This is a genomic window from Amycolatopsis sp. NPDC021455 (assembly GCF_040640995.1).
In the GTDB taxonomy this organism is placed as follows: domain Bacteria; phylum Actinomycetota; class Actinomycetes; order Mycobacteriales; family Pseudonocardiaceae; genus Amycolatopsis.
Genome location: NZ_JBFACT010000002.1, coordinates 283568 through 339449, shown reverse-complemented (window position 1 = coordinate 339449; position 55882 = coordinate 283568). Strand labels below are relative to the sequence as shown.

Genomic DNA, 55882 nt, shown 5'->3' with positions numbered 1-55882 from the left:
CCGGAGGGCCGGTGCCGGGTGTACCGCAGCGAGGACGCCGGTAAGTCGTGGGAGGCGCTGGGGCCGGGCCTGCCGGACGGGTACTGGGCCGGCGTCATGCGGGACGCGATGTGCACCGACGACGCCGACCCGGCCGGGGTGTACTTCGGCTCGCGGACCGGTGACGTCTACGCCAGCCGGGACGACGGCGACAGCTGGCAGCTCGTCGCCGCGCACCTGCCCGACGTGCTGTGCGTCCGCGCCGCGAGGGTGTGAGCCGTGCGGATCACCGTGCTGCTGCCCGGGACGCTGCGGGACAAGGCCGGCGGCGAGTCCCGGCTGGACGTCGAGGTCGGCGAGCCGGCCACGCTGGGCACCCTGCTCGACGCGCTCGCGCAGCGGTACCCGGCACTGGAACGACGGCTGCGCGACGAACAGGCGGGGCTGCGCCGGTACGTCAACTTCTACGTCGACGGCGAGGAGTGCCGCCACCGCGGCGGTCCCGCGGCCGTGCTCCGCGACGCCGCCGAGGTGCAGATCATCCCGTCGGTCGCGGGAGGCTGAGCTCGTCGAACAGGCCCGCCGCCCGCCGGGCCGTCGCCGCCGCCCGGCGGCCGGTGCCGAGCAGCGCCAGGGCGAGGAGGCCGGCACCGAGCCCGGCGACCAGCCACCACACGCCGTGTCCCAGACCCGACAGTGCGACGCCCAGGGTCGTGCCGGTCTGACGTCCCGAGGACGCCAGCGAGGCGGCCAGCCCGGCCATCGAAGCCGGCATCCCGGAGACGGCGGTGTTGGTGATCGGCGGGTTGACCGTGCCGAGGAAGACGCCGAACAGCACGAAGGTCGCCAGCACCACGGGCAGCGGCGTCGCCGGGCCGAGCCACGCCGCCGCGGCGGCGCCGCCCGCCGTGAGCGCGGCTCCGGCGACGACCAGCGGCCCCCGCGGGCCGCGGGTGCCGACGAGCCGCCCGGTCCGCGGGGACAGGACGAGGACGAGCAGCCCGACCGGCAGCAGGTACAGCCCGGCCGCCAGTGCCGTCATGCCGCGGACGTCCTGGAGGTACTGGGTGGCGGTGAACAGGAAGATCCCGAACCCGCACAGGGCCAGCAGTGCCATGAGGATCGCCGAGCTGAAGGCGATGCTGCGGAACAGGCGCAGCTCCAGCAGCGGGTCGGCGCGGCGGGGTTCGCAGGCCAGGAGCCCGAGCACGCCGAGCCCGGCGAGGGCGAGCAGGCCGAGGATCTCCGGCGACGTCCAGCCCAGCGAGCGCGCTTCGATGAGGGCGTAGACGACGCTGCCGAGCACGACGACCACGAGCACCTGTCCCACGGGGTCGAACCGGCGGGCCCGCGGCGCGCGGGACTCGGGCACGAACAGCGCGGTGGCGACCAGCGCGGCGGCGATGATCGGGACGTTGACCCAGAAGACGGCCCGCCAGCCGAAGGCGTCGACCAGCACGCCGCCGAGGATCGGCCCGAGCGCCAGCGCCAAGCCGGACATCGAGCCGAACACGCCGATCGCGCGGGCGCGTTCGGCCGGGACGGGGAAGGTGGTGGCGACGATGGCCATCGCGACCGGGTTCAGCATGGTGCCGCCGGCGGCCTGCACGGCGCGCGCCGCGATCAGCCAGCCGATGCCCGGAGCCAGGCTGCACAGCAGTGACCCGAGGCCGAAGAGGGCCAGGCCGCACTGGAAGACGCGCTTGCGGCCGAACCGGTCGGCGGCCGACCCGGCGAGCACGAGGAACCCGGCCAGCACCAGCGTGTAGGCGTCGACCGTCCACTGCAGACCGGAGACGGACGCGCCCAGGTCGCGGCGGATCGACGGCAGCGCGACGGTGACGATGGAGATGTCCATCACCACGACGACGATGCTGGCGCAGCAGATCGCGAGCACGAGCGCCGGGCGGCGCGAAGTCGGAACGTTCATGGATCCGACGCTAGGATTTAGAGCGTGCTCGAAGTCAAGCCGATCCCCGCGGAGGGGCTGACGATCGCGGACGCGGCCCGCCGCACCGGAGTCAGCGCGCACACGCTGCGCTACTACGAACGAGCGGGCCTGGTGGTGACCCGGGTCGACCGCACCAGCGGCGGCCGGCGCCGGTACCGGCAGCTGGACCTGGACTGGATCAAGATCTGCACCAAGCTGCGGGCCACGGGCATGCCGATCAAGACGATCCGCCGGTACGCGGACCTCGTCGCCGCCGGCCGCGGCAACGAGCAGGAACGGCTGGCGCTGCTGGAGGAGCACCGCGCCGACGTGCTGGCCCGGCTGGCCGAGCTGCAGGAGAACCTCGAGCTGATCGACCGCAAGATCGGCGTGTACCGCGGCCGCCTGGAAGCGGGCGACGCGGACGGCCTCTGGGCGCCGGCCGGACCACGCTGACGCGCGCGGTTGTTACGGCATCGGAGCCGGACGCGATTCCTTGGACAGAGGCTCGGTTCGGAGGTGCGGGATGACGACGACCGAGGTGGCGACGTTCTGCCCACTGTGTGTGTCCCGCTGCGGGGCCACCGCGACGGTCGAGGACGGGCGTCTGCTGGCGCTTCGCCCCCTGCCGGGCCATCCGACGGGCGGGGCGATCTGCGTCAAGGGCAAGGCGGCGCCGGAGATCGTCGCGCACCCCGACCGGCTGCCGCACCCCCTGCGCCGGACCGCCCCGAAGGGCGCGGCCGACCCGGGCTGGGAACCGCTCGGTTGGGACGAAGCACTGGCCACGATCGCCGCGCGGCTGACGGCGATCGCCGCGGAGTCGGGGCCGGAAGCGGTGGTGTTCGGCAGCGCCTCGCCGTCGACGTCGGCGATGTCGGACTCGGTCGACTGGCTGCAGCGGCTCCGGCGGGCCTTCGGCAGCCCCAACCTGCTCACCTACATGGAGCTGTGCGGCTGGGGCCGCCACCTCGCGACCACCTACACCTGGGGCGAGCCGGTGCCGGGCGCCTACCTGCCCGACCTCGACAACGCCGGCTGCGTCCTCTACTGGGGGTACAACCCGTCGGTGTCCCGGCTCGCGCACGCGACCGCGACCACGGCCGCGCTGCGGCGGGGCGCGAAGCTCGTCGTGGTCGACCCCCGCCGGGCCGGCCTGGCGAGCAAGGCGGACCAGTGGCTGCGCGTCCGCCCCGGCACGGACGCGGCGCTGGCGCTGGCGATCACGCACGTGATGATCGAGAACGGCTGGTACGACACCGGGTTCGTCGAGCGCTGGACGAACGCGTCGTGGCAGGTCCGTACCGACACCGGCGAACTGCTCGCACCCGGAACAGAACCGGGCGACGTGCCCACGCGCCGGGTGTGGGACCTGATCGCCGAGGAGTGCGCGCGGTTCGCCCCCGAGGTGGCCGAGCAGATCACCGGCGTGCCCGCCGCGCAGATCACCGCCGTGGCCCGGCTGCTCTGGGAAGCGCGCCCGCTCGCGTTCTACACGTGGAGCGGGCTCGAACAGCACAGCAACGCGACCCAGACCGTGCGGGCCATCGGCCAGCTGTACGCGCTCACGGGGTGCCTCGACGTGCCGGGCGGGAACGTCCTGTTCACGCCGGTCCCGGCCAACCCGGTCGACGGGGCACAGCTGCTTCCGCCCGGGCAGCGCGCCAAGGCCATCGGCGTCCGGGAGCGGCCGCTCGGCCCGGCGCGGTTCGAGTTCGTCACCGGCGAGGACTTCTACAAGGCGGCGTTGGACGGCGTGCCGTACCGGGCGCGGGCGCTGGTCAACTTCGGCGCCAACCTGGTGATGGCCCACGGCGACAGCGCGCGGGGCCGGGACGCGCTCGGCGCGCTCGACTTCTTCGTGCACACGGACCTGTTCCTCAGCCCGACCGCGGAGCAGGCGGACATCGTCCTGCCCGCGACGAGCGCGTGGGAAGCCGAAGCGCTGCGAATCGGGTTCGAGACCGGCCAGGACGCGCAGGCGACCGTCCAGCTGCGGCGGCCGCTGGTCACCCCGCGCGGGGAAGCGCGTCCGGACCTGCGGATCATCTTCGACCTCGCGGTCGCACTCGGCCTGGGCGAGCACTTCTTCGGCGGCGACGTCGAGGCGGCCTGGCGGTACCAGCTCGCGCCCAGCGGCGTCAGCCTCGACGAGCTGAGAGCCGCTCCGGAGGGAATCCGCCTGCCGCTGGAGACGGTTCACCGCAAGTACGAACAGCGTGGTTTCCGGACGCCGTCCGGCGTGGTCGAGCTGTACTCCGAGAGGCTGCGCGCGCAGGGGTACCCACCGCTGCCGACGTACGACGAGCCGTCGATCGGCCCGCGCTCCCGGCCGGACCTGGCGGCCCGCTACCCGCTGATCCTGACGTGCGCGAAGTCGCTGTTCTTCTGCGAAACCCAGCACCGCGAGATCCCGAGCCTGCGCAAGTCGGCCCCCGACCCCCAGGTCGAGCTGCATCCGGAGACAGCGGCGGCGCGCGGCATCACGGCCGGCGACTGGGTGCGGCTGGAGACGCCGCTGGGGAGCGTCCGCGCCCGGGCCAAGTTCAACGGCAACCTCGACCCGGGCGTGGTGTGCGGCCAGCACGGCTGGTGGCAGCCGGCGTCCGAGCTCGGCCGGCCGGGCTACCCGGCCGTCGGCGAGGGCAGCGCCAACCTCAACCTCGTGCTGAGCCAGGGACCGAGCGACCCGATCAGCGGCAGCTCACCACTGCGCGCGTCGCTCTGCGAAATCCGGCCGGAAAACGGCCTCAGCCGCAGGGAACCGTGAGCTCCCGGCCGACGGCGGTGTAGGTATTGATCGCGGTGCCGTCGCACTGGTACTGCACGAAACCCACGCCGTCGGCCACCACCTGCGGGGAACCGCCGACCACCCGGTAAATCGTCGCCGGCAACGGGATGATGGGGCCGAGCGGGAAGTTGGAGATCCGGTTCACCGCGGTCAGCGTGGTCGCGGTGGCGGTGAAACCCACGATCTGGCCGTTCACGGTGTCCCCGGGGGCCGCCGTGGCGACGCCGCCGCCGGTCATCAGGACGACGGCCGAGGCGATTACGGAAATCCGGAAGAATGGTCGCATGAATACCGTTCTAACATCGGCGCCGGGAATTGTCTGCCACCATTCGCGCACCCGGCGTGGGATGGCGGGCGGGCCATCCCACGCCGGACCGGCTCAGACGCAGACGCCGATCGCGCTCATCGAGTCGTTCGGCGACAGCTGCTGCGCGTCCAGGAAGTAGGACGGGTGGTCGTGCCGGCCCCACACCGCGCCGGTGTTCGGGTCGTAGTGCTCGTACCAGCAGAGGTCCCGGCCGGTCTTGTTCGACAGCGAGGACGCCACGTCGTTGGGCCACAGGGTGCCGCTGAAGTAGTTGATCGAGCCCGGGTTGGCCACGTAGAACGGCTTCCCCTGGAACCGGGCCGCATCCCACACGCAGATGTTGCCGTTCGGGCAGTCGGCGAGCGCGGCCTCGGCCGAAGTGGCCCCCGCGAGGCTGACGGTGGCCGCCGCGGTGACCGCGAAGAGCGCGGCGCCGGCCCGCCGTACGAACCTGTTCTTGTCCATGGTGACAACCCCTCTGATCAGTTACCCCTTATCGAGTCCCCCAGCCGGGACTCCTGATGATCTTGCCGGAGGACGGGTGGGATATGTCCGTTATGAGAGGTTCATCGCTTCCGGTTAACGCCGGTTCCGGCCGGTGAGCAACGTCAGGCGGTCAACCGCGCGCGCAGGGCGTCGAGCTCGGCCCCGGAAAGCCCGTTGCCGAGGAGGAAGCCCGGCATCGGCAACGACGCGATCGTCGAGGTCAGCGACGCCTCGATGGTGGTGCCGCGCGCGGCGAGCAGCTCGGTCACGAGAGTGAGCTGGTCACGGGACCCGAGTTCGTCGTACCGCTGCTTCATCCGGGGATAGGTCAGCAGGTAGTCGGCGACGATCTCCTCCGGCGCCGCCCCGGCCAGGGTGAGCAGGACGAGAGCCAGCAACCCGGTCCGGTCCTTTCCGCCGGCGCAGTGGAACACGACACATCCCGGAGCGGCGTTGGCGATGGCGCGCACGGCGGAGACGATCCGCTCTGGGTGTTCGAGCAGCATGGCCGGGTAGCAGAGCGGCGAGCCCAAGCCGTCGATCCCCATCCAGTGCTCGTAAAACGGCGTACCGACGGGGTCGAGCGGCACCCGCACGGTGGTGATCCCGTCCGGCCGCGCCACGAGGTCCGGCTCGCCCTCGCCGGCATCGCGCAGATCCACGACGGTCCGGACCCCGTAAGCCCAGGCGGCGGCCCACCCGGCGGCGGTCAACCGGGTGGGCGCCTCCATCCGGACCACCGCCCGCGGCCTGATCCGGCCCAGCCCCCCGAGATCCCGGACGTTGACGCAGCCGTCCCAGTTCAGCTCCCTGCCACCCATCCCCCCAACCTACGGGGCGGCCAGCGCCTCGGTGGGAGTCATCCGGGACGCGCGAACCGCCGGATACAGCCCCGCCAGCACGCCGATCGCCAGCGCGGACCCCGCACCGCCCGCCAGCGCGGCCGGCGGGATCACCGCGGGCCAGCCCTGGGCCACCGCGTAACTCCCGGCGCCCAGCACGCCGAGCGTGACGCCGGCGAGGCCGCCGAGCAGGCACAACACCACCGACTCCGCGAGGAACTGGCCCCGGATCTGGCCTCGCGTGCTCCCCAGCGCCCGGCGCAGGCCGATCTCCCGTTTGCGCTCCAGCACCGAAATCACCATCGTGTTGGCGACGCCCACGCCGCCGACCAGCAGCGCCACCCCGGCCAGGCCGAGGAACAGCCCGGAGAACGCCGTCTCGGTGAGCCGCTTGGCCGCCAGGGCGTCCGAAGGCCGGCTGACCTCGATGCGGGCCGGGTTTTCCGGGAACAGCGTGGCCGCCAGGACCCGGCGCACGTTCTCCACCTCGGGCTCGGCCGACCGCACGAAGACGGTCGTCGGGTGCCCGTCGAAGCCCAGCCACTGGCGGGCCGCGCCCCAGCCGACCAGCACGGACCGCTCGACGTCCGGGGCGAGCGGTGCGGGCGCCAGGATGCCCGACACCACGAACCACCGGTCGCCGATCCACACCGTCGGCGCCCGCGCGCCGATCTCGGTGATGCCGAGCCGGGTCGCGGCCTTGTCCCCCAGCACCACCACCGGCAAGGCGGACGTGCTCTCGGTGAGGTAGCGGCCGGACGAGACCTTCGCGCCGATCGCCGGCAGCAGGTCCGGCCGCGCCGCGAGCACGGTCAGGCCCGACCCCTGATCGGACGGGATGAGGTCGGTGCGCCGGACGCTCGCGTGCGTGTTGGCGACCGCGCTGGCCCGCTGCACCGGCCCGATCCGCGCCGCCATCTCCGCGGCGGCCTCCGGCACCGGCGGCAGCTGCTGCGTCACCGAGTCGATCGTCACCTGGGCCCGCAGCAGGTTCGTGCCCAGTTCGGACAGCTGCCGGTCCAGGGCCACCCGGCTCGACGCCGGGATGCCCGACACCACGATGATCGTCGCGATCCCGATCGAAATGCCCAGCGCCGACAGCACCGCGCGCACCGGGCGGCTGCGCAACCCGGACAGCCCGAGCGCCAGCACGTCGGCGGGCCCGAGCCGGACCGGCGCGGTCACGACAGGACCCCGTTCAGCTGCCGGGAATCCGTGCGGACCCGGCCGTCGCGCAGCTCGATCCGGCGAGGCAGCGAAGCCGCGATCTCGCGGTCGTGGGTGATGACGGCGATGGTCGCGCCCGCCTGGTTGAGGGTGCGGAGCAGTTCGAGGATGGTGTGGCCGGTCGCGGTGTCGAGGGCGCCGGTCGGTTCGTCCGCCAGCACGATCGCGGGGTCGCGGGCCAGGGCGCGGGCGATGGCGACGCGCTGGCGTTCGCCGCCGGACAGCTCGTGGGGACGGTGCCCGGTCCGGTGGCCGAGACCGACGCGGTCCAGGGCTTCGGTGGCCAGCGCGCGGCGACGGCGTCGCGGCACCCCCGCATAGAGCATCCCGGTCATCACGTTCTCCGCCGCCGACAACCCGTCGGACAGGTGGAACTGCTGGAACACGAAGCCGATCCGCCGGGCCCGCAGCGCGGACAGGCCGCGGTCGGACAGCCGCGAAACGTCCTGGCCGTCGACTTCGAGGGTGCCGCCGCTCGGCCGGTCGAGCGTGCCCATCAGGTGCAGCAGGGTCGACTTGCCGGAACCGGACGGGCCGGCGATGGCCAGCAGTTCGCCCGGCCACACCGACAACGACACGCCGTCGAGCGCGCGCACGCCACCGGCGTAGACCTTGCTGACGTCGCGCAACGACAGCACCGGCGTCATGAAGCCCTCACCACGCGCAGGCCTTCGGTCAGGCCGGCGCCGCTGACCTCGACGAGGTCTCCGGCGAACATCCCGGTCCGCACGGCGACGAGCCGGGTGCCGCCGTGTTCGACGACCTGCACGGCATACCCGCCTTCGCCGAGCGCGAGCAACGCCGTGACCGGCACGGCCAGCACCCCGGTCCGGCTCTGGCCGGCGAGCTTCACCTGCACCTGCCCCGAATCCACCGCGGCCGCCGCGTTCTGGTCGTCGATGGTGATGGTCACGATCTGCTTGGGCGTCCCGCTGTCCGAGCCCTGGCCCGCGGGTGCCGGGGCGAGGGTGGTCACCGCGCCCGTGGTCTGCGCGCCGCCCGGCAGCACCAGCGAGACCTTGGTGCCGGGTTTCGCGGCGGCGACGTCGATCTGCGCCGGGTCGATCTGCGCGGTGACCGACTTGCCGACGCCGGTGTAGCCGAACAGTTCCCCGGCCGCCGGCGCGCCGGGCTGGGCCTTCAGCGCGTCGATCCGGATGGCGGACGGCAGGACCACGGCGTCACCGACGTCGAGGAAGCCGGTCTCGTCCATGCCGTTCGCCTTCTGCCAGCGTTTCAGCGCGGCTTCGGTGTCGGCGGTGAACTTGTCGCTCTTGCCGTCGAGGCGGTACCCGAACGCGCGCAGGTTGGTCAGCAGCTCCCGCACGTCCGGGCCGGGCGTCACGGTGACGTCCAGCTTGCGGTACAACGGCGTGCTGCCGAGCAGCAGCGGCACCGGTTTGGCGTCCACTGTGTACAGTTTCTTGCCCGCGCCGATCACCGTGCCAGGGGCGGGCAGCCAGGTCAGCGTGCCCGCCCGGCGGCCGGTGAACGTCACCGGCTGGCCGTAGCCGATGGTTCCGCCGACGGTGACGGACGTGCTGAGGTCGGTCTTGCGGACCTCCACCGTGTCCGCGGCCGCCGGTGCGGCCGGGGGCGGCGCGGACGGCGGTTCGGCGAGCCTGCTGTACACGAGCACCCCGCCCGCGCCGGCGACCAGCAGCGCGGCCAGCGCGGGCACCAGCCACTTCTTCATCGGCCCCCGCCGGAGGACAGTTCCTTCTCGCACCGGGGAGTCAGGTCGAGGCCCTTGGAGATCGAGTCCGGGTCGTTGTTCTTGCCGCCGAACTCGATCGCGGTCCGGTCGTCGCCCGGTTTGACCGGCGACTCCTCGACGAGCCGCACGCCCTTGGCACGCAGGCACAGCACCATCTTGTGCAGGAAGTCCGCGGCCTGCGGGTTGGCGGTGTCGTACTCCCACGGCGGCAACGGCTTCTTGCCGATGCAGGCGGCTTCGGCCGCGGCCTCCTTCGCGGGGTCCGGCCGGCCAGGCGCGACTCCGACCCCCGAACCCGTTCCCGTTCCCGTTCCCTTCTGGGGCAGGCCGTTCTCGCCCAGGCATCGGTTGTAGGTCTCGTAGAGCTGGTCGGTCTCTTCCGGCGTCATGTCCAGCCGCTCCCGCGGCCGCGCCGCCTCGGGGCTCCCGGTCGACGCCGAGGACGGCGCCGAGGTGGCCTGGGAGGTCTGGAGGGTGGCCACCTTCTGCTCCGGAGGCGGCGGCGTCGAGCAACCGCCGGCGATCACGAGCGCGGTGAGCACGGCGAGGTACCGCAGGGATTTCATGCCGGTGAGAATGCCCGGAAAATGTGAAGGACCTGTTGTGACGGGATTCAGGTTCCTTCTCCCGGCAGCCGGAGGGTGAACGTCGTTCCCGCGCCGACGACGCTGGTCACCGTCACGGTCCCGCCGTGCGCCTCGACCAGGTGCTTCACGATCGCCAGTCCCAGTCCACGGCCGCCGGTGGCCCGGCTGCGGGACCGGTCCGCCCGCCAGAACCGGTCGAACACGTGCGGCAGGTCTTCCGGGGCGATGCCGGCTCCGGTGTCGCCGACCTGCAGCACCACCTCGTCGTTTTCCCGCAGCCCGCGCAGCACGATCCGGCCGTCCGGCGGCGTGTGCGCGATCGCGTTGACCACCAGGTTGCCCACGGCCTGCCGCAGCCGGACCGGATCGGCGGTCAGCTGCAACACCCCGGACGTCTCCACTTCCAGGTCCCTCGGGTGCGCCGCGGCGACCTGCCGGAGCAGCTCGCCGGCGTCCACGGGCTCCGGCCGCAGGCGGAACTCGCCCGCGTCCGCGGACGCCAGTTCCTGCAGGTCGTCGACCAGCTGCTGGAGCACGAGCGTCTCCTCCAGCAGGGATTCGACCAGCTCCGGGTCCAGGTCCGCGACGCCGTCCTGCGCGGCGACGAGCCAGCCGCGGATGGTGCCCAGCGGGGTGCGCAGCTCGTGCGACACGTCGCTGACCAGGTCCTTACGCTGCTTTTCGGTGCGCGCGAGGTGTTCGGACATCTGGTTGAACGCCTCGGCCAGCTCCGCGATCTCCCAGCGCGCCGACACCTCGGCCCGGGCCGAGCGGTCGCCGGCCCGCATCCGCTGGGTCGCGGCGGTCAGCACCCGCACCGGCCGGAGCACGCGCCCCGCGAGCAGGATGCTGACCCCGACGGTCAGCACGAGGATCACCAGCGCCGCGGCGAAGATCCGGACCGCCCCGGCGGCGGGCAGCCCGACCACGGTCGGGGCGTCCGGCGGCGCGCTGACGAACAGCAGGGCCGCCGGCGCGACGTACGACGTGAGCTGGATCCGCCTGCTCGCGCCGAGGCAGTCGAAGAACACCTGCCGGTCGGCGCCCGCTTCGGCCGGCTTGAACCCGCCGTCGGCGGCCAGGACCACGCCGTAGGGCCGCTTCCCGCGGTCCTTCAGGCATTTGCCCAGGTAGTCGTCGAGCACCTGCAGCGCGAGCTTCTCGGTCACGGCCGGGGCGGCCGTGTCCGCGTCGCAGCGATCGGGCCGGCTCGTCCGGGCGTAGGACCGGCCGCTCTCGGTCACGGCGATCTCGGCGGGCTGCCCGTCCGCGGCCAGGCAGGCCACCTGTTTCTCCGCGACCGCCCGCACCTCGTCCCGTTCCTGCGGCAGCAGCCGGAACGGCCCCACCGCCCGCGGGTCGATGCGGTCGTCGGGCGCCTTCGGCGCCAGCGTCACGTCGACGGCCAAGGGGTCGGCCACGGCGGAAGGATGAGCGGGCAGCGGCGGGTCGTCGGGCCCGAAAGCGCCGGCGATGGGCACCCGGTTGCCGGTGGTGAGCCCGATCCGCAGCCCGGTCTGCCTGCTCAGCTCGGCGAGGACGGGCGCGATGCCCGTCCAGCTGGGGTGGGTGGCGCCGAAGGCCAGCACGCCGTCGTAGATCCGGGTGACGCTGGCCTGGTTCTGCCCCTGCGCGGCTCGCAAGGTGCCGGTGGTGCTCTGCACGGACAGCCAAGCGGTCGCCCCGATCGAGCACACGGCGACGAGCGTCATCCCGGCGAGCAGCCGCAACCGCAGCCCGCGGCGGCGCGGTTCAGTCACCGGCACGGCCGTCGACGATCTTGTAGCCGACGCCGTAGACGGTCCGCAGGTACCGGGGCTCGGCCGGATCGGCCTCGACCTTCTTGCGCAGGTTGCGCACGTGCACGTCGATGGTCCGTCCGGTGATGAACCCGTCGAGCCCGTAGGCGTGCTCGAGCAGCTGGGCCCGGCTGAACACCTGCCCGGGCGCGGCGGTGAGGGTGGCGAGGATCCGGAACTCGGCCGGGGTGCACGCGACGAGCCGATCACCGACCCGCACTTCGTGCCGCAGCACGTCCAGCGACAGATCACCCACGCGCAACGGCGGGGCGGCGGTCCCGGTGGCGGGCCGGGTCCGCCGCAGCAGGGCCCGCACCCTGGCCATGAGCTCCCGCGGGTCGTAGGGCTTGGTGAGGTAGTCGTCGGCGCCCAGGTCGAAGCCGAGCAGCTTGTCCTCGGCCCCGGCCCGCGCGGTGACCATCAACACGGGGAGGTCGTACTCACGCCGCAGCACCCGGCAGACGTCAAGCCCGTCGACACCGGGCATCATGACGTCGAGAACGAGCAGGTCAGGCGGCTGCCGACGGACTTCGTCGATCGCCGAACGGCCGTCGGCCACGACGAGCACGGTATGCCGTTCATGGCTCAGGTAGCGGCGGACCAGCTCGGCCTGTTTGGGATCATCCTCGGCCACCAGCACATAGGCGCACACGCGCCCATCATGCCCGCCGGCCGAGCGGCGCAGCGCTGCCAGGAGTTCCGGAGTGGCGCGCCTTCTCCACCAGCCGACCCGGCAACCGCCAATGGCGGACGTGGCAGGGCAGCTCAGCGAACCGAGGCCTCGGTCTGCCTGGCGGACAGGTACGCCCGCCGGCTTCTTCGGTTACCCGGCCTCCCGGACGAGCTGCCCGATCTGAGCGACAGTAAGGCGGCGAAGCTCCCAAACCAGCTGGGCCAGCTCGGCCGACACCGGAATCCGCGGGACATCCGCCGAGGGGGTGACCCCGGAAATCGCCGCGACGATGTCGAACTCGAGCCCCAACGCGACGGCGAACGCCGCTGCCAGGCCGGGCGTCAGCTCCTTGCGGCCATGTCCGACCGCCCCCATCGTGGCCGCCGACAGGGACACGCCGGTCAGCAGGTGAAGCACTTTCGCGGACGACGTCCATCCCAGGTTCCGGACTTCGAACAGCCGGATGAGCACCGCACCGGCACCCGGCGCGTAGTGGACATGAGCCGGCGGCCCGGGAACCGGCTGGACACTGTCCTGCCGCGACAACGATCGTGCGGAACGCAGCAAGCGGCTCCGGTGTTCCGGCGGCAGGTCTTTCGCCAGTCCCGCCACGTCCACGGCTTCCCGGCCCGCCGCCGGGTCCACGGGAGCCAGATCGCCGGGCACGGGCACCCGCGCGATCACGAACAGGTCGGCGGCATGCACGACGAGCACCGGCGCCAGCCGGCGCAGCAGTGACGGCTCAGCCGGAACACTCCCCCGCAGCACCGGCTGAAGCTCCGCCGCCGGAACGCCGACCGGCAACCGGTCCAGGTCGAGGTTCCTCGACGCCGCCAGCCGACGCAGCAGTACGCCGAAGTCCGGATAGGAAGTCATCGACATCCGTTCTCGTGGCGAAGGCCGGCAACGCGACGCTCAGCCCAGCCGGCAGGGACACCACGAGGACGAACCGTACGACAGCATCATCGAAGCCCTCCCCCGGCCCGGTGTCCCCGATGGATCAGTTACGGCCCGGGAGTCCACTACACCTCCGAAAGGCTGAGGCCCCAACCCACCGTCGGAACATTCTCCGGGCTGACCGCGAAAGACCGGCAGCCGGGCGAATTCCCGGCTGCCGGTTTTCGATTTCCTGGATCAGGGGTGGTAGATCTCCTTGACCGTGGTGATCTGGTCGTCGCCGTTCACGCTGATCTGCGCGAGGATCGAATTGCCGTCCTTCAGGTGCTGCAGCAGCTGATTCTGACCGCACGGCCCGTTGCCGTAGCCCTGACCGTCGATGGTGACCGATTCGACGGGGCACAGGGTGGCCGCGCTGAACACTTTGCCACCCTTCTGCAGCGGGAGCCGGTAGGTCTTGCCGTCGAGCGGTACGTAGTGGCTGTTGTCCGGACCGCCCTCCTGGCGCGTGACCAGCTGGAAGCGGACCATCTGCACACCGGCGTCGTACCCGGTGAACTGCACCGCCTGGGTGGTGTTCGGGAACTTGCGGACCGGCGCCTGGCCGGTGCCGGCCGAAGGCCTGGTCTCCAGTTGCAGGGAGTTGTCGGGCACCCCGCAAACGACGGCGCCCTGGCTGCCGGCAGAACCCGTCTGACGGGCGCAAGTCCACTTCCCCTGGACGTCGAGGACCCGCTCACCAGGGCCTTCGGCCTGCGGCAGCTTCCGGTAGTACTCGGTGATCACGGTGAACGCCTCGGTGCAACCTGGCGTGGTGCCATCGGCGGCGGCCACCGCGATCAGGTCCATCTTCGGCCGCCCGGGCGCGCCGACCTGGCCGCCGTACTGGCTGCAGTTGACGTCGCCGCCCGACGCGGCGCCGGAACCTCCCGTGGCAGCCCCCTGGCCGCGCCCTTCCGGCACCTGCTCCGCGGCCGCCGTCGCCGTCTCGTTTTTCACCGGAGAACCATTGCCCACGACGCTGTTCCCGCTGCACGCGGAAAGCAGACTGGTGACGGCGAATGCCCCGGCAACCATGGCGATTTTGATTGTCTTCTTCGCGGTGAATTCCATCTCAGCGCCCCTCACGCAGCCTTTGTCGAAGCTTTGTGTCCGGAAGACGCCGGAAACGAAATCAGGTTGTTCACGGGTGCCCGTCAGGGCGCAGCGTTGCCCGAACGCCCAGCCCGTCCTGGCCCTACGGGCAGAATTCCGCCGGCTGCGCAACCTCCGGCGCCGACTTCAGTCGCGCCGCGACCGGACACGACCTCGAGCTGAAGCTCCTCCGCAGCCAGCAGCGGCCAGGAGCCTGGAGCCAGGCATGACTGGGCGACGCCACACAGAGGCCCTGGTGCGCCGGCCGCCTCCGAATCCAAAACGCCGAAGCGGCCTCACTCGCCGACGCACCCTTCCGCAACAGGCTCTCGTCGCGCTGCCACACTCGTCGGAAGAAGAGTATGAGGAATCCGCAGTCCCGGATACATCGACTCACGAATCGAGCAGCTTTCACGAATGATCGTCGCGGATGCTCCTACGTCCCCTGCCACAAGCGGGTGTCGAATACTGCCTCACCCGGGGGTATGCGATTGTGTCGCTATGGAAATCGAACTTGCCGATGCGGTGGCCTCGGTACGCGAAGAGCTTCTGGAGGCGGTCGCCTGGCGCGCGGACGCCGAACTGGAGTTCGTGGTGGGGCCCATAGAACTGGAGTTCTCAGTCGAGTTGCGACGCGACGCCAAAATGAAGAGCGGGTTCAAGGCGTGGGTCATCTCGGGGGACGCCGAAGGTGGGATGGCTCGCGGGAGAACACAAAAGGTGAAGGTCACGGTGACACCGCGCTCGGCCGGTGGCGGGGACCTTCTGGTCGCGGGTGACCAAGCCCGTCCGGCAGGCCCGGGTGACGTGTCGGGTCGTACGGGCCGCTGAGCGAAGAGAGATTTCGCGGGTGGAGTGGGAGCGTGTTGCCGCGGTGACCGGGCCGGACGATCGCCCGGGTTCCGGATACGTCATCGCGCCTCGGCTGGTGCTGACGTCGGCACATGTGGTGGGCGAGGTCGCTTCGTCCACGTCGGTGTTCCGGCCCGGCCGCGAGGGTACGTTCACCGCCAACGTCGTGTGGCGTGGAACCCCAGGGGGCCGGGACGACGCGGCGTTGCTCGAGGTGCACGATCCGACCTGGCCGACACTCGAACCGGGTCGGGTCTCGTGGGGCAAGACGGTGACGCACCGTCCGGGCATCGGCTGCGAGTGCTGGGGTGCGCCGACTCTGGCGCAACGCTCGGATCGTCCGGTCGAAATCGAGCAGCTGACAGGAACCCTTAATCCGGGCGACCGGATCGTCGGCGACCAGTACGTGATGAAGCTGCGGGGTCACCCGCCGGAAGGCACGTCGCCCTGGGGCGGCCTGTCAGGCGCGGCACTGTTCTGCGACGGTCTGCTGACCGGGGTCGTCACGGCCGATCTGCAGGACCGGGCGCACGCCGCGCTCGAGGCGGTGCCCGTGTCCCTGCTGCTGCGCGACCCGGGCTTCACCAAAATCGTGACAGCGCATGACGAACTCGCTTTCGTCGAATGTCACGCGATCGAACTGCGACCGCTGACCGACGCTCCCGCCAGGGCTGTATACGGGGGGCTGGTCACGTCTCCCGCGGGGCTGTTGCCGGCGCGACGCGCAGTTGTCCCTTTCCGCGGCCGCGAAGAAGTCCTCGCCAGGCTGAAGGCGTGGGCGAGCCGACCGGGACCGGGGACGTGGCTGTTGCACGGTCCGGGCGGTCAGGGCAAAACCCGCCTGGCCCACCGGCTGGGCGAAGACCTCGCCCGAGACGGGTGGTCCACCATTTGGCTGGACCCGGGTATCACGGCGCAGCAACTCCAAGTGTTGGCCGACGTCCGGACTCCGACCTTGGTGGTGGTCGACTACGCCGAAGGCCGGGCCTCGCAGCTGGCGCCGCTGGCCGATGTGCTGACGCAGCGTGCCAACCCGGTCCCGGTGAAGGTCCTGATGCTCGCACGGACCGCAGGAGCATGGTGGAGTCAGCTACCTGCCGAGGGGGAGTCGCTGCGTGATCTCGCGGAGACAACCTCTGTGACTGCACTGCCGGTCTTGGACGACACAGACGGCGCACGCCGAGACAGCTATCGGGCGGCATTGACTGCGTTCTCGGCCACGATCTCCCGGATCCCCGACCTCGACACCAACGCCTGGCGGACCGCTGCGGCCACGCTCGCGGCGCAGCCGGCGCCGAACATCCGGGGTCGTACGGTCTTGGCCGTCCAGATGACCGCTCTCGCCGACCTGCTGGACGCGACGACGCCGGGACGGCCACCCGCTGACGCAGCGCGGGGACCCGAGGATCGGCTGCTCGACCACGAACGCGGCTACTGGCGAAAAACCGCCGTCGCTCACGGACTGCTCCACTGTGCGTCGTCGGGGATGCTGGACGATGTTGTCGCCGCTGCGACGCTGCTCGCCCCGCGGACCGTCGAAGAACTCGATGGGCTGCTGACCGGCATTTCGGCGGTCGCCGACCTGGGTCGCGACCGCCGCGAAGCTCTCCGTGTGTGGTTGCTGCACCTGTACCCCATGACCAGTGAAGGTGGTTTCGAGGGGTTGGCGCCCGATCGGCTCGCGGAACGGCACATCGGCCGGCTGCTGCTGGACACAACGAGGGCCTGCTTGCTCACGGCCCTTGCCGCAACATCGGGCGAAGAGCAAGTTCAGCGCATGCTCACCGTGGCTGTTCGCGCGGCCGCGCACACCGTCTTCGGGACGCAGGTCGCCCGTGCGGTCACCGCGCTGTGTGTGAAGTCCCCGGCGATGCTGCTGGCGGCACTCGATGTCGCGCATCAGGTCGAAGCCCCGGCACCGCTCCTACGCGCTCTCGAGGAGGTCGCCGCCGATCCCGCAACGGACCGAGGTCTCCTTTGGAAAATGTCATCCCTGTTCCCGCTGCAGAGCATGGTGCTCGGCGACGTCGCCGTCTCGGTTCACCGCGCCCTGGTCGAACGACAACGGACCATCCCTCTGGACGATGAGTTCGAATTCCACCTCGAAGGCCTGGCTACGGCCTTGAACAATCTTTCGGTTCGGCTCGGCTATCTCGGGCATCACGAAGAGAGCCTCGGCTCCATTGTCGAAGCCGTCACAATCCGGCGAACTCTCGCCGAGTACCGGCCGAGTGTCCACCTGCCCACCCTCGCCGGCAGCTTGACCAACCTCTCGATCCGGCTGGGCAGTGTGGGGCGCGTCGACGAAGCGCTGGCCGCTGCGGAGGAGTCCCTCGAGCGCTTCAGTCGCGTGGTCAAGCAGCAACCCGACGAGCACCTCCTCGAGCTAGCCATGTGCTTGACCAACTATTCAGGTCGGCTGTGCGATACAGGGCGTATCGAGGAAGCGGTCGACGTCGCCCGCCGAGCAGTCGAATTCCACCGCCGGGCAACGGGCGACTACTCGGAGTCCTACCTCGCCTCCAGCCTGCACAGCCTTTCCCTTCGCCTCAGTGAGCTACATCAGCCGGAAGAAGCCCTGGTTCTGGCACGTGAAGCGGTCGAAATCCGACGGCGCCAAGCGGAAGGGCAACCGGACACCTACCTGCCAGGCCTCGCGGAGAGCTTGAACGGCTTGTCCGGCCGGCTGGCGGAAATGGGGCAGCTGGAAGAAGCACTGGCCGTCACCACCGAAACCGTCGAGCTCTACCGTCGACTGGCGCGCGAACAACCGGAAAGCCACCTTGTCGGGCTTGCCGCCAGCTTGCACAACCGTTCAGCGCGGTTGGGCGTCCTGGGGCGCGGCGAGGAGGGGCTCGCGGACGCCGCTGAAGCGGTCGAGATCGTTCGGCGGCTGGCAGAACGGCGCCCGGGCGCTCACTGCCAGGACCTTGTCGCCGCTTTGGAGAACCATTCCGTCAGGCTGAATGACCTGGGGCATTCCGAGGAAGCACTGGCGGCGGCCTCGGAAGCGGTCGAGCTTTGCCGCGAACTCGTGCAGGATCGACCTGACTCCCATTTGCGTCAACTGGCCCAGGTTCTGAACAAACTCGCGAGCCAGTTGCGTCAGGCGGGGCGGCTGGAAGAAGGACTGGCGGCAATCACCGAAGGGGTCGAGATCTCGCGCCGGCTGGTCCGTGAACGCCCGGACAGCGAAGTTCCCGGCCTCGCGGCCGGCTTGCACAACCTCTCGTTCGCTCTGGGCGCATCCGGGCGGGCAGCGGAAGGGCTGGTCGCGATCACCGAGGCGGTCGATCTTCGCCGCCGGCTGGCCGAACGACTGCCCGACGTGTACCTGGCCGATCTCGCATCCAGTCTCAACAGCCGCTCCGTGCGGCTCAGAGAACTGGACTGTCACGAGGAGGCGCTCGTCGCGAGCACCGAGGCCGTCGACATCTGGCGTCGGCTGGCCGAGCATCATCCGGACGCCCATCTTCCCGACCTTGCGTCGAGCTTGAACAATCTCGGCACTCGGCATGCGCACCTGGGAAGACTCGACGAAGCATTGGACATCGCCACCGAGGCGGTTGGTCTCTGGCGTCGGCTGGCCGAACGACAGCCGCGCATGTACCTTCGCGACCTCGCAAAGGCGTTGAACAATCTTTCGGTGACTCTTTCCGCAGCCGGGCATCGGGAGGAGGCCTCTACGGCGATCATCGAAGCCATCGACATCTGGCAAGGCCTGGCCGAACACCAACCGGCGACCTACCAGCGCGATCTTCTGCATTCACTTCGTGTGCTCGCCGAACGACAATCCCAAACCGACTAGCGCGGCCGGCGTCTCAGGTCAGCGGTCGAGCCACGGAGCGAGCAGCTTCTCCAGATCGGCGTCCGACAGCGCCCGCGGGCCGCCGTGGAACTCGTGCCAGCGGGCGGCGTCGCACGCCGCCGCGTACTCCACCTCGAACGCTCGCATCAGGACGTACATGAACGTCACCGAGCTGAACCGGTCACCCAGCAACGTCCGCGCCTCGCGGGCGACGTCCGTCGCGCCCGTGAAGTCCGCCAGCCTCAACGATTCCGCAGCCGGGTCCAGCAGGCTGGGGGCATACATCACGACAAACTCTCCATCACTGAAACGAAAACTCAGCCCTCGGCAGCAAGCTGCCCACAGGCGGCGGCGATCTCCTGGCCGCGCGTGTCCCGCACGGTGCAGGCTACTCCGCCCGCATTCACCAGGCGCACGAACTCCCGCTCCACCGGCTTCGGCGACGCGTCCCACTTCGAACCCGGCGTCGGGTTCAACGGGATCACGTTGACATGGACGAGCTGGCCCAGGTGCTGCCGCAGCCGGCGAGCCAGCAGCTCCGCCCGCCACGGCTGGTCGTTGATGTCCCGGATCAACGCGTACTCGATGGACACCCGACGCCCCGACGTGTCGGCGTAGTACCGGGCGGCCGATAGAACCTCGTCCACCGACCACCGGTTGTTCACCGGCACCAGCGTGTCCCGCAGCTCGTCGTCCGGCGTGTGCAACGACACCGCCAGCCGCACCTGCATCTTCTCGTCCGCCAGCTTGCGGATCGCCGGTGCCAACCCCACCGTCGACACCGTCACCGACCGCTGGCCGATCCCCAGCCCACCAGGCGCGGGATCCGTGATGCGACGCACCGCCGCCACCACCCGCTTGTAGTTCGCCAGCGGCTCGCCCATGCCCATGAAGACGATGTTCGACAGCCGTCCGGGGCCGCCCGGCATCTTGCCGTCGCGCATGACCGCCGCCGCCGAACGGACCTGGTCCACGATCTCCGCCGTCGACAGGTTGCGGTCCAGACCGCCCTGGCCCGTCGCGCAGAACGGGCACGCCATGCCGCAGCCCGCCTGGCTCGAGATGCACAGCGTCGCGCGGTCCGGGTAGCGCATCAGGACGCTCTCCAGCAGCGTGCCGTCATGCGCCCGCCACAGCGTCTTGCGCGTCGCGCCGTTGTCCGCCGCCAACGCGCGGACCTCGGTCAGCAGCGTCGGCATCAGGTCGGCGACCAAGCGATCCCGGGAAGCCGCCGGGATGTCCGTCATCTCCGCCGGGTCCACCGTCAGGCGCGAGAAGTAGTGGTTCGACAGCTGCTTCGCGCGGAACGGCTTCTCCCCCAGCTCGGCCACCGCGGCGGCGCGCTCGGCCACCGAGAGGTCGGCGAGGTGGCGCGGCGGCAGGCCGCGCTTGGGGGCGTCGAAGACGAGCGGGAGGGCAGTCATAACCCGACCAGTGTCCCACGCCCCCACCGCCGGCGCCCGGGCCGCCCTCGCCGGGTGTACCCCAGGTCACGGAGCCCCGGCGCTGGAGGCGGGTTCACCCGGAGGGATGATCCACGGTGAAACCGGAGGTCCGACGAGAAGAGGTGAGCCGTGTCCTTCCGGCACTGCGTCCTGGCCGTCGCGGTCGCCCTGAGCGCCGCCGCCTGCACGTCACCCGCGGAACCGGCGCAGCCGGCGAAGCCCGCGGGCCCGCAGATCGTCGTCGGGACCATGCGCGTGACCCTGCCGGCGGGCGCGACCTACACGCAGCACAGCCAGGACGGCCTGCTGGACGGCTGCGTCGCCGAAGGAACCGCCGTCTGCGAAGCGCGGCTCCTGGACCTGCGGACTTCGAACCCCGACGCGCCCATCAACCCGCCGAGCACCAAGCGGCCCTTCGGCTGGTACACCGGCACCGACGCGCCGACGTGCATCACCCCCGCTTCGCCGCCGGGGCAGGCCGCGGTCGCCACCGGCAGCACCCTGCTGGAGTCCGGGTTCGCGCCGATCGGGCCCAAGAAGGCCGAGTACAGCCGCTGGAAGGTCACCTGCGAGAACAGCGCGCAGAACAACCAGGTCCGGATGTGGTGGCTGCCGACGAGCAAGATCCTCGTCCTCGAGTACGGGTCCTTCCCCGGCTTGGACGCCAAGCTGGACACACTGCTCGCCGGCGCCACCTTCGGCTAGGCCACCACGTCGAGCGCGGCCCGGATGATCGCGTCGGTGTCGATGCCGTGGTAGCGGTAGACGTCCTCCAGCGAGCCCGACTGGCCGAAGCGCGTGACGCCCAGCGCGACCGACGGAACCCGGTTGATCCCCGCCAGGAACGCGAGCGTGTGCGGGTGGCCGTCGAGCACCGTGACCAGCGGCCGGGCCCGTGCCGCCGGGAAGACCTGGTCGAGGATCCACGAGCCGGCGCTCCCCCGGCCCGCCCGGGCCTGGACCGCCTCGAACAGCAGGCCCGGGCTGGTCACGCACACGACGTCGGCCTCGACGCCGACCTGGGCCAGGCGCTCGGCCGCGGCCAGGGTGTCCGGCACCAGCGCGCCCATCGCCGCCAGCGTGACGGCCGGTTCGGCCGCGCGCCGCAGCAGGTACGCGCCCGCCACGACCTGGCGGCGACGGCGTTCGCGCGCGGCTGGGTCCGCGGGCACCGCGGCGAGGGTCTGGTCGACCGGGCGGGTCGAGAGCCGGAAGTACGACGACGTCCCGCCCGGCTTGCCGAGCCGGCCGAGCGCGGCCAGCAGCGTCCACTCGGTGTCGATCGCGAACGCCGGCTCGTAGCTGACGCAGCCGGGCTGCTCGATGCCGATCGACGGCGTGGTGATCGACTGGTGCGCGCCGCCTTCCGGGGCGAGCGTGACGCCGGACGGCGTGCCGATCAGGATCGACTGGCCGCCCGCGTAGATGCCGAACGACCACGGCTCCAGCGCGCGCTCGACGAACGGGTCGTACATCACGCCGATCGGCAGCAGCGGCTCGCCCCACCGGCTCCAGGTGGCGCCGAGCTCGCCCAGCAGGCCGACCAGGTTCGTCTCGGCGATGCCCAGCTCGACGTGCTGGCCGGTGGGCTTCTCCCGCCAGTGCATGATCGTCTCGGGGTCGTCCTCGAACCAGTCACGGCGCTCGGTGGCCGACCAGACGCCGACCTTGTTCACCCAGCCACCGAGGTTGGTCGTCGAACTGACGTCGGGGCTGACCGTCACAACCCGCTTCGCCGCTTCGGGCGCTTCGCGCGTCAGGTCGAGCAGGACGCGTCCCAACGCCGCTTGCGTTGTCGCGGTTCCTGACGGCGTACGCCCGATGTCGACGGGCAGTTCCAGCGAAGGTGCCGAAGGAATGTCGGGACGGCGAAGGCGCGAAGCAACTTCGGCGCACAACGCGGCTTCGGGCGACCCATCAGCGAAGCGCTGCCACGGCGAAGCGAGCTCCGTGCCCGAAGAGGCAGCCAGCTCTTCCATCTGCGCCACGGTCAGCAGGGAAGAGTGGTTCTGCGGATGCCCCTGCGTCGGCAGACCGCGGCCCTTGACGGTGTAGCAGAAGATCACCGTCGGCCGGTCGTCCGAAATGGACGCGAAGACCTCGTCGAGCGAACCGAGGTCGTGGCCGCCGAGGTTGCGGATCGCGGCCAGCAGCGTCTCGTCGTCCAGCGACGCGACCAGCCCGGCGAGCGCGGCGTCGCCCGCGGGCAGCCGGTCGCGTACCTGGGCGGCGTCGCAGCGCAGGAGCCGCTGGTACTCGGGGTTCGGCATCGCGTCGATGCGGGCGCGCAGTTCGGCGCCGCCGGGCCGGGTGAACAGCTCTTCCAGCAGCCGCCCGTACTTCAGCGTCAGCACCTGCCAGCCCGCGGCGGCGAACATGCCCTGCAGCCGCCCGGCCGCGATGTTCGGGACGACGCGGTCGAGGGACTGGCGGTTGAGGTCGACGATCCAGACGATCTCGCCGAGGTCCGCGACGGCCGGGTCGAGGATGGCTTCCCAGATCGCGCCTTCGTCCAGCTCGGCGTCGCCGACCAGCGAGTACTGGCGGCCGGTCCCCGCCGCCGAGCCCCGGGTCGTCAGGTAGCGGCGGGCCAGCGCACCCCAGATCGGGGCGGTCGCGCCGATGCCGACCGACCCGGTCGAGTAGTCCACCGGGTCGGGGTCCTTGGCGCGGCTCGGGTAGCTCTGCAGGCCGCCGAACTCGCGCAGCGTCGGCAGGTAGGCCTCGTCCAGCTCGCCGAGCAGGTAGTTGATCGCGTGGAGCACCGGCGACGCGTGCGGCTTGACCGAGACGCGGTCCTCGGGCCGCAGGTGCCGGAACCACAGCGACGTCATGATCGAGACCAGCGACGCGCACGACGCCTGGTGCCCGCCGACCTTGAGCCCGGACGGGTTCGGCCGGACCCGGTTGGCCTGGTGCACGATCGCCGTGGCGAGCCACAGGACCCGCTGCTCGATGGCGGTGAGCGCCGGGGCCGTCACGGGGGCATGGGTCATCGTCGACACCTTTCGTGCAGGAAGCGCCCTCCAGGACAGCACTGGTGCACGCATCGCACAACCGATGCCGCCGAAAGTGCGCAGAATGCCCACCGGAACCGGACGGCTCAGGTCTCCGGGTGCGCAGAATGCACGCGCTCCAGCAGGGGCGCCAGGCGGTACGGGACGAGCTCCCGCATGACGAGCGAGATGTTCGTCCGCTCCACGCCGGGCGAGGCGAGGATGCGCCCGGCGATCCGGTAGAGGTCGTCGGCGTCGACGGCGACCACCTGCACCATCAGGTCGCTCGCCCCGGTCAGCCCGCACACCTCGGTCACCTCGGGGATCGCCGCCAGGGCCGTGCCGATGTCGGCGAGGCGGCGCTGGTCGACCTGGGCGTTCACGAACGCCCTCAGCGGATAGCCCAGCCGCGCGGGGTCGATGCGGCGTTCGAACGACCTGAGCACGCCGCGCTGCTCCAGCCGTACGAGCCGGGCCTGCACGGTGTTGCGGGACAGGCCGAGCCGCTCGGCCAGCGCGACCGCCGTCGAGCGCGGGTCCTCCGCCAGCGCCTGGAGCAGGCGCGCGTCGATCTCGTCGATGGTTTCCGGCACGCGCCGATCTTCCCAGGTGACCGGCGTCACCGGAGACCGGTTGCCATCCGACTGTTTCCGATATATCGTGAACGTGTCGCAACAGTTCGGGAAAGGACAACGACATGCGTAGGCAACGACACCCCTTCGCCCACGAACGTGGGCGCGCACCCTTCGGGCCCTTCGGTGGTTTCGGCGAGTTCCCCCCGGGCTTCGGCCCCGGTGGACGCGGTCGCGGCCACGGCCCGCACCGGCGGGGTCACGGCGGACGGCGCAGCCGCCGCGGTGACGTCCGCGCCGCGATCCTGGCGCTGCTCGCCGAGCAGCCCCGGCACGGCTACGAGATCATCCGCGAAATCGGCGAGCGCTCCGGCGGCTTCTGGCGGCCCAGCCCCGGCTCGGTCTACCCGACGCTGCAGCTGCTGGCCGACGAAGGCCTGGTGATCAGCAAGGACGAGCACGGCAAGAAGCTGTTCGAGCTGACCGACGCCGGCCGCACCGCCGCGGAGCAGCAGGACAGCACGCCGCCGTGGGAGCAGATCGCCCAGGACGTCGATCCGGTCGAGGTCGGGCTCGCGAAGGCGGGCAAGAACCTGGCCGCCGCCGTCGTGCAGATCATGCGCGCGGGCACCGAGAGCCAGCAGGCCCGCGCGGCCGAGGTGCTCAACGACGCCCGGCGCTCGCTCTACGGCATCCTCGGCGAGGACGAAGACGAGTCCTCCACGCCCGAAGAAGCAGCCGAGTGACCTGGCAGGACGAGGCCGGTGGGCTTGACCCGCGCGTGGACGCGGTAGCCCACCGGCAACGTCAGGTCGGTCTCGCGATTCCCGTTACGCTGCAAGGACTCCGCGATCGCCTGTTCGGCGACCGGCTTGCTGAACTCGATCTTCAGCACCGCTTCGAGGTCCGCGGCGGTCGCGAAACGCCACTCGGTGGCGACGCGGCGGCAGCCGAACCCGGCGCGGGCGAAGAACCGTTCCACGGCCGCCGGGTCGTAGTGCGGTAGGTCGGCGCGCATCCAGCGGCCGTAGGGCTCACTGGTCACGTCGAGGTCGACGATCAGGATCGCGCCGCCCGGCCGCAGCACCCGCTCGGCCTCCGCCAGCCCCGGCTCGCACCCGGGCCCGAAGAAGTACGCCGTCCGCGCGTGCACTATGTCGACGCTCGCACTGCGGACCGGCAGCCGCTGGGCCCGCCCGTGCCGGATGTCCACGTTCGACAGGTCTTCCACGCGCTGCAGCGCACTACGCACCAGGGGCTGGTGCGGCTCCACCCCGAGCACCGAACGCGCGTCACGGGCGAAGAGGGACAGGTGGAACCCGTCGCCGCAGCCGACGTCCAGGACGTCCCGGCCGGCCCAGTCGTACTCCTCCCGCAGGACCCGCCAGATCTCGCCGCCGCTGTCCTGCGCGCGGTTCTCCAGTTCGTAGTCGGCCTGGTAGTACCAGATGTTCGGACTCGGCACGACCTCCGTGCGCCGCGACCACCGCACCCGCTGCTCCTTCCGGGGCCTCATTGCCGGGAGTGATCTTCCGGCGGCGAAATCTTGGCGGAAAACTCACTGACTACGCCTAGAATTCGGTGGGTCTCGGGAGGAGCACCACATGGCAGTCGGCCCGTCCAGTACCCCGTCCCCGGTCCCGGCCGGAATCCCGTGCTGGATCGAGCTGGCCTGCCGGGAGCAGGCCGTGGCGGAGAGATTCTACGGTGCCCTCTTCGGCTGGGAATACACCACTCAGCGGGACCCGGCGACGTCCGACGGGCGCTACGCCATCGCGACCCTCAACAACCTCCCGGTCGGCGGGCTCTACCGCGCCGCGCAGGGCGCCCCGCTGGGCTGGATGCCGCACATTTCGGTGCCGCACACCGCGAGCGCGGCCGAGTGGGTGGAGCACCTCGGCGGGCGGATCACCCTCGGGCCGGTGCCGCTGCCGGACCGCGGCACGATCCTGCACGCCTTCGACGCGTGCGGCGCGCCGGTCGTGTTCTGGGAGGTGCCGCCGAACTGGGAGTTCGTCACCGGGATCCCCAACACGTTCAGCGGCGCGGACCTCAACACCCACGACGGCGTCGCGGCGGATCACTTCTACACCAAGCTCTTCACGTACGCGAGCCACCAGATCGGCGACGGCGAGGCCCTCGACTACGTCGAATGGCTCATCGAGCACGAGCCGGTGCTGTACCGGTACGTGATGGGGTCGGAGTACAGCCTCGACACCCCGCCGCACTGGCTCGTGTACTTCGACATCGACCCGGCCCGCGGCGTCGACGCGGTCGCGGGGGAATCGCTCATGCACGGCGGCACGGTGGTGATCCAGCCCTACGACACGCCGTTCGGCCGGATGTCGATCCTCGCCGACCCCGAGGGCGCGGTCTTCGCGGTGATCGACCACTCGCGCGTCGCCGAAGGCTGGGGCCGCGCCGAAGTCGACGACCCCTACGACGACTAGACCGGCACGAACGCCGACAGCAGGAGCCAGGACACGACGGCCGACGGCAGCAGCGAGTCGAGGCGGTCCATGATCCCGCCGTGCCCGGGCAGCAGCGTGCCCATGTCCTTGACGCCGAGGTCGCGCTTGATCAGCGACTCGACGAGGTCGCCCAGGGTCGCGGTCAGCACGATGGCGACGCCGAAAATGACGCCCTGCCAGACGTGGCCGTCGAGCATCAGGCTCAGGGTGAGTGCGCCGGCCACGACGCCGCCGATCAGCGAACCCGCGAAGCCTTCCCAGGTCTTCTTCGGGCTGATGGTCGGCGCCATCGGGTGCTTGCCGCCGAGCACACCGGCGATGTAGCCACCGGTGTCCGAGGCGACGACGCCGATCAGGAAGGTCAGGACGCGCCCGACGCCGTCCTCCGGCGGCACGAGCATCGCCGCGAAGGCGGCGAAAAGCGGCAGATACGCGGCGGCGAAGGTGGACGCGCTGATGTCGCGCAGGTATCCCTTCGCACCGCCTGGCAGCCGCCACAGCAGGCAGGCGAGCACGGTGAGGACGAACGCGGTGAGCGCGCCCGCCCGGCCGAACGGCCAGGCGAGCCAGATCATCGCCTGCCCGCCGACGAGCACCGGGATCATCGCGACCCGGATGTCGGCGACCCGGCGCAGCACCCCGGCGAACTCGAAGGTGCCGACCGCGATCGCGACCGCGATGATCCCGATGAAGAGGTAGCGAACGGTGAGCAGGGAAACGATGATCGCGGCGCCGAGCAGCAGCGCGACGCCGATCGCCGCGGGTAGGTTCCGGCCGGCCTTGGAGGCCTTCTTGACGACCTCCGGGGGCGCCGGCGTGTCCGACGCGCCCGATTCGGCGCCGGCGGTTCCAGCGGCCGGCAACCGGCTCGCTTCACCGGTGCCCGAGGTCTCCGGCGCCGGTTCCGCGGCGGTTTCGGCCGCCGCGGCTTGGGCCGAGGTCGCCGAGGTTTCCGCCGCGGCGGTTCCCGCGGCCGACAACCGGCTCGCTTCACCGATGCCCGAGGTCTCCGGCGCGACCGGCGTCTCCGCTGCCCGGCCGGTTTCCGAGGTCGCCGAAGCCCCGCCCGGCGATGCCGGCGCCGGGTCGGCCCCGGCGGTTCCCGGGAAATCCGGCGTGGCCGGGATGCCGGTGTCACCCGGCTCCGGCGTCCCGGGCGTGGCCGCCGGGTGTTCTCCGGTGGCGTCCACCCGGTCCTCGCGTTCCTCGCTCACCTGTGCCATCAGACCTCGAGCAGCTCGGCTTCCTTGTGCTTGACCAGCTCGTCGACCTTGTGCACGTAGGTGTCGGTCAGGTTCTGCAGTTCCTTCTCCGCGCGCGCGACGTCGTCCTCACCGGCCTCGCCGTCCTTGGCGATGCGGTCGAGCTCGTCCTTGGCCTTGCGGCGGACGCTGCGGATCGAGACGCGGGCGTCCTCGCCCTTGCCCTTGGCGACCTTCACCATCTCCTTGCGCCGCTCCTCGGTGAGCTGCGGGATGACGATGCGGATGACCTGGCCGTCGTTGCTCGGGTTGACGCCGAGGTCCGACTCCCGGATCGCCTTCTCGATCGCGCCGAGCTGCGACTGGTCGTAGGGCTTGATGAGCGCCATGCGGGCTTCCGGCACGTTCACGCTGGCCAGCTGGTTCAGCGGGGTCGGCGAGCCGTAGTACTCGACGACGATCCGCGAGAACATCGCCGACGAAGCCCGGCCGGTGCGAACCGACTGCAGCTCGTCCTTGGCGACGGACACCGCTTTTTCCATCTTCTCCTCGGCATCGAGGAGGGTCTCGTCGATCACGGTCACTCCCGTAGTTGTGATGGGTGGCGCTTGCTGATCCCAGCAGGTCTAGGCCGGCACCCCGGCGGTCGGGGTGCTGACCAACGTGCCGATTCTTTCACCACTCACCGCGCGGGCGATGTTCCCCTCGGTGAGCAGGTTGAACACGATGATCGGCATGTTGTTGTCCATGCAGAGGCTGAACGCCGTCGCGTCGGCGACCTTGAGGTCCCGCTCCAGCACCTCGCGGTGGGTGATCTCGCGGAACATCTCGGCGGTGGGGTCGGCCTTCGGGTCCGCGGTGTAGACGCCGTCGACGGCCTTCGCCATCAGCACGGCTTCGCAGCCCAGCTCGAGCGCCCGCTGCGCGGCCGCGGTGTCGGTGGAGAAGTACGGCATGCCGACCCCGGCGCCGAAGATCACGACCCGGCCCTTCTCCAGGTGCCGCTCGGCGCGGCGCGGGATGTAGGGCTCAGCGACCTGGCCCATCGTGATGGCGGTCTGCACGCGGGTGGGCAGGCCCTCCTTCTCGAGGAAGTCCTGCAGCGCCAGGCAGTTCATCACGGTGCCCAGCATCGCCATGTAGTCGGCGCGGTCGCGGTCCATGCCGCGCTGCGACAGCTCCGCGCCACGGAAGTAGTTGCCGCCGCCGATCACGACCGCGACCTGGACGCCGGTGCGGGCGACGTCGGCGATCTGCTGCGCGACCGAGTGGACGACATCCGGATCGACGCCGATAGAACCACCGCCGAACATCTCGCCGCCCAGTTTCAGCAGCACCCGCCGGTAGCCACCTTCGACCCGGTCACCCATCTATGTCGCCTCCTAGGCCCCTCGACCGCTTCAACTTCTCTAGACCTGACAGTGCCCCGTCCCCGATGGACGGAGACGGGGCACTGGTGAAACCTACGCCCGGACCTGGCCTCAGGCCTGGCCGACCTCGAAGCGCGCGAACTTGGTCAGCGTCACGCCGGCCTCGTCGAGCAGGGCCTTGACGGTCTTCTTGTTGTCCTTGACCGACGGCTGCTCGAGCAGGACGTTGTCCTTGAAGTAGGCGTTGACCTTGCCCTCGATGATCTTCGGCATGGCCTGCTCCGGCTTGCCTTCCTCGCGAGCGGTCTGCTCGGCGATGCGGCGCTCGTTCTCGACGATCTCGGCCGGCACCTCGTCGCGGGTCAGGTACTTCGCGCGCAGCGCGGCGACCTGCATGGCGGCACCGCGGGCGGCCTCGGCGTCGTCACCGGTGAACTCGACGAGCACGCCGACGGCCGGCGGCAGGTCGGAGCCACGGCGGTGCAGGTAGGTCGCGGTCTGGCCCTCGAAGGCCACGACGCGGCGCAGCTCGAGCTTCTCGCCGATCCGGGCGGACAGCTCCTGGACGACCTCGTTGACGGTCTTGCCGTCGAGCTCGGCACCCTTGAGCGCCTCGACGTCGGAGGTCTTCAGGGTCTTCGCGACCTCGACGATCTTCGCGGCGAGCGCCTGGAAGTCGGCGTTCTTCGCGACGAAGTCGGTCTCGGAGTCGAGCTCGATGAGGACGCCGCCGTCGCCGGCGACCAGGCCCTCGGCGGTGGCGCGCTCGGCGCGCTTGCCGACGTCCTTGGCACCCTTGATGCGCAGGAACTCGACGGCCTTGTCGAAGTCGCCGCCGTTCTCCTCGAGGGCCTTCTTGCAGTCCATCATGCCGGCGCCGGTCATCTCGCGCAGGCGCTTCACGTCAGCGGCGGTGTAGTTCGCCATTCTGGTAAATCCGTCCTTTGCAGGAAATCTGTGGGTTGCTACGCCCGTGCGGCCGGCCCCGGGGGCGCGGCCGCACGGACGGTGGAGCGTCAGGAGGAGGCGGTCGCCTGCTCGGTGGCGGCCTCGGCCTCGTTCGCGTCGGCGGCGGCGGTCTCGGAACCGGCGAGCAGCTCCTTCTCCCACTCGGCCAGCGGCTCGTCGGAGGCGACGCCCGGCTCCGGCTTCGCGTCGGCCGAGGAGCCGTTGCGGCTGGAGCGCGCCATCAGACCGGCGGCCGCGGCCTCGGCGACGACCTTGGTCAGCAGCGCGGCCGAGCGGATCGCGTCGTCGTTGCCCGGGATCGGGTAGTCGACCTCGTCCGGGTCGCAGTTGGTGTCCAGGATCGCGACGACCGGGATGTTCAGCTTGCGAGCCTCGCCGACGGCGATGTGCTCCTTCTTGGTGTCGACGATCCACACCGCGCTCGGCACCTTGGCCATGTCGCGGATACCGCCGAGGGTCTTCTCCAGCTTTTCCTTCTCGCGGGTCAGCGTCAGGATCTCGCGCTTGGTGAGGCCGGTGAAGCCACCGGTCTGCTCCTGGGCCTCGAGCTCCTTGAGGCGGAGGAGGCGCTTGTGCACGGTCTGGAAGTTGGTCAGCATGCCGCCGAGCCAGCGCTGGTTGACGTAGGGCATGCCCACGCGCGCGGCCTCGTTGGCGATGGCTTCCTGCGCCTGCTTCTTGGTGCCGACGAACATGATGGTGCCGCCGTGCGCGACGGTCTCCTTGATGAACTCGTACGCACGGTCGATGTAGGTCAGCGTCTGCTGCAGGTCGATGATGTAGATGCCGTTGCGCTCGGTGAAGATGTAGCGCTTCATCTTCGGGTTCCACCGGCGGGTCTGGTGCCCGAAGTGCACGCCGCTGTCGAGCAGCTGCTTCATGGTGACGACGGCCATTGCCGGAATCACACCTCTTCTGTGTAGTGCGCGCCTCGCTTCAGCGGACGCGCTGCTCGGTTTTGTCGCTCGCGACCGGGTGGCCGCTCGCCCTGGTGCCCGTGGCGGCGTCCGGACCCGGAGGTTGTGAGGAACCCCAGGGACCGCCGGACACCGTGCGACCACCCGGCCGGTGACGCTCGAAAACCGGGGGACGCGCACGTGCACGCGAAGTCAGCCCGCTCACGCGGACCGCGCAAAAGATTCTACCCCTTGCCACCAGCCCCGCCCCCACCGGCGGCCGAGTTGTCCACACCGGCCCCGGATCGGCCCGAGTTGTCCACAGATTCGCGAACGGCGCCCCACGGCGGCCGGCGGTGACGCAGGGTGGAGACATGGAGTCGATCAGTTGTCGCCGGCGCCGGGTGCCGGGGTGGTTCGTGAGCGTGGTTGCCCTGGTCACGGGGGTATTCGGGAGTGTAGGAGGTGGGGTTGTGGCCGCTCGGAGCGCGGTGGTGCCCGTGGTTTGGACGGACGGGTCCGGGCCGCCACAGTCCTTACGGCAGCCATGGACGGGTGGGTTGGCGCCGCCGGCTGGAGGCTTCCGGTCGGCCGAGCTGGGGGTAGGCGGAGCGGTGCTGCCGACGGCAGGCTTCCGACCGGCCGAGCTGTGGGCAGGTGGGGCGGCGCTACCGGTGACGAGCTCCCCGCCGGCCGTGCCATGGCCGGGCGGGCTGGCACCACCGACGGAAGACTTCCGGTCGGCCGGGCCGTGGGTAGGCGGAGCGGCGCTGCCGACGGCAGGCTCCCAGCCGACCGAGCTGTGGGCAGCCAGGACGGCACCGCCGACAGCAGGCTCCCAGCCGGCCGAGCCATGGGCGGATGAGCCGGTGTCGGCCCTCGGGCTCTCGCCGACACCGGCGCCTCTCTCCGCTCCTGGACCGGCCGTGCATTGGGCCACCGCGCTCATGGCGGCCCCGGCGTGGCCTCCCTCGGCCACGGCCGGCCCCTGGGACGGCCGAGCTGCTCCGCAACCGCGGCTTTCCTGGCCCTTGTCACCCGTTCCGGTGGTTATCAAGTACTTCGACGCCCCCGAAACGCCTTTCGGCGCGGGACATCGCGGGGTCGACCTGGCCGCCGTCCCCGGGCAGGAGGTGCTGGCCGCCGATGTGGGCGTCGTCGTGTTCGCCGGGCTGGTGGGCGGGCGGCCCGTCGTCTCCGTCGACCACGATGGCGGGCTGCGCACCACCTACGAGCCCGTCGCGCCGAAGGTCGGCGTGGGCGAGCAGGTCTACCGGGGCCAGGTGCTCGGCACCGTCCTCCCCGGGCATCCCGGCTGCCTGGTGGCGGCCTGCCTGCACTGGGGCGTGCGGCGGGGCGAGGAGTACGTCGATCCCCTGGCCCTGACCGGCGAGGTGGGCGATTACCGGCTCAAGCCGTGGGGAGGTGGTCCGTGATCAGCTGCCGGTCTGCTCGACCAGCTTGGCGCGCAGCCGCATGACCGCACGTGTGTGCAGCTGGCTGACCCGCGACTCGGTGACGCCGAGGACCTTGCCGATCTCGGCGAGGGTCAGGCTCTCGAAGTAGTAGAGGCTGACCACGATCTTGTCCCGCTCGGTGAGCTGCGCGATGGCCTGCGCGAGCTGGCGGCGGTTGTCCTGGTCGACGAGCACCGCGACCGGGTCGACGGCGTCGTCGTCGGGCAGCGTGTCGACCAGGGAGCCGCTGTCCTTGCCCGCGGCCACCAGGTCCTCCAGCGCGACGACGCTGGTGAGCTGCAGCTGGCCGTAGAAGTCGCGGAGCTCGTCGAGGCCGATTCCGAGTTCGGCGGCGAGCTCGGCGTCGGTCGGGGTGCGGTGCAGGCGGGCGCCGAGGCGTTCCATCGCGCGCTCGGCTTCCTTGGCCTTGCTGCGGACGGCGCGCGGGACCCAGTCCTGGGAACGGAGGTCGTCGAGGATCGCGCCGCGGATGCGCTGCATCGCGTATGTCTCGAAGCGCAGGCCGCGCTCGGGGTCGAACTTCTCGATGGCGTCGACGAGCCCGAAGATGCCGGACTGCACGAGATCACCCACGTCGATGTGGGTGGGCAAGCCGGTGCCGACCCGGCCCGCGACGTACTTGACCAGCGGGGCGTAATGCAGCACGAGCCGATCGCGCGACGCCTGGTCGGGGCTGTCGGCGAACTGCTGCCACAGCGCCGCGATCCCGGCGTCGACGTCGTAGCCGGCGCGGGTTTCCGCGGGCGCGGCGGCCTCACCGTGAGTGGTCACCCCGGCGGCATCGGTCACGTGCGGTCCTGCGGTCATTGCACAGTCGTTCTCGGCATGCGGCTCAGTGTCGTCTCCGTGCTCGTGCGGATGCGCGTGCGCCGCCGGGCCCGCTGGTGACGACCCCGGCGAGCCTCCCCGGACCGCCTCAGGCCCTGGGATGCGCTCGGTCATGGATCGCTTTCAACCGGTCGACGGTCACATGAGTGTAGAGCTGCGTCGTGGCAAGCGTAGCGTGACCAAGCAGTTCCTGAACGCTCCTGAGATCGGCACCCCCTTCCAGCAGATGCGTCGCGGCCGAATGGCGTAGGCCGTGCGGCCCCATGTCCGCCGCTCCGGGTACCGCCGTGACGGCGTCGTGCACCACGCGCCGCACCGTCCGCGGGTCGACGCGTTTGCCCCGCGCACCGAGGAAAAGCGCGGGTTCGGCGCTGTCACCTCCGGATTCCGCGACGATCTTCGGCCGTCCCTCGTCGATCCAGACCGTCAGCGCTTCCGCCGCCGGAACGCCGAACGGCACCACACGCTCCTTGCCGCCCTTGCCGAGCACCGTCACGACACGCCGGGAGAAGTCGGCGCCGCCGACGTCCAGTCCGCACAACTCGGACACGCGGATCCCGGTCGCGTAGAGCAGCTCGACCATCGCGCGATCACGCAGGGCGACCGGATCCCGTTGCGCCGCCCCGGCCGCCGACGCCCGCATGACCTCTTCCGCCTGCCCGGCGCGCAGCACTCCGGGCAGGGTGCGGTGCGCCCGCGGAGCGGCGAGCCGGCCGCCCGGGTCGGCGGCCAGCAGGCCGGTGCGGTGCGCCCAGGCGGTGAACGTCCGGGCCGAGGCCGCCCGGCGCGCGAGCGTCGTGCGGCTCGCCCCGCCGGACTGCTGCGCGGCGAGCCACGCCCGCAGCCGCGCGAGGTCCAGTTCCGCGAGCCCGCCTCCGCCGTCCGCGACGAAGCCGAGCAACGAGACCGCATCACCGACGTATGCCCGGACGGTGTGCGCGGACAAGCCGCGTTCGAGCCCGAGGTGCCGCTCGTAGCCGGTGACGGCGGCCCGCAGGGGTTCGGGCAGCGCGGCCCGGAGCGCGCGCAGGTCGGGTCGGCGAGGCCGGCCGGAGCGTGGTGGCGGCATGCCTGTCACGCTGCGCGAACTACGGCCGCCGGTCAAGGATCGCCACGCGGACCCACCGGACCGGCCGAACACCTTCGGCGTTTTCGCCCGGAATCCGTGGCCTTCACGCGCTTTCCCTGCGCCGTCGCCAGCCCGCTTCCCCGCGGACGGCGAATCCGTCGATCTCCAGGGCCGGCAACAGCGCCCGCACCCGCCGCAGCGGGATACCGGATTCGGCCGCGATCTCGGCGTCGGACCGGTCCGCGCGCACAGCGAGTGCTTCGTAGGTCCGCAACGCCTCCGGGCCCAGCCGGTCGGTCGGCCGCTTCGGCCGGGACGCGGTGTCTTCGGCGGCGCCGAAGCGGCCGACGGTTTCGAGGACTTCGTCGACCGTCGAGACCAGTGTCGCCCGGGCGTCGCGGATCAGCTCGTGACACCCGGCCGACATCGCCGACGAGACCGGCCCCGGCAGCGCCATCACGACCTTGCCGACGGCACCGGCGGTGCTCGCGGTGTTGCGGGCGCCGCTGCGGCGTCCGGCCTCGACCACCAGGGTGCCCTCCGTGAGGGCGGCGATGAGCCGGTTCCGGACGAGGAAGCGGTGCCGTGCCGGCGGGGTGCCGGGCGGGTATTCGCTGACGACCGCACCGCCGGAGCGGACGATCCGGTTCAGCAGGCCGACGTGCCCCGCCGGATAACCGGCGTCGATCGCGCAGCCCAGCACGGCGACGGTCACGCCGTCGGCGGCGAGCGCGCCTCGGTGCGCCGCGCCGTCGATGCCGTAGGCGGCGCCGGAGAACACCGGCACACCCCGGGAAGCCAGCCCGTACGCGAACTCGGCGGCGTGGTGTTCGCCGTACTCGGTCGCCGCGCGGGCCCCGACCACGGCCACGGCCCGGTCGGCGGCATCGCCGAGCGCCGCTTCGCCGGCGACCCACAAAGCCAGCGGAGGCACGGCCTCGGCCACCCCTCGCCGGGCGGCGAGGTCCAGAGCGAGCAACGGCCAGGCCGGCCACTCGTCGTCTTCGGGGACGACGAGCCGCGCATCCGCCGCGGCGGCCCGGGCGAAGTCCTGGGCGACGAGGTCGTACCCCCGCCGGGCTTCGGTCGCCTTGAGCACCTCGGGCGGGCAATCGCCGCGACGCACCCGCCCGGCCGCCTCGACCGGCCCGTGTTCGGCCACGAAGGCGACGAGCGAGGGCGCCGGTGGCTCGGCCACGCGCAGCAGGTAGGCGCGGGCCTGCCGCAGCTCGTCGGCGCTCATGCCGCCGCTCCGAAACGACCGCCACACATGCCGCCACCCGCTCGCGGAAGGCCAGGGCCGAGCCGACCTGCTCGGCGCTTGGTCGGGCAGGCCACGAGGCCTGCCGACGTACTGCAATGTGCGTGCACGCCTCTTCCGGCATTCCCGGGACGGACCGGTTCCGCGCTCCAGAGCAGCGCCAGGGACCAGGGTTTACCTTGCCCGTCCAGATCGGCCGAGGTCCAGGCGGCGAGCGAGGGCGCCGGTGGCTCGACCGCGCGCAGCACGTAAGCACTGGGCCGCCGCAGCTCGTCGGCGCTCATGCCGCCCCTCCGAAACGACCGCCACACATGCCGCCACGCCGTTCCTGATCGCCACTCATGCCGCCAGGCCATTCCCGATCGCCACTCATGCCGCTCCCCCGTTCCCGATCGCCGCTCATGCCGCCACCCGCTCGCGGAAGGCCAGGGCCGAGCCGACCTGCTCGGCTCCCGGGCGGGCCTCGCCGTCCAAGTCGGCCAGGGTCCAGGCGATGCGCAGGCAGCGATCGGCGCCGCGGCCGCTCAGCGCGCCGCGGTCCATCGCGCGGTCCAGCAGGACTGTCGCGTCGGCGGGCAGGGCGAACTCTCGTCGCAGTGCCGGTCCGGGAACGTCCGAGTTGGACAGCCACCCGTGTTCTCGCCACCGCTGCCTGGCGCGTTCGCGGGCGATGAGCACTCGCTGGCGCACGGTTTCCGAGGACTCCGCTGTTCCGTCGTCGTGGGCGCTCATCGCGCTCAGCGGCCGCAGCCGGACGCGCAGGTCGACCCGGTCGAGCAACGGTCCGGAGAGCCTGCCGAGGTAGCGGCGGCGGGCGATCGGCGAGCACACGCAGTCGGCCTCTTTCGGCGGCGCGCAGGCGCACGGGTTGGTGGCCAGCACGAGCTGGAACCGCGCCGGGTAGGTGATCGAGCCCTTGACCCGGGCGATGCGGACCTCGCCCTCTTCGAGCACGGTTCGCAGTGACTCGAGGCACTGGGTGCCGTACTCGCAGACCTCGTCGAGGAAGAGCACCCCGCGGTGGGCCCGGCTGATCGCCCCGGGTGAGGCGATTCCGCTGCCGCCGCCGATCAGCGCCGCTATGGAGATCGAATAGTGCGGGGCGACGAACGGCGGCACGGTGACCAAGGGCGAGGCCTTGGACAACGAGCCGTCGACCGAGTGCACCGCCGTCACTTCCAGCGACTCCTCGGGCGACAAGGGCGGCAGCAGGCCGGGCAAGCGCCTCGCCAGCATGGTTTTCCCGACCCCGGGCGGGCCCGTGAGCAACAGGTGGTGCCCGCCCGCCGCGGCCACCTCCAGAGCCCAGCGCGCCTCCGGCTGGCCGACGACGTCCGCCAGGTCCGGTACTTCCGGCGGCGGCGCCGGCGCGGGCGGGTCCGGACGCATCAGCTCGGTTTCGCCCGTCAGCCACGCCACCAGGTCACGCAGATGGGGCGCACCCGCCACTTCGATGCCGTCCACCAGTGCCGCTTCGACAAGGGACTCCGCGGGCACGACGGCTCGCCCGTAGCCGGCGGCACGAGCCGCCAGCAGGCCCGGGAGAACGCCGCGGACCGGCCGGATCCGGCCGTCCAAGGCGAGCTCGCCGAGCAACACCGTGCCGAGCAGCCGCGTCGCCGGGACAGCACCCGATGCCGCCAGGACGGCCGCCGCGATCCCGAGGTCGTAGGCCGACCCCATCTTCGGCAGGTTCGCCGGGGACAGGCCGAGTGTCACCTTGCCGTCGGGCCAAGGCTGCCCGGAGTTCCGGACAGCCGAACGGACGCGGTCCTTCGCCTCGCGCAAACCCGCGTCGGGCAGGCCGACGAGGGTGACGCGGCTCAACCCGCCGCCGAGGTCCGCCTCGATTTCGATGACCCGGCCGTCGACGCCGAGGAGAGCGGCCGACCATGCCTTCGCGATGGGCATCAGAACGCCGCCTCGAAGTGCCGCAGGCGCGGGCTGTGGCCGGGCTCGGCGAGGATCGCGACGACGTCGTAGCGGACGGGACACCAGCCGAGGCGGAACTCCCGCAGCCACCGTTGGGCCGCCCGCCGTACTCGCCCGGCCTTCTCTTCGGTGACCGTCTCGGACGGCAGCCCGAACTCCGTTCCGGACCGCGTCTTGACCTCGCAGAAAATGACGCGCGCGCGGTCGGTGAGGACCAGGTCGAGCTCACCCTCACGGCACCGCCAGTTACGGCTGAGCAGGACCAGACCCCGGTCCTGCAGATACCGGGCGGCCAAATCCTCGCCCCAGGTCCCGAAGTCACGGCGGTGTGTCGCGAGCTGTTCGGTGCCCATCATGGTTCGCCCCCTTACCGGCAATCACACGATCACCGGTTACCGAGGCGGTCCCCGGCGATCACGGTGCGTATGTGATCAACGGTGCCAGCGGACGACGCGAGCAGACCAGACCGAAATCACCGGCCTGTGGACAACGGGGGTGATGTGGACAACCTGCCCACACGAAGCCGGGTTCGCCCCGGACTTGTCGGTGCGCTGTGCTAGGGGACGACGAGGCTCAGCCGGAGAACGGGCCGTCTTCGGGCAGGCGCAGGTCGGGCTTGTCCAGTTCCTCGACGTTGACGTCCTTGAAGGTGATGACCCGGACGTGCTTGACGAACCGGGCCGGGCGGTACATGTCCCACACCCACGCGTCGGACATGCGGACCTCGAAGTACACCTCGCCGCCGCCGTCGCGGACCTGGACGTCCACCGCGTTCGCCAGGTAGAAGCGTCGCTCGGTCTCCACCACGTACGAGAACTGGCCGACTATGTCGCGGTACTCGCGGTACAGCGAGAGCTCCATCTCGGTCTCGTACTTCTCGAGATCCTCTGCGCTCATGAAATCCGCGCCCCTCCTCGGGATCGTGCTGCTCCGCCGGCAGAGCGTTCATTGTGACCCACACCCGCGGCCGGGGCATGCAGCGGCAGGCTGAGTTGCGGCTCGAGTGCTTCGTCGAGGACCGCGGCCAGGTTCGCGTCCGCGCCGGTCTCCATGGCTTTTTCCAGCGCCGCGTACGTCAGCAGGACCGGCCGCGCCGGGCGCAGGCCGTGCTTGACGGCCACCGTCGCCACGTTCGTGTACGACCAGCGGTGGACGTCGCTCGGACCGTGCTCGCGCAGGGCCGCGAGGTGGTCTGACGTGCTGTACCCCTTGTGCACGTCGAAGCCGTAGTGCGGCAAGTCCTCGTGATAGCCCGCCATGATGCGGTCGCGCGTCACCTTCGCCAGCACCGACGCGGCCGCGATGCAGGCCACCGAACGGTCGCCCTTGATCACCGCCGTGTTCGGGGCGGTCAGCCCCGGGACGCGGAAGCCGTCGGTGAGGATGTAGCCCGGCGACACGCGCAACGCCGCCGCGGCGCGGCGCATGCCCTCCAGGTTCATCACCCGGATGCCGTACAGGTCGACCTCGGCCGTCGGGATGACGATCACCGAGTAGTCGACGGCCCGGGCGAGGACCAGGTCGTAGACCCGGTCCCGCGCCTTGGCCGTCATCAGCTTGGAGTCCGTCAGCTCGGTGAGCTTCGCCGCGTCACCTTGCTTGAGCACGCAGGCCGCGACCACCAGCGGCCCCGCGCACGCCCCGGCGCCGGCTTCGTCCACACCGGCGACCGGGCCGAGGCCACGGCGGTCGAGCGCGCCTTGCAGACCCCAGAAGAGATCGCCGCGCACCACGGCCCGCGGTGGCCGGATCGGCTCGGCCGCGGTGAGGGGAACGGGAAGTGTCAAGGCTGGATCACCCGTCTGCCGACAAGGGTCGGGTGGCTAGGGTTTCCGCCCGGCCGCCCGGCGCAGTCCGGACTTGAGCTTGCGCCCCAGGAACAACACCGGCCAGGCCGCCGCGATCCCGGCGCCGAGCGGGAGACCGCTCTGCCAGGCGGGCGCGCCGAGCGCGACCGGCTGCGCCGATTCCTGCGGGTTGTGGTCGGTGATCCCGCCCCACCGGCTCGGCGGCAGGACGATGATCCGCGCCTTGCCGATGATGTTGTCCACCGGGACCACGCCGTTCACGCCGCCGCCGCCCTGGAACCGGGAGTCGTCGGAGTTGTTGCGGTTGTCGCCCATCACCCAGACCGTCCCGGCCGGAACCTTGACCGGGTCGAAGGGGTGTTCCGTCTGGTTCGACAGGTTTTCCCAGTGGACGTACGGCTCGTCGAGCGCCTTGCCGTCCACGATCACGTGGTTCTGCTGGTCGCAGCACTGGACGGTCTGGCCGCCGACGGCGATCACCCGCTTGACGAAGTCGCGCTCGTCCGGCGGGGCGAACCCGACCAGCGAGCCGAGACCCTGCAGGCCGCGGACGACGATGTTGCCCGACTCCTGCGGCGCGATCTCGTTGTTGATCCACGCCGGCGGGCCCTTGAACACGACCACGTCGCCCGGCGAGGGCTCGGTGAAGTCGTAGGTGACCCGGTCGACCAGGATCCGGTCGCCGGTGCACCCGGGACAGCCGTGCAGGGTGGCCTCCATGGATCCCGAGGGGATCATGAAGACCTTCGCGAGGAATGTCTGGATCAGGATCGTGAGCACCAGGGCGATCACGAGCAGGATCGGCAGTTCCTTCCAGAACGACCGTTTCTTGGCGGGCTTGGCTCGCCGCCGGCGGGACCCCCCGCGCTCCTCGGAGCGGGACAGCCTGGGCTTGTCCTCCTCGGAGCGATCGGGGTCATCCTCGGGAGCGTTCTGGGACACGGGTTCGGCCACGTCGTCAGGCTACCGGTAACCGGGTTGTGACTCAGTTAGCCGAGGCCGTCTCGCGGTTCTCGCGACGCTCCTTGATCTTGGCCTTCTTGCCGCGCAGATCACGCAGGTAGTACAGCTTCGCGCGCCGCACGTCACCACGCTTGTGGACCTCGACCTCGGCGATGTTCGGCGAGTGCACCGGGAAGGTGCGCTCCACGCCGACGCCGAAGGAGATCTTGCGGACGGTGAAGGTCTCCCGGATGCCGCCGCCCTGACGGCGGATCACGACGCCCTGGAAGACCTGGTTGCGCTCGCGGTTGCCCTCGATGACGCGGACACTCACCTTGAGCGTGTCGCCCGGGCGGAAGTCCGGGATGTCGGAACGCAGCGACTGCTTGTCCAGCGCGTCCAGGGTGTTCATCGGTGGTCCGTCCTCGTCTTCGTATGGCTTGCGTACAGATCCCGGGCGCGCAACGGTGCCGCTGCGGGCGACCCGGGGGGCTGATGGCGGGCTCGTGGACGAGGAGGTCCACTCACGCCAACCTGTCAATTATTACAGACCCTGCCACGCGTCAAGTAACCGGGCTAAGCCTGCTCGGGATCCAAGCCCTCCAGGACCCCGCGATCGTGCTTGTCGAGACTACCTTCCGGCAACCGCGCCAGGAGATCGGGGCGGCGGCGGGCCGTGCGCTCGAGGGCCTGGTCACGCCGCCAGCGGTCGATCAGCGCGTGGTTCCCGGAGCGCAGGACGTCCGGCACCGCCAGGTCCCGCCACACCTCCGGGCGCGTGTAGCTGGGCCCTTCGAGCAGGCCGTCGGAGAACGAGTCCTCGGCGGCCGAGCGCGCGTTGCCGAGCACCCCGGGCAGCAGCCGGACGACGGCTTCGACGATGACCAGCACCGCCGCTTCGCCGCCGACGAGCACGTAGTCGCCGATCGACACCTCGTCGACCGGCATCCGCCGCGCCGCGTCGTCGACGACCCGCTGGTCGATGCCCTCGTACCGGCCGCAGGCGAAGACCAGGTGCTTCTCCTCCGCGTAGGCGTGCGCCAGCTCCTGGGTGAACGGCTTCCCCGCCGGCGTCGGGACGACGAGCCGCGACTCGGACGTGCAGACGTCGTCCAGCGCCGGGCCCCAGATCTGCGGTTTCATCACCATGCCGGGGCCGCCGCCGTACGGCGCGTCGTCGACCGCGCGGTGCACGTCGTGGGTCCACTCGCGCAGGTCGTGCACGCCGACCTCGATCAGGCCGCGGTCGATCGCCCGGCCCAGCAGCGCGGCACGCAGCGGGTCGAGGTACTCGGGGAAGATCGTGACGACGTCGATCCGCATGTCAGGCGTCCAGGAGCCCTTCCGGCGGGTCGAGCACGACCCGGCCGCCGGCGACGTCCACCGTGGGGACGATCGCGCGGACGAACGGCACGAGTGCCGAACGGCCGTCCACGTCCAGCTCCAGCAGCTCGCCGGCGGGCGAGTGGACGACCTCGACGACCTTGCCCACGACCGTTCCGTCGGCCAGCTCGGCCCGCAGGCCCGCCAGCTCGTGGTCGTAGAACTCGTCCGGGTCCGACGTGGGCGGCAGCGTGGCCGTGTCGGCCAAGAGCAGCGCGCCCCGCAGCGTCTCGGCGACGTCGCGGGTCAGCACCTCCTCGAAACGCACCAGCAGCCGCCCGCTGTGTTCGCGGGCGGCTGCGATGGTGAGTTCCCTTTTGCTGCCGTCACGCAGCTTCGTCGTGACGGCCGCACCGATCTTGAACCGCTCTTCCGGCGAGTCCGTGCGCACGTCCACCGCGAGTTCCCCGCGGATGCCGTGCGCCTTCGCGATGCGGCCGACTACGACGTCCATCCTGACCGTGCTTCCGAAAGGCTCAGCGGTCGGTGTCGACGACGTCGACGCGGACGCCGCGGCCACCGATGCCACCCATGACGGTGCGCAGGGCGGTCGCCGTGCGACCACCCCGGCCGATCACCTTGCCGAGGTCGTCGGGGTGCACGTGCACCTCGAGCGTGCGGCCACGGCGCGTGGTCAGCAGCTCGACCCGGACCTCGTCCGGGTTGTCGACGATCCCGCGCACCAGGTGCTCGAGGGAGTCCGCGAGGAAACTCACTCGGACTTCTCGCCCTCAGCGGCCTCCGCCTTCTCGGCCTCGGCCTTCTTCGGGGCGGACTTCTTCTTCGGCGTGGTGGCCTCGGTGGTGGGCTCCTCGCCGGCCGCGGCCAGCGCCGCGTTGAACAGGTCCTGCTTGGACGGCTTCGGCTCGGCCACCTTCAGGGTGCCCTCGGCGCCCGGCAGGCCCTTGAACTTCTGCCAGTCACCGGTGATCTCCAGCAGGCGCTGGACCGGCTCGGTCGGCTGCGCGCCGACACCCAGCCAGTACTGGGCGCGCTCGGAGACGACCTCGATCAGGCTCGGCTCTTCCTTCGGGTGGTACTTGCCGATCGTCTCGATGGCCTTGCCGTCCCGGCGGGTGCGCGCGTCGGCGACGATGATGCGGTAGTACGGCGCACGGATCTTGCCGAGGCGCTGCAGCTTGATCTTGACGGCCACGGGTGTGGGTTCTCCTCGAATCTCTCTGGTGCTGGGCTGGGCGCACGCGGGCCGAGTGGGGACACGGACGCGGGCACCCGAAGGTCAGGAGCTTTCGCACGGTGAGAGGGTCCGGCGGAAGCAGGCAGTGCACCATTCTGCCAGATGGCACCCGCGCACTCAGAAAGAGGCCACCCCGAGCGCCCCGAGCAGGATGGTCAGCGCCGGGAGGAAGTTGTTCACCTGGTGCGCGACGATACTGCCCGGCAGCCGCCCGGTGACCAGCCGCGCCAGGCCGATCGGCACCGCGATGACCAGCAGCAACGTCGTCCGCAGCGGCTCCAGGTGGCTGGCCGCGAACACCGCCGTCGAGAGCAGGAACGCGGCGATCCGGCCCCACCGCTCACTGCGCCACTGCAGCTGTTCGGCGGCTCCCCAGAGCAGGCCGCGGTAGATGATCTCCTCGCAGATCGGGCCGAGCAGCCAGAGGTAGACGAACATCACCAGGGCGGCGGAAACCGACATCCGGCGGTCCTCGACCAGCGCGCTGATCGCCGACGTCGCGTTGGCGTTGCCGACCAGCTGCGTCCAGAGGTAGGCGCCGAGAGTCGTGAAGACGAGCCCGACGCAGCCGTACCGGAACCCCGTCTTCACGTCGGCCCAGCGCCACTCGAGCCGCAGGTCGATCACGGGCCCGTTGCCGCGCACATACGTGATCAGCACCGCGACGCCGGCCGCGATCATCGTCGGCAGCATGGTGCCCAGCAGCACGACGCGCATGGGCAGCGGGCCGGGAGCGGAGTCGCCGACGAGCACGGACACGAACGCCGCGGACGCCAGCAGGGTCGCCTCGACGAGCAGGAACGCGCCGAAGCCCCATCTGTGGCGCGGCGGGGGCGGGAGGAAGGCGGTCGCGGCGGGCTCCTCGGGTTCGGGGAACGACGCCGCGTCGGGAGCCGGGTCCCGGGGCTGGGAAGTGGTCACGCCTTGCCCTCCGCGTCGCTCGGCTCCAAATGCCGAGCCTAGCGGCCGGGATGTGATCTGACAGTATCCGTCCGGCTACTGTCCATCGATCCGCGCAACGCTCAGTGCGCGACGAACAGCAGGACCGCGGGTGGCAGGTTGTTGGCCGCGTGGGCGATCACCCCGGCGCTGACCCGGCCGGACAGGTGGCGGGCCAGGCCCATCGCGATGCCCTGGCCGAACAGGGCGATGGTGCGGGTCGGCTCGCCGTGCAGCTGGGCGAACACCAGGGACGTGACCAGGAGCACCACCCACGGCGGGATCCGGTGGAACGACAGCGCGTTCCACAGCGTGCCGCGGACCAGCAGCTCCTCGGTGATCGGCGCGCCGGCGATGACGATCACCGCGGCGAGCACCAGCCACACCGTGTCGCCGTCGAAGGTGTCGGCGAGGTCGGTCAGCGGGCTGTCCGAGACGTCGTCGGCGCCGTAGACCGCGATCAGCACCAGGTTGAGCAGGTAGCCGACGACCAGCGCGAGCACCCCGCAGGCGAGGCCGATCCGGACGTCGCGCCAGGTCGGCTTGAGGCCGAAGTCGGCGCGCAGCCCTTCGCCCCAGCGCCACGACGCCGCCGCCGGGCCGAGGCCGAGCAGCAGGTTGGGCACGAACGCCAGGATCAGGAGCGGGCCGATGTCGCGCAGCTCCAAGGGGTCGAACTCGCCGACGTTGCGGTTGACCGCCGCGGCGATGATCAGGTTGGCCAGGTAGTAGCCGGCGATCCCCGCGAAGAACGCCACGAAACACCAGTGCGCGCCCAGCACGCGCCGTGCACCGTCGTCGTCCGTCACGGGCCCCACGCTAAAGTGCCGACCCCGCAAGGAAATCAGCGGGGGTCACGCGTACACGACACCGCCGAGCACGATGTGCGAGGGGTGCCGGAGGACGCCCAGGTCCTCGCGCGGATCGCTCGGGTAGACGAGCAGGTCGGCGGGCGCGCCGTCGGCGATGCCGGGGTGGCCGAGCCAGTCGCGGGCCGCCCAGGACGCGCTCGCGAGGGCCTGCTCGCGGGTCAGGCCCGCGCGGTGGAGCGCCTCGATCTCGTCGACGAGCCTGCCGTGCTCGACCAGGCCGCCGGCGTCACTGCCCGCGTAGACGCGTACGCCCGCTTCGATGGCGGAAGCGACCATCTCGCCGACGCCGGCGTGCAACGCGCGCATGTGCGCCGCGTACGCCGGGTACTTGCCCGCCTTGTCGGCGATCCCCGGGAAGTTCTCGATGTTGATCAGCGTGGGCACGAGCGCGACGTCGTGACGCGCCAGCTCGGCCAGCTGGTCGGAGCTCAGGCCGGTGCCGTGTTCCAGGCAGTCGATGCCGGACGCGATCAGCCCGGGCAGCGCGGCTTCGCCGAACACGTGCGCGGTGACGCGGGCGCCGTGGTCGTGCGCGACCTTGACGGCTTCGGCCAGGACGTCGTCCGGCCACAGCGGCGCGAGGTCGCCGGCGCCGCGGTCGATCCAGTCGCCGACGAGCTTGACCCAGCCGTCGCCGTCCCGCGCCTGCCCGGCGACGGCGTCCGGCAGCTGCGAAGGGTCGTCCAGCTCGATGCCGAGGCCGGGGATGTACCGCTTGGTCAGCGCGAGGTGCCGTCCGGCGCGGATGATCGTGGGCAGGTCGGCGCGCCGCTGCAGCGGCCGGACGTCGATCGGGAGGCCGCAGTCGCGGATCAGCAGCGTCCCGGCGTTCCGGTCGGTGATCGCCTGCTCAGTGGCCTCTTCGAGCGTGACCGGCCCGCCGACGCCGATGCCGGGGTGGCAATGCGCGTCGACCAGGCCGGGCACGAGGAAGACGTCCCGGCCGAGGCATTCGGCGTCCGGCACCGGCTCGAACGAGATCCGGCCGCCGGTGATCCACAGTTCCCCCGGCTCGCCGCCGGGCAGGATCACCCCGGCGGCGTGCAGCGCCGTGCTCAATTGTCCTTCGGGTTCTTCGGCAGCTTGAACTTCGACGGGTCGAAGCCAGGGACGTCGTTCATGCCACCCAGCTGCGACAGGTCGGGCATCCCACCCGGCATCTGCCCGCCCGGCGGCAGCATCGGCATGCCACCGGGGAAGCCGCCGCGGACCTTGGGCGGCGTCGGGCCGCGCCCGCCCTTCTTGCCCTTCTTGCCCTTGCGGGACTTGGAGCCGCCCCCGCCGCCGAAGCCGAACCGGCCCGCCATCTGGGCCATCATCTTGCGGGCCTCGAAGAACCGGTTGACCAGGTCGTTGACCTCGCGGACGGTGACGCCGGAACCGTTGGCGATGCGCAGCCGGCGCGAACCGTTGATCATCTTCGGGTCCGCGCGCTCGGCCGGCGTCATGCCGCGGATGATCGCCTGCAACCGGTCCAGGTGCTTGTCGTCGACCTGGGCCAGCTGGTCCTTCATCTGGCCCGCGCCCGGGAGCATGCCGAGCAGGTTGCCGATCGGGCCCATCTTGCGGACCGCGAGCATCTGCTCGAGGAAGTCCTCCAGGGTGAGCTGGCCGCTCGACAGCTTCTCCGCGGCCTTCTCGGCCTGCTTCTGGTCGAAGGCCTGCTCGGCCTGCTCGATCAGGGTGAGCACGTCACCCATGCCGAGGATCCGCGACGCCATCCGGTCGGGGTGGAAGGTGTCGAAGTCCTCGAGCTTCTCGCCGTTGGAGGCGAACAGGATCGGCTGGCCGGTGACCTCGCGGACGCTCAGCGCGGCACCACCGCGGGCGTCGCCGTCGAGCTTGGTCAGCACGACACCGGTGAAGCCGACGCCGTCGCGGAACGCCTCGGCCGTCGTCACGGCGTCCTGGCCGATCATCGCGTCGACGACGAACAGGACCTCGTCCGGGTCGACCGCGTCGCGGATGTCGGCGGCCTGCTTCATCAGCTCTTCGTCGACACCCAGCCGGCCCGCGGTGTCGACCACGACGACGTCGTGCTGCGCGTGCTTGGCCTCGGCGATGGCGCGGCGGGCGACGTCGACCGGGTCGCCGACGCCGTTGCCCGGCTCGGGGGCGAAGGTCACGACGCCGGCGCGCTCGCCGACGACCTGCAGCTGCGTGACGGCGTTCGGGCGCTGGAGGTCGCAGGCGACGAGCATCGGCGCGTGGCCTTGCTTCTTCAGCCACAGCGCGAGCTTGCCGGCGAGCGTCGTCTTACCGGCACCCTGCAGACCGGCGAGCATGATCACCGTCGGCGGGGTCTTCGCCAGGCTGAGCCGGCGCGTCTCGCCACCGAGGATCCCGACGAGCTCCTCGTTGACGATCTTGATGACCTGCTGCGCGGGGTTGAGCGCCTGCGAGACCTCGGCGCCCTTCGCCCGTTCCTTGATCCTCGCGATGAAGGTCTTGACCACGCCGAGGGCGACGTCGGCCTCCAGCAGCGCGATGCGGATCTCGCGCGCGGTGGCGTCGATGTCGGCGTCGGACAGCTTGCCCTTGCGCGTGAGCGTCTGCAGGGCGGCGGTGAGCCGATCGGAGAGGGTGTCGAACACGGGTGTGCACGCTCCAGCTGGGTCGATGGTGGCGCGCCGGACTCGGCCGGCTCTGTCGAGGGTAGTCGCTCCGGCTTGCCCCGCCTCGCGGGTACGCGCACATACTAAACGTGTGCGTACTAGTTTGATCCGAGATTCGGGAAAAGCACTGGCCGTCCGACGGCAATCAAGTAAACATACGTGTATGACTTCCGCGACCAGACCCCGGCCGTCGCTCGCCGAACCGGCCGCCGACGCCGACGAGCCGGTCCCGCTGCGGCGGATCGTCGGCCTCTTCCGCCCGCACCGCGGGCCCATGACCGCGCTGTTCGCGCTGATCGTCCTGCAGGCCGGCCTCGGCGTCGTTTCGCCGTTCCTGCTGCGCGAGATCCTCGACGACGCCCTGCCCCACCGCGACACGCTGCTGATCAGCCTGCTGGCCGCCGGGATGATCGTCTGCTCGGTCGGCAGCGGCTCCCTCGGCGTCGCCACGACCGGGTTGTCCAACACCATCGGGCAGCGGGTCATGAACGAGCTGCGCGTCTCGGTCTACGGTCACCTGCAGCGGATGTCGCTCGGCTTCTTCACGCGGACGAAGAGCGGCGAAGTGCTTTCGCGGGTCTTCAACGACATCGGCGGCGTCGACAACGTGATCACCACGACCGCCGGGTCGGTGGTGCAGAACGCGACCACGACGATCGCCATCGCGACCGCGCTGGTCCTGCTCGACTGGCAGCTCGCCGCGCTCTCGCTGATCGTCGTCCCGCTGTTCCTGCTGTTCACGCTGCGGCTGGGCAAGAAGCGGCGGAACCTGGCCCGCGGCCGGACCCGGCGGATGGCCCGGCTGACGACGATGGTCGAGGAGTCCCTGTCGGTCACCGGCGTCCTGCTCGCCAAGACGATGGGCAACGAACGCGCGATGCGCGAGCGCTTCGGCGCGGAGTCGCGGGAGATCGCGTCGCTGGAACGGGCCGCCGCGCTGGCCGGGCGGTGGCAGACGGCGTCGCGGGCGATGAGCCTCACCGTGATCCCGGCACTGGTCTACTGGATCGCCGGGCTGGCGCTCGCGGGCGGCGCCTCGCCGATCTCGCTCGGCACCGTGGTGGCGTTCACCAGCATGCTGAACCGGCTGGTCGCGCCGGCCAGCGCGATGCAGGCGATCGGGCAGAACGTGGCGACGTCGAAGGCGCTGTTCGGCCGCATCTTCGAGGTGCTGGACCTGCCGGTGGAGATCGCCGACAAGCCCGGCGCGCGGATGCTCGAGGTGCGCCGCGGCGACGTCTCGATGCGAGGCGTCTCCTTCCGCTACGACGAAGACGGCCCGCTGACACTGCGGGACATCGACCTCGACGTCCCCGCCGGGACGACGACGGCGCTGGTCGGCTCGACCGGCTCGGGCAAGACGACGCTCGCGTACCTGGTGGCGCGGCTGTACGAAGTGAGCGAGGGGTCGGTGACGATCGACGGCGTCGACGTCCGGGACGTCACCCTGGAGTCGCTCGCCGCCGGCGTCGGGATGGTGTCGCAGGAGACGTACCTCTTCCACGACACCGTCCGGGAGAACCTGCGCTTCGCGAAGCCGGACGCGACCGACGAGGAGATCGAGCAGGCCGCCAAGGCCGCGCACATCCACGACACCCTCGCGGGGCTGCCCGAGGGCTACGACACCGTCGTCGGCCAGCGCGGCTACCGGTTCTCCGGCGGCGAGAAGCAGCGGATGGCGATCGCGCGGATCCTGCTGCGCAACCCGCCGGTGCTGATCCTCGACGAAGCGACCAGCGCGCTCGACACGCGCACGGAACGCTCGGTGCAGGCCGAGCTCGACCGGCTCGCCGCGGGCCGCACCACGCTGACGATCGCGCATCGGCTGTCCACTGTGGAGCACGCGGACCAGATCGTGGTGCTGCACGAGGGCCGGATCGCCGAGCGCGGGACGCACGAGGAGCTGCTGGCGCGCGGCGGGCGTTATGCCCGGCTGGTCCGGGGAACCGCCTAATCTGGGGCCATGCACCCCGACACCCTCCACGCGGACGCCGAGCTCGCGGACCTGTCCCGGCGCGTGCGCGAAGGCGTCGGGCGGCTGAACTGGCGGATGCGCGCCGAGGTGGACCAGGGCAGCCCGGGCCCGGCGGTGCTCGCGGTGCTGAGCCGGCTCTACCGGGCGGGCACGCACACGCCGACCGAGCTGGCCGAGGCGGAACGGCTGCAGCCGCAGTCGCTGACCCGGATCCTCGCGTCGCTCACCAGCCGAGGCCTGGTCACGCGCACCCCGGATCCCGAGGACGGCCGCCGCTCGCGGGTCAGCATCACCCCGGACGGCCTGGCGCTGCTGCGCGAGTACAGCACCCAGCGCGAACGCTGGCTGGCCGACGCGCTCGAGTCCACGCTCTCGCCGACCGAGCGCCAGCTGCTCAGGCTGGCCGCCGACCTGCTGATCCGGCTTGCGGACGCCTGAACCCAGGCCGCCGATGTCCTGAACGAGTCGTTCAGGACATCGGACGTCTTGAACGAGTCGTTCAAGACGTCCGACCCGCCTGAAGGCTGCCGCGGAGACCCCTCGATCCCTCCGCGGCAGCCTGCGGACTCCCGTGCCGTACCACCTCCCCGTGGTGCGGCGGGTTCCGGAACGGACCGCTCCTCCATCGGCCCGCCCCGGAACCCTGGGTTCCCCGGACGGCTCACCTCCCCAGGGGCCGTCCGGTTCTCCCCCCTGCCTGCGGTCCGGTACCCGCCGGCAGGACGAAGTCTGCCGCTCCGACATACCCGGCCAGCAGTGGGAGAACCCTCAATTACCCGTGGGTAGTAATACTCAGCCGGACGTCTTCGTGCGGCTACGCGTCGCGGCCCGCTTCGCCGTTGTACGCGCCTTCGCCGCCCTCGACGCGGCGGCCTTGGCCTTGGCGACGGACGCGTTGCGCGCGTCTTCGGCTTCGGAGGCGCTCTCCTGCAACGCCGCCAGCAGCCGCGTGACGCCCTCGGCCTGCTCGGCGGCCGTCGGCTGGACGACTTCTTCGCCGTCGATCTTCGCCTGGACCAGCGCTTCGAAGGCTTCGCGGTACCGGTCGGGGTAGCGACCGGGGTCGAACTCGCCGGTCAGCTCCTCGACCAGCTGCACCGCCCGCCGCAGCTCGCCCGGCCGGATGTCGACGTCGGCGTGCCGGAACGGGAAGTCCGGCGTGCGCACCTCGTCCGGCCACCGCATCGTCTCGAGCACGAGCGCCTGGTCGCGCACGCGCAACGCGCCGAGCGTCTCGCGGCGGCGCAGCGCGACGGTGACCAGCGCGATCCGCCCCGACTGCTGGAGTGCCTCGCTGAAGAGCACGTACGGCTTCGTGCCCGCCGGCTCGGGTTCGAGGTAGTAGCTCTTCGCGAACCAGATCGGGTCGACGTCGGCCAGCGGCGCGAACCCGCGGATAGCGATCGTGCGGCCCGGCATCGGGAGCGACGCCAGCTCGTGGTCGGACAGCAGGACGACGTCGCCGCCGGGGACGGGGTAGCCGCGGACCATCTCGCCGGGCGGCACCTCGGCACCGTCGACCTCGCACACGCGCTTGACCCGGACGCGGCCGCCGTCGGTTTCGTGCACCTGGTGCAGCGGGAGCTCCCGCTCCTCGGTCGCGTTGTACGCCTTCACCGGAATGGCGTAACTGCCGAACCCGATCGTGCCCGTCCACACCGCGCGCATCCGTGCCACCTCCGCAGCTCCAGGCTAGACACGCGGCCGCGCGGCCCGACAGCTACAAACGGGTGTCAGGCGCGACGGATTCGCTCACACATTCGAACGACGGCGTCACTTCGTCGAGCGCCTCCGCCGAACACCGGGACGCGATGGCCGCCGCGCGGAGCACCTCCTTGACCACCTGGACGTCGAGCGCCGGGGCGGCCGCGAGCGCGTCCGAACCGCCTTCGACACGGGCGACGAGGCCGGCGAGCGCGTGGGAGATGGCTTCCTGGCCGGCGACGAGCTGGGCGACGACGTCGGTCAGCTCGGCCGTCGTGGCACCCGGGCCGCCGCAGCGCAGGCCCGCGGCAAGCTCCTCGGCGCAGGTCCGCAGGTGGGTGGCGACAACCGTCGGCGGCAGCGTCAGCCGATCTTGCATCACTCCCCCTCGCGGTCGGAGCAGCCATAGTGCCACCGCACGCGCCGTGACCGGACACGACACACCGCCGCTCACATATTTGACCGAGCGTTCTCGATATGGCTAGGGTTTCGATCATGTCCCGGGTCAAGGAGTTCGACGTCGGCGAAGCCTGTGACGGCGCCCTCGCGCTCTTCCGGCGTCAGGGATACGAGGCGACGTCGGTCAGCGACCTCGTCACGCACCTCGGGGTCGCCAAGGCCAGCCTGTACGCCACCTTCGGCACGAAGCACGACCTCTACGTGACCGCCTTGAAGCGGTACGCGGAGCGAGCCGACGCCCGGGTGGTGTCCCGGCTGGCGGAGCCGGGGTCCGGAGTGGCCGCGGTGCGCCGGCTCTTCGACGGCTACGTGGCGGAAATCCTCGGTGACGAAACGAGGACGGGCTGCTTCGTCGTCAACGCGGCGATCGAGCTGCTTCCCCACGACCCCGAGGTCGCCCGGCTGGTGGAACGCAGCTGGGACACCCTCGAGGTCGCGCTCACCATGGCGCTGGAACGTGCCAGGGCCGAGGGCGAGCTCTCCGACGGCAGCGACCCGGCGGCACTCGCGCGGTTCCTGCTCACCGTGCTCCAGGGACTGCGCGTCGTGGGCAAGGGCGCCGACGCGGCGAGCCGGGTGCACGCGGCCGTCTCCCAGGCCATGCGCGTCCTTATTCGAGACTGATCAGACCAGAAAGAGGGTCACTCATGGGGGCAAGGTTCACCGGCAAGGTCGTCCTGGTGACGGGCGGCGGCTCGGGCATCGGGCGGGCGACGGCGCGGGCGTTCGCGGCCGAAGGCGCAACGGTGGTCGTCGCCGGGCGGGACGAGCAGCGGCTCGCGTCGGCGGTGAAGGAGATCGGCGGCGACGCGAGCGCGGTGACCGTCGACGTGACCGACTCCGGCGACGTCGCCCGGATGGTCGAGACGGTCGTCGCGCGGCACGGCGGGCTGCACGTCGCGTTCAACAACGCGGGCATCCTCGGCGACCCCGCGCCCGCCGCGGACCTGGCCGAGGAGGTCTTCGACGCGGTCATCGGCACGAACCTCACCGGCACCTGGCTGTGCCTGAAGCACGAGATCGCGTACATGCGGGCCCACGGCGGCGGCGCGATCGTCAACATGGCGTCGAACATCGGCGCGCACCGCAGGCGGCCGAACCTGGCGGCCTACGCGGCGTCGAAGGCCGCGGTGACCGCGCTGACCAAGGCGGCGGCGCTCGACCACATCGCCGAGGGCGTCCGCATCAACGCCGTCAGCCCGGGCGCCACCGACACGGACATGTCGCGCCGGCCCGGTGAAACGGACGCGGACCGGGCCGCGCGGCTCAAGGACGCGATCCCGCTGGGCCGGGTGGGTGCCACCGCCGAAGTCGCCGCCGCCGTGCTGTGGCTGGCTTCGGACGAAGCGGCTTTCACCGTCGGACACGACCTGGTGGTCGACGGCGGCGCGACCGCTTGAGCGGCCCCACCCGGCGTTTTCCGGCGAGCTGACCGCCGGTGGTCGCGGTTTCAGGAATCACGGTTGCGCATGACAGCCCCCTTTCTCGGTCCGGCGCCGTTTTGCCGACCTCGGCCCCGGAGGTCGACTATTCTTCTGGTCGACCTTCGGGATCCGTCCGGGCATGCGGGGGCGCAGTGCGGTGAGTATGGGCAACGGTTCCGCGGCCGGCCAATCCCGCCGGCGGCTTGCTCCGTTCAGGCTGCGCGAATGGACGCTTTGGCGTCAGCGCCGCTCCCTGATCGCCTACTGCTTCCTGGTCGAAAGCGTCGCGGTGGCGGCCACGGTGACGACGTCGGTCACGACGCCACCGGCCCGGCACGACTTCGTGCTCCTCGGCTTGCTGCTGGCGCTGGGCGTCGCGCAGGCCGAGCTGGGCCGCAAGGTCGAGCGGATGCGCCGGCGCGTCCACGGTCCGCCGTACATCAACATGACGTCGGTGTGGACGTTCGCCGGGGTGCTCGTGCTGCCCCCGGCGCTGGTCGCCGTGCTGGTCGCCGCCCTCTACGCGCACCTGGCCGGCCGCAGCTGGTACCGGCTGCGCCAGGTCCCGCCGTTCCGCACGATCCTCAACGCGACCCTGGTGGTCCTCACCTGCTATTCGGCGGCCTTCGTCCTCACGCGGTTTCGCGTCGACGACATGGGGACCGCGATGACCTCGGGCGGGCGTGGCGTCACGGCCGTCGCGCTCGCCGCCGTGACGTACTTCGTCGTCGCGGCGGTCACGATCGTCCCGGCGCTGACGATCACGACGCGTTCGGTCAAAGCGCTCTTCGGCGGCCTCGGCGACAACCTCCTCGAAGCCGCGACGCTCTGCCTGGGCATGCTCACGGCGCTGGCGCTGGCGACGTTGCCCGCGCTCGCCGTCGCGATCCTGCCGCCGCTGCTGGTGCTGCACCGCGCGGTGCTGATCAAGCAGCTCGAGATCGCCGCGACGACCGACGAGAAGACCGGCCTGTTCAACACGACCGGGTGGCATCTGCTCGCTTCGCGCGAACTGGCGCGGGCCCAGCGCGCCACGCGGAGCACATTCGGCGTGCTGATGATCGATCTGGACCACTTCAAGCTGATCAACGACGAGCACGGCCACCTGGCGGGCGACGAGGTGCTGCGCGCGGTCGCGGCGGCGATCAAGAGCGCGGTCCGCGACTACGACTCGGTCGGCCGCTTCGGCGGCGAGGAGTTCGTGGTGCTGCTCCCCGACATCGGCCCGGCGGCGGCGCTGGCGGTGGCCGAGCGCATCCGGTCGGCGATCGAGGTGCTGACGGTGGAGTACTCCGACGGCCACGACGTCCGCGTCATCGGCGGTCTCTCGGCGTCGATCGGCGTGGCGACCTACCCCGACGGCGGCACGGCCGTCGACCGCCTGCTGCAGGCCGCGGACCGGGCCCTGTACCGGGCCAAGGACGCGGGCCGCAACCAGGTCGTCGACGGCACCGCGACCGCCTGATCCTCCTTAAAAACCTGCCTTGAACAGCGCAGTTGTGGATTTTGCTCGGTTGAGCTAAATTTTGCTCATGCGAGCAAGAACGTTCACCGAGTCGGGCCGGCGAGCCCAGATCGTGCGGGCGGCGATCGAAGTGATCGCCGAAGCCGGGTACGCCATGGCGTCGTTCAGCCGGATCGCGAAGCACGCCGGCCTCTCGAGCACCGGGATGATCAGCTACCACTTCGCGGGCAAGGACGACCTGCTCGCCGCCTGCGTCACCGAGATCGAAGAGGTCACCGGGGCGTTCATGCAGCCGCGCATCGACGGCGCCACCGGCCACGTCGCCCAGCTGCGCGCCTACGTCGAGGCGAACGTCGAACTCGTCGGCGAGCACCCGGCCGAGGTCCGGGCCCTGATCGACCTCGTGAAGAACGCGGGCTCGCAGAGCGCCGCCGTCAACGGGCGGCTCGCGCTGTTCGAAGAGCACTTCCGCACCGGGCAGGCCGCCGGCGTCTTCGGCGCCTTCGACGCCCGGACCGCGGCGCTCTCCTTCACCGCCGGGCTCGACGCCGTGGTCGCCACCGCGGCCGCGGCCGGCACCGAACCCGCCGAGCTCGCGCGCCTGGGCCGCGAGCTCGCCGACCTGTACGTGCGGGCGACCGCACCCGAAACCGCTGGGGGATCGCAATGATGACCGAACCGAAGACCGGACCCGACGCCGGTTTGCGCCGGCTCGTCCGCGCCAACGTGCTCACCGTCGTGTTCGAAGTGGTCGTGCCGATGGCGCTGTTCTACGGCCTGCGCGCCGCCGGGGTGAGCCAGTGGTGGGCACTGATGACCGGTGTCCTGGTGGCCGCGCCGTACGTGTTGTGGACCGTCGTCCGCAACCGCAGGATCGACCTCGTCGCCCTGGTCACGCTGAGCGTGCTCGTGCTGTCGGTGGTGCTCGGCCTGCTGTCGGACGACCCGCGCACGCTGGTGATCCGCGAAGGCTGGACCGCCGCGCTGGGTGGCCTGTTCGGCGCGTGGATGCTGGTCACGGTCTTCGTCGGCAAGCCCGCACAGCTCACGCTGGGCCGAACGATCGCCGAGGTGAAGCGCGGGGCCGAGGGCGCGGACGCGTGGGCGGCCCGGTGGGACACCGACGCCCGATTCCGGCGCGGCCTGCGGATCAACACCGCCGCGTGGGGCGGGGTGCTGCTGGCCGGCGCGGTGCTGCACGTCGTGCTGGTCTACACGCTGCCGATCGACCTCATCGCGCTGGTGACCAACGTGGCGTGGTTCGGCGCGCTGGCCGTCCTGATCGCCTGGCACGTCTGGTACCTGCGCAAGGAGAACCTCGATGCCTGACGTCCTGGTCGCCGGGGCGGGCCCCACCGGCCTGCTGACCGCGTTCGAACTGGAGCGCGCCGGGCTCGACGTGCTGGTCCTGGAACGCGACGCGGAGCCCGCCACGCAGTCGAAAGCCCTCGGCCTGCAGCCGCGGTCGGTGGAGGTGCTGGCCGACCGCGGGCTGCTCGCCGCGATCGAGCCGCATGTCCAGGCGAAGCTGCCCGCCGGGCACTTCTCGGGTGTTCCCATCGACTACACGGACCTGCCGA

Annotated in this window: 59 protein-coding genes (2 of these 59 cut by a window edge); 18 read left to right on the top strand and 41 right to left on the bottom strand. The window is 71.2% G+C overall.

All coding sequences use genetic code 11. The annotated features are described in order from the left end of the window. Nucleotides 1–255: the end of an exo-alpha-sialidase gene (locus AB0G28_RS04620; protein ID WP_361082909.1), read on the top strand. The gene continues 828 nt to the left of window position 1, outside the view; the window shows 255 of its 1083 coding nt (coding positions 829–1083); the start codon falls outside the window, past its left edge; its stop codon occupies nucleotides 253–255. Nucleotides 256–258: 3 nt separating this feature from the next. Beyond that, nucleotides 259–543, top strand: a complete 285-nt coding sequence (locus AB0G28_RS04615) for a ubiquitin-like small modifier protein 1 (protein WP_361082908.1) — start codon at nucleotides 259–261, stop codon at nucleotides 541–543. Here AB0G28_RS04615 and AB0G28_RS04610 read toward each other — a convergent pair. Next, nucleotides 518–1909, bottom strand: a complete 1392-nt coding sequence (locus AB0G28_RS04610) for an MFS transporter (protein WP_361082906.1) — start codon at nucleotides 1907–1909, stop codon at nucleotides 518–520. The two genes, AB0G28_RS04615 and AB0G28_RS04610, sit on opposite strands and share 26 nt — an antisense overlap. 24 nt (nucleotides 1910–1933) lie before the next feature. Here AB0G28_RS04610 and AB0G28_RS04605 point away from each other — a divergent pair, with 24 nt between their 5' ends. Then, nucleotides 1934–2365 carry a MerR family transcriptional regulator gene (locus AB0G28_RS04605; protein ID WP_361082905.1) on the top strand — a complete coding sequence of 144 codons (432 nt, stop codon included), beginning with the start codon at nucleotides 1934–1936 and terminating at the stop codon, nucleotides 2363–2365. 70 nt (nucleotides 2366–2435) lie between these two features. Beyond that, complete coding sequence (locus AB0G28_RS04600; protein WP_361082903.1) at nucleotides 2436–4679, top strand: molybdopterin-dependent oxidoreductase; 2244 nt, start codon at nucleotides 2436–2438, stop codon at nucleotides 4677–4679. Here AB0G28_RS04600 and AB0G28_RS04595 read toward each other — a convergent pair. The 11 genes from AB0G28_RS04595 to AB0G28_RS04545 all read right to left on the bottom strand — a co-directional run bounded on the left by AB0G28_RS04595 (nucleotide 4660) and on the right by AB0G28_RS04545 (nucleotide 14348). Next, nucleotides 4660–5037, bottom strand: a complete 378-nt coding sequence (locus AB0G28_RS04595) for a hypothetical protein (protein WP_361082901.1) — start codon at nucleotides 5035–5037, stop codon at nucleotides 4660–4662. The genes AB0G28_RS04600 and AB0G28_RS04595 overlap by 20 nt on opposite strands. A gap of 42 nt (nucleotides 5038–5079) precedes the next feature. Next, nucleotides 5080–5472: a peptidase inhibitor family I36 protein gene (locus AB0G28_RS04590; RefSeq protein WP_361082899.1), complete on the bottom strand. Its 393-nt coding sequence runs from the start codon at nucleotides 5470–5472 to the stop codon at nucleotides 5080–5082. 143 nt (nucleotides 5473–5615) lie between these two features. Continuing rightward, nucleotides 5616–6314, bottom strand: a complete 699-nt coding sequence (locus AB0G28_RS04585; RefSeq protein ID WP_361082897.1) for a tyrosine-protein phosphatase — start codon at nucleotides 6312–6314, stop codon at nucleotides 5616–5618. Nucleotides 6315–6323: 9 nt separating this feature from the next. After that, nucleotides 6324–7520 carry an ABC transporter permease gene (locus AB0G28_RS04580; protein ID WP_361082895.1) on the bottom strand — a complete coding sequence of 399 codons (1197 nt, stop codon included), beginning with the start codon at nucleotides 7518–7520 and terminating at the stop codon, nucleotides 6324–6326. Further along, nucleotides 7517–8209: an ABC transporter ATP-binding protein gene (locus tag AB0G28_RS04575; RefSeq protein ID WP_361082894.1), complete on the bottom strand. Its 693-nt coding sequence runs from the start codon at nucleotides 8207–8209 to the stop codon at nucleotides 7517–7519. Before AB0G28_RS04575 ends, AB0G28_RS04580 begins: the two co-directional genes overlap by 4 nt. Beyond that, on the bottom strand, nucleotides 8206–9258 hold the full coding sequence (locus AB0G28_RS04570; RefSeq protein ID WP_361082892.1) for a peptidoglycan-binding protein: 1053 nt from the start codon (nucleotides 9256–9258) through the stop codon (nucleotides 8206–8208). Before AB0G28_RS04570 ends, AB0G28_RS04575 begins: the two co-directional genes overlap by 4 nt. Continuing rightward, the gene (locus tag AB0G28_RS04565; protein WP_361082891.1) at nucleotides 9255–9845 is read right to left on the bottom strand and encodes a hypothetical protein; all 591 of its coding nucleotides are present in this window, start codon (nucleotides 9843–9845) and stop codon (nucleotides 9255–9257) included. The genes AB0G28_RS04570 and AB0G28_RS04565 overlap by 4 nt, the downstream gene beginning before the upstream one ends. A gap of 47 nt (nucleotides 9846–9892) precedes the next feature. Further along, on the bottom strand, nucleotides 9893–11626 hold the full coding sequence (locus AB0G28_RS04560; RefSeq protein ID WP_361082889.1) for an ATP-binding protein: 1734 nt from the start codon (nucleotides 11624–11626) through the stop codon (nucleotides 9893–9895). Beyond that, nucleotides 11619–12317 (bottom strand): response regulator transcription factor, encoded by a 699-nt coding sequence (locus AB0G28_RS04555; protein WP_361082887.1) that lies wholly within the window; start codon nucleotides 12315–12317, stop codon nucleotides 11619–11621. The genes AB0G28_RS04560 and AB0G28_RS04555 overlap by 8 nt, the downstream gene beginning before the upstream one ends. A gap of 171 nt (nucleotides 12318–12488) precedes the next feature. Next, on the bottom strand, nucleotides 12489–13214 hold the full coding sequence (locus AB0G28_RS04550; RefSeq protein ID WP_361082886.1) for a hypothetical protein: 726 nt from the start codon (nucleotides 13212–13214) through the stop codon (nucleotides 12489–12491). A gap of 258 nt (nucleotides 13215–13472) precedes the next feature. Beyond that, nucleotides 13473–14348, bottom strand: coding sequence for a hypothetical protein (locus AB0G28_RS04545; protein WP_361082884.1), 876 nt, complete (start codon nucleotides 14346–14348; stop codon nucleotides 13473–13475). 522 nt (nucleotides 14349–14870) lie between these two features. Here AB0G28_RS04545 and AB0G28_RS04540 point away from each other — a divergent pair. After that, nucleotides 14871–15200, top strand: a complete 330-nt coding sequence (locus AB0G28_RS04540; RefSeq protein WP_361082882.1) for a trypco2 family protein — start codon at nucleotides 14871–14873, stop codon at nucleotides 15198–15200. 19 nt (nucleotides 15201–15219) lie between these two features. After that, nucleotides 15220–19029 (top strand): tetratricopeptide repeat protein, encoded by a 3810-nt coding sequence (locus AB0G28_RS04535; RefSeq protein ID WP_361082881.1) that lies wholly within the window; start codon nucleotides 15220–15222, stop codon nucleotides 19027–19029. An 18-nt stretch (nucleotides 19030–19047) separates the two neighbouring features. Here AB0G28_RS04535 and AB0G28_RS04530 read toward each other — a convergent pair whose 3' ends face one another. Together AB0G28_RS04530 and rlmN are read right to left on the bottom strand one after the other, a co-directional pair. Further along, entirely contained in the window at nucleotides 19048–19314 is a 267-nt protein-coding gene (locus tag AB0G28_RS04530) for a hypothetical protein (RefSeq protein WP_361083151.1), read from the bottom strand. Between the two features lie 32 nt (nucleotides 19315–19346). Continuing rightward, a complete protein-coding gene (gene rlmN, locus AB0G28_RS04525) occupies nucleotides 19347–20453 on the bottom strand; it encodes a 23S rRNA (adenine(2503)-C(2))-methyltransferase RlmN (RefSeq protein WP_361082880.1) in 1107 nt (368 codons plus the stop codon). A 150-nt stretch (nucleotides 20454–20603) separates the two neighbouring features. Between rlmN and AB0G28_RS04520 the strand changes: the two genes are divergently transcribed. Next, on the top strand, nucleotides 20604–21179 hold the full coding sequence (locus AB0G28_RS04520; protein ID WP_361082878.1) for a hypothetical protein: 576 nt from the start codon (nucleotides 20604–20606) through the stop codon (nucleotides 21177–21179). Here AB0G28_RS04520 and AB0G28_RS04515 read toward each other — a convergent pair. Next, the gene (locus AB0G28_RS04515) at nucleotides 21176–23470 is read right to left on the bottom strand and encodes a pyruvate dehydrogenase (RefSeq protein WP_361082877.1); all 2295 of its coding nucleotides are present in this window, start codon (nucleotides 23468–23470) and stop codon (nucleotides 21176–21178) included. The genes AB0G28_RS04520 and AB0G28_RS04515 overlap by 4 nt on opposite strands. 107 nt (nucleotides 23471–23577) lie before the next feature. Then, nucleotides 23578–24063, bottom strand: a complete 486-nt coding sequence (locus tag AB0G28_RS04510; protein ID WP_361082876.1) for an Lrp/AsnC family transcriptional regulator — start codon at nucleotides 24061–24063, stop codon at nucleotides 23578–23580. A gap of 104 nt (nucleotides 24064–24167) precedes the next feature. Between AB0G28_RS04510 and AB0G28_RS04505 the strand changes: the two genes are divergently transcribed. Next, nucleotides 24168–24788, top strand: a complete 621-nt coding sequence (locus tag AB0G28_RS04505) for a PadR family transcriptional regulator (protein ID WP_361082875.1) — start codon at nucleotides 24168–24170, stop codon at nucleotides 24786–24788. Here AB0G28_RS04505 and AB0G28_RS04500 read toward each other — a convergent pair. After that, nucleotides 24728–25534, bottom strand: a complete 807-nt coding sequence (locus tag AB0G28_RS04500) for a class I SAM-dependent methyltransferase (protein ID WP_361082873.1) — start codon at nucleotides 25532–25534, stop codon at nucleotides 24728–24730. The genes AB0G28_RS04505 and AB0G28_RS04500 overlap by 61 nt on opposite strands. A 112-nt stretch (nucleotides 25535–25646) precedes the next feature. On the opposite strand from AB0G28_RS04500, the gene AB0G28_RS04495 reads away from it, so the two are divergent. Then, nucleotides 25647–26492, top strand: coding sequence for a VOC family protein (locus tag AB0G28_RS04495; protein WP_361082872.1), 846 nt, complete (start codon nucleotides 25647–25649; stop codon nucleotides 26490–26492). On the opposite strand, the gene AB0G28_RS04490 is transcribed toward AB0G28_RS04495, so the two are convergent. From AB0G28_RS04490 to rpsB, 5 genes are all read right to left on the bottom strand, one after another. Further along, nucleotides 26489–27493 (bottom strand): phosphatidate cytidylyltransferase, encoded by a 1005-nt coding sequence (locus AB0G28_RS04490; protein ID WP_361083149.1) that lies wholly within the window; start codon nucleotides 27491–27493, stop codon nucleotides 26489–26491. The genes AB0G28_RS04495 and AB0G28_RS04490 overlap by 4 nt on opposite strands. 242 nt (nucleotides 27494–27735) lie before the next feature. Continuing rightward, nucleotides 27736–28293 (bottom strand): ribosome recycling factor, encoded by a 558-nt coding sequence (frr, locus tag AB0G28_RS04485; RefSeq protein WP_003065592.1) that lies wholly within the window; start codon nucleotides 28291–28293, stop codon nucleotides 27736–27738. A 48-nt stretch (nucleotides 28294–28341) separates the two neighbouring features. Then, a complete protein-coding gene (gene pyrH / locus AB0G28_RS04480) occupies nucleotides 28342–29085 on the bottom strand; it encodes a UMP kinase (RefSeq protein ID WP_013223864.1) in 744 nt (247 codons plus the stop codon). 111 nt (nucleotides 29086–29196) lie between these two features. Further along, on the bottom strand, nucleotides 29197–30012 hold the full coding sequence (gene tsf / locus AB0G28_RS04475) for a translation elongation factor Ts (protein WP_361082871.1): 816 nt from the start codon (nucleotides 30010–30012) through the stop codon (nucleotides 29197–29199). A gap of 89 nt (nucleotides 30013–30101) precedes the next feature. Further along, nucleotides 30102–30950 carry a 30S ribosomal protein S2 gene (gene rpsB, locus AB0G28_RS04470; RefSeq protein WP_361082870.1) on the bottom strand — a complete coding sequence of 283 codons (849 nt, stop codon included), beginning with the start codon at nucleotides 30948–30950 and terminating at the stop codon, nucleotides 30102–30104. A 947-nt stretch (nucleotides 30951–31897) separates the two neighbouring features. On the opposite strand from rpsB, the gene AB0G28_RS04465 reads away from it, so the two are divergent. Then, complete coding sequence (locus AB0G28_RS04465; RefSeq protein WP_361083147.1) at nucleotides 31898–32386, top strand: M23 family metallopeptidase; 489 nt, start codon at nucleotides 31898–31900, stop codon at nucleotides 32384–32386. On the opposite strand, the gene AB0G28_RS04460 is transcribed toward AB0G28_RS04465, so the two are convergent. From AB0G28_RS04460 to ffh, 17 genes are all read right to left on the bottom strand, one after another. Next, entirely contained in the window at nucleotides 32387–33235 is an 849-nt protein-coding gene (locus tag AB0G28_RS04460; protein ID WP_361082869.1) for a FliA/WhiG family RNA polymerase sigma factor, read from the bottom strand. A 109-nt stretch (nucleotides 33236–33344) separates the two neighbouring features. Beyond that, nucleotides 33345–34325, bottom strand: coding sequence for a tyrosine recombinase XerC (locus AB0G28_RS04455; RefSeq protein ID WP_361082867.1), 981 nt, complete (start codon nucleotides 34323–34325; stop codon nucleotides 33345–33347). A gap of 103 nt (nucleotides 34326–34428) precedes the next feature. Continuing rightward, a complete protein-coding gene (dprA, locus tag AB0G28_RS04450; protein WP_361082866.1) occupies nucleotides 34429–35568 on the bottom strand; it encodes a DNA-processing protein DprA in 1140 nt (379 codons plus the stop codon). Between the two features lie 417 nt (nucleotides 35569–35985). Next, nucleotides 35986–37497, bottom strand: a complete 1512-nt coding sequence (locus AB0G28_RS04445; protein ID WP_361082864.1) for a YifB family Mg chelatase-like AAA ATPase — start codon at nucleotides 37495–37497, stop codon at nucleotides 35986–35988. Next, nucleotides 37497–37874 (bottom strand): YraN family protein, encoded by a 378-nt coding sequence (locus AB0G28_RS04440; protein ID WP_361082863.1) that lies wholly within the window; start codon nucleotides 37872–37874, stop codon nucleotides 37497–37499. Before AB0G28_RS04440 ends, AB0G28_RS04445 begins: the two co-directional genes overlap by 1 nt. Nucleotides 37875–38091: 217 nt before the next feature. Further along, nucleotides 38092–38415 carry a DUF2469 domain-containing protein gene (locus tag AB0G28_RS04435; protein WP_003096226.1) on the bottom strand — a complete coding sequence of 108 codons (324 nt, stop codon included), beginning with the start codon at nucleotides 38413–38415 and terminating at the stop codon, nucleotides 38092–38094. Next, nucleotides 38412–39251 carry a ribonuclease HII gene (locus AB0G28_RS04430; RefSeq protein ID WP_361083145.1) on the bottom strand — a complete coding sequence of 280 codons (840 nt, stop codon included), beginning with the start codon at nucleotides 39249–39251 and terminating at the stop codon, nucleotides 38412–38414. The genes AB0G28_RS04435 and AB0G28_RS04430 overlap by 4 nt, the downstream gene beginning before the upstream one ends. A gap of 90 nt (nucleotides 39252–39341) precedes the next feature. Then, nucleotides 39342–40280 carry a signal peptidase I gene (gene lepB / locus AB0G28_RS04425; RefSeq protein WP_361082861.1) on the bottom strand — a complete coding sequence of 313 codons (939 nt, stop codon included), beginning with the start codon at nucleotides 40278–40280 and terminating at the stop codon, nucleotides 39342–39344. A gap of 31 nt (nucleotides 40281–40311) precedes the next feature. Next, the gene (gene rplS, locus AB0G28_RS04420; protein WP_003103119.1) at nucleotides 40312–40680 is read right to left on the bottom strand and encodes a 50S ribosomal protein L19; all 369 of its coding nucleotides are present in this window, start codon (nucleotides 40678–40680) and stop codon (nucleotides 40312–40314) included. A gap of 164 nt (nucleotides 40681–40844) precedes the next feature. Beyond that, nucleotides 40845–41591 carry a tRNA (guanosine(37)-N1)-methyltransferase TrmD gene (gene trmD, locus AB0G28_RS04415; RefSeq protein WP_361082859.1) on the bottom strand — a complete coding sequence of 249 codons (747 nt, stop codon included), beginning with the start codon at nucleotides 41589–41591 and terminating at the stop codon, nucleotides 40845–40847. A gap of 1 nt (nucleotide 41592) precedes the next feature. Next, the gene (gene rimM, locus AB0G28_RS04410) at nucleotides 41593–42105 is read right to left on the bottom strand and encodes a ribosome maturation factor RimM (protein WP_361082857.1); all 513 of its coding nucleotides are present in this window, start codon (nucleotides 42103–42105) and stop codon (nucleotides 41593–41595) included. Nucleotides 42106–42127: 22 nt separating this feature from the next. Further along, nucleotides 42128–42367, bottom strand: a complete 240-nt coding sequence (locus AB0G28_RS04405) for an RNA-binding protein (RefSeq protein WP_003103110.1) — start codon at nucleotides 42365–42367, stop codon at nucleotides 42128–42130. Next, complete coding sequence (rpsP, locus tag AB0G28_RS04400) at nucleotides 42364–42807, bottom strand: 30S ribosomal protein S16 (RefSeq protein ID WP_191310269.1); 444 nt, start codon at nucleotides 42805–42807, stop codon at nucleotides 42364–42366. Before rpsP ends, AB0G28_RS04405 begins: the two co-directional genes overlap by 4 nt. Before the next feature lie 159 nt (nucleotides 42808–42966). Further along, nucleotides 42967–43770 (bottom strand): type II CAAX endopeptidase family protein, encoded by an 804-nt coding sequence (locus AB0G28_RS04395; RefSeq protein ID WP_361082855.1) that lies wholly within the window; start codon nucleotides 43768–43770, stop codon nucleotides 42967–42969. Nucleotides 43771–43871: 101 nt separating this feature from the next. Next, nucleotides 43872–44597: a type II CAAX endopeptidase family protein gene (locus tag AB0G28_RS04390; protein WP_361082854.1), complete on the bottom strand. Its 726-nt coding sequence runs from the start codon at nucleotides 44595–44597 to the stop codon at nucleotides 43872–43874. Between the two features lie 45 nt (nucleotides 44598–44642). Then, nucleotides 44643–45719, bottom strand: coding sequence for an amidohydrolase family protein (locus tag AB0G28_RS04385; RefSeq protein WP_361082852.1), 1077 nt, complete (start codon nucleotides 45717–45719; stop codon nucleotides 44643–44645). Further along, nucleotides 45716–47254 carry a signal recognition particle protein gene (gene ffh / locus AB0G28_RS04380; protein ID WP_361082850.1) on the bottom strand — a complete coding sequence of 513 codons (1539 nt, stop codon included), beginning with the start codon at nucleotides 47252–47254 and terminating at the stop codon, nucleotides 45716–45718. The genes AB0G28_RS04385 and ffh overlap by 4 nt, the downstream gene beginning before the upstream one ends. Nucleotides 47255–47438: 184 nt before the next feature. Between ffh and AB0G28_RS04375 the strand changes: the two genes are divergently transcribed. Continuing rightward, complete coding sequence (locus tag AB0G28_RS04375) at nucleotides 47439–49229, top strand: ABC transporter ATP-binding protein (RefSeq protein ID WP_361082848.1); 1791 nt, start codon at nucleotides 47439–47441, stop codon at nucleotides 49227–49229. Between the two features lie 9 nt (nucleotides 49230–49238). After that, nucleotides 49239–49688 (top strand): MarR family transcriptional regulator, encoded by a 450-nt coding sequence (locus AB0G28_RS04370; protein WP_361082846.1) that lies wholly within the window; start codon nucleotides 49239–49241, stop codon nucleotides 49686–49688. A gap of 354 nt (nucleotides 49689–50042) precedes the next feature. Here the strand turns inward: AB0G28_RS04370 and AB0G28_RS04365 are convergent, their stop codons facing one another. Further along, entirely contained in the window at nucleotides 50043–50918 is an 876-nt protein-coding gene (locus AB0G28_RS04365) for a Ku protein (protein ID WP_361082844.1), read from the bottom strand. A 52-nt stretch (nucleotides 50919–50970) separates the two neighbouring features. After that, the gene (locus AB0G28_RS04360) at nucleotides 50971–51333 is read right to left on the bottom strand and encodes a hypothetical protein (protein WP_093952287.1); all 363 of its coding nucleotides are present in this window, start codon (nucleotides 51331–51333) and stop codon (nucleotides 50971–50973) included. A 116-nt stretch (nucleotides 51334–51449) separates the two neighbouring features. Here AB0G28_RS04360 and AB0G28_RS04355 point away from each other — a divergent pair, with 116 nt between their 5' ends. The 6 genes from AB0G28_RS04355 to AB0G28_RS04330 all read left to right on the top strand — a co-directional run. After that, nucleotides 51450–52037: a TetR/AcrR family transcriptional regulator gene (locus AB0G28_RS04355; protein WP_361082841.1), complete on the top strand. Its 588-nt coding sequence runs from the start codon at nucleotides 51450–51452 to the stop codon at nucleotides 52035–52037. 23 nt (nucleotides 52038–52060) lie between these two features. Continuing rightward, nucleotides 52061–52813 (top strand): glucose 1-dehydrogenase, encoded by a 753-nt coding sequence (locus AB0G28_RS04350; RefSeq protein WP_361082839.1) that lies wholly within the window; start codon nucleotides 52061–52063, stop codon nucleotides 52811–52813. 187 nt (nucleotides 52814–53000) lie between these two features. After that, nucleotides 53001–54302 carry a GGDEF domain-containing protein gene (locus AB0G28_RS04345; protein WP_361082837.1) on the top strand — a complete coding sequence of 434 codons (1302 nt, stop codon included), beginning with the start codon at nucleotides 53001–53003 and terminating at the stop codon, nucleotides 54300–54302. A 67-nt stretch (nucleotides 54303–54369) separates the two neighbouring features. Further along, a complete protein-coding gene (locus tag AB0G28_RS04340; RefSeq protein WP_361082835.1) occupies nucleotides 54370–54972 on the top strand; it encodes a TetR/AcrR family transcriptional regulator in 603 nt (200 codons plus the stop codon). Continuing rightward, nucleotides 54969–55631, top strand: a complete 663-nt coding sequence (locus tag AB0G28_RS04335; protein WP_361082833.1) for a VC0807 family protein — start codon at nucleotides 54969–54971, stop codon at nucleotides 55629–55631. Before AB0G28_RS04340 ends, AB0G28_RS04335 begins: the two co-directional genes overlap by 4 nt. Further along, nucleotides 55624–55882, top strand: the start of a protein-coding gene (locus AB0G28_RS04330) for an FAD-dependent oxidoreductase (protein ID WP_361082831.1). It continues 1073 nt past the right edge of the window; the window shows 259 of its 1332 coding nt (coding positions 1–259); the start codon lies at nucleotides 55624–55626; its stop codon lies off the right edge, out of view. The genes AB0G28_RS04335 and AB0G28_RS04330 overlap by 8 nt, the downstream gene beginning before the upstream one ends.

Coding starts and splice junctions, on each gene's coding strand:
- AB0G28_RS04610 (WP_361082906.1), bottom strand. CDS start 1,909: ATGAACGTTCCGACTTCGCGCCGCCCGGCGCTCGTGCTCGCGATCTGC.
- AB0G28_RS04600 (WP_361082903.1), top strand. CDS start 2,436: ATGACGACGACCGAGGTGGCGACGTTCTGCCCACTGTGTGTGTCCCGC.
- AB0G28_RS04590 (WP_361082899.1), bottom strand. CDS start 5,472: ATGGACAAGAACAGGTTCGTACGGCGGGCCGGCGCCGCGCTCTTCGCG.
- AB0G28_RS04585 (WP_361082897.1), bottom strand. CDS start 6,314: ATGGGTGGCAGGGAGCTGAACTGGGACGGCTGCGTCAACGTCCGGGAT.
- AB0G28_RS04575 (WP_361082894.1), bottom strand. CDS start 8,209: ATGACGCCGGTGCTGTCGTTGCGCGACGTCAGCAAGGTCTACGCCGGT.
- AB0G28_RS04570 (WP_361082892.1), bottom strand. CDS start 9,258: ATGAAGAAGTGGCTGGTGCCCGCGCTGGCCGCGCTGCTGGTCGCCGGC.
- AB0G28_RS04565 (WP_361082891.1), bottom strand. CDS start 9,845: ATGAAATCCCTGCGGTACCTCGCCGTGCTCACCGCGCTCGTGATCGCC.
- AB0G28_RS04550 (WP_361082886.1), bottom strand. CDS start 13,214: ATGACTTCCTATCCGGACTTCGGCGTACTGCTGCGTCGGCTGGCGGCG.
- AB0G28_RS04545 (WP_361082884.1), bottom strand. CDS start 14,348: ATGGAATTCACCGCGAAGAAGACAATCAAAATCGCCATGGTTGCCGGG.
- AB0G28_RS04540 (WP_361082882.1), top strand. CDS start 14,871: ATGGAAATCGAACTTGCCGATGCGGTGGCCTCGGTACGCGAAGAGCTT.
- AB0G28_RS04530 (WP_361083151.1), bottom strand. CDS start 19,314: ATGTATGCCCCCAGCCTGCTGGACCCGGCTGCGGAATCGTTGAGGCTG.
- rlmN (WP_361082880.1), bottom strand. CDS start 20,453: ATGACTGCCCTCCCGCTCGTCTTCGACGCCCCCAAGCGCGGCCTGCCG.
- AB0G28_RS04515 (WP_361082877.1), bottom strand. CDS start 23,470: ATGACCCATGCCCCCGTGACGGCCCCGGCGCTCACCGCCATCGAGCAG.
- AB0G28_RS04505 (WP_361082875.1), top strand. CDS start 24,168: ATGCGTAGGCAACGACACCCCTTCGCCCACGAACGTGGGCGCGCACCC.
- AB0G28_RS04495 (WP_361082872.1), top strand. CDS start 25,647: ATGGCAGTCGGCCCGTCCAGTACCCCGTCCCCGGTCCCGGCCGGAATC.
- pyrH (WP_013223864.1), bottom strand. CDS start 29,085: ATGGGTGACCGGGTCGAAGGTGGCTACCGGCGGGTGCTGCTGAAACTG.
- tsf (WP_361082871.1), bottom strand. CDS start 30,012: ATGGCGAACTACACCGCCGCTGACGTGAAGCGCCTGCGCGAGATGACC.
- rpsB (WP_361082870.1), bottom strand. CDS start 30,950: ATGGCCGTCGTCACCATGAAGCAGCTGCTCGACAGCGGCGTGCACTTC.
- AB0G28_RS04465 (WP_361083147.1), top strand. CDS start 31,898: ATGGCGGCCCCGGCGTGGCCTCCCTCGGCCACGGCCGGCCCCTGGGAC.
- AB0G28_RS04460 (WP_361082869.1), bottom strand. CDS start 33,235: ATGACCGCAGGACCGCACGTGACCGATGCCGCCGGGGTGACCACTCAC.
- AB0G28_RS04455 (WP_361082867.1), bottom strand. CDS start 34,325: ATGCCGCCACCACGCTCCGGCCGGCCTCGCCGACCCGACCTGCGCGCG.
- dprA (WP_361082866.1), bottom strand. CDS start 35,568: ATGAGCGCCGACGAGCTGCGGCAGGCCCGCGCCTACCTGCTGCGCGTG.
- AB0G28_RS04445 (WP_361082864.1), bottom strand. CDS start 37,497: ATGCCCATCGCGAAGGCATGGTCGGCCGCTCTCCTCGGCGTCGACGGC.
- AB0G28_RS04440 (WP_361082863.1), bottom strand. CDS start 37,874: ATGATGGGCACCGAACAGCTCGCGACACACCGCCGTGACTTCGGGACC.
- AB0G28_RS04435 (WP_003096226.1), bottom strand. CDS start 38,415: ATGAGCGCAGAGGATCTCGAGAAGTACGAGACCGAGATGGAGCTCTCG.
- rplS (WP_003103119.1), bottom strand. CDS start 40,680: ATGAACACCCTGGACGCGCTGGACAAGCAGTCGCTGCGTTCCGACATC.
- trmD (WP_361082859.1), bottom strand. CDS start 41,591: ATGCGGATCGACGTCGTCACGATCTTCCCCGAGTACCTCGACCCGCTG.
- rimM (WP_361082857.1), bottom strand. CDS start 42,105: ATGGACGTCGTAGTCGGCCGCATCGCGAAGGCGCACGGCATCCGCGGG.
- AB0G28_RS04375 (WP_361082848.1), top strand. CDS start 47,439: ATGACTTCCGCGACCAGACCCCGGCCGTCGCTCGCCGAACCGGCCGCC.
- AB0G28_RS04370 (WP_361082846.1), top strand. CDS start 49,239: ATGCACCCCGACACCCTCCACGCGGACGCCGAGCTCGCGGACCTGTCC.
- AB0G28_RS04365 (WP_361082844.1), bottom strand. CDS start 50,918: ATGCGCGCGGTGTGGACGGGCACGATCGGGTTCGGCAGTTACGCCATT.
- AB0G28_RS04360 (WP_093952287.1), bottom strand. CDS start 51,333: ATGCAAGATCGGCTGACGCTGCCGCCGACGGTTGTCGCCACCCACCTG.
- AB0G28_RS04355 (WP_361082841.1), top strand. CDS start 51,450: ATGTCCCGGGTCAAGGAGTTCGACGTCGGCGAAGCCTGTGACGGCGCC.
- AB0G28_RS04350 (WP_361082839.1), top strand. CDS start 52,061: ATGGGGGCAAGGTTCACCGGCAAGGTCGTCCTGGTGACGGGCGGCGGC.
- AB0G28_RS04345 (WP_361082837.1), top strand. CDS start 53,001: ATGGGCAACGGTTCCGCGGCCGGCCAATCCCGCCGGCGGCTTGCTCCG.
- AB0G28_RS04340 (WP_361082835.1), top strand. CDS start 54,370: ATGCGAGCAAGAACGTTCACCGAGTCGGGCCGGCGAGCCCAGATCGTG.
- AB0G28_RS04335 (WP_361082833.1), top strand. CDS start 54,969: ATGATGACCGAACCGAAGACCGGACCCGACGCCGGTTTGCGCCGGCTC.